This is a genomic window from Streptomyces sp. LBL (genome assembly GCF_029893585.1).
In the GTDB taxonomy this organism is placed as follows: Bacteria; Actinomycetota; Actinomycetes; order Streptomycetales; family Streptomycetaceae; genus Streptomyces.
The window spans coordinates 228968-286469 of sequence record NZ_JARXYX010000008.1 but is presented as its reverse complement, the minus strand read 5'-3'; the positions used below and the strand labels follow the sequence as shown (position 1 = coordinate 286469).

At 70.6% G+C, this 57502-nt stretch carries 53 protein-coding genes and 3 pseudogenes (2 of these 56 cut by a window edge); 33 read left to right on the top strand and 23 right to left on the bottom strand.

What is annotated here, in order from left to right; all coding sequences use genetic code 11:
* The 3 genes from M2271_RS12740 to M2271_RS12730 form a co-directional block, all read left to right on the top strand.
* Positions 1-1061, top strand: partial view of an AMP-binding protein gene (locus tag M2271_RS12740; protein WP_280887259.1) — the 3' portion only. 610 nt of this gene lie to the left of the window's left edge; the window shows 1061 of its 1671 coding nt (coding positions 611-1671); its start codon lies off the left edge, out of view; its stop codon occupies positions 1059-1061.
* 314 nt (positions 1062-1375) lie between these two features.
* Complete coding sequence (locus M2271_RS12735) at positions 1376-1657, top strand: thiamine-binding protein (RefSeq protein WP_280887258.1); 282 nt, start codon at positions 1376-1378, stop codon at positions 1655-1657.
* Positions 1654-2067 carry a helix-turn-helix domain-containing protein gene (locus M2271_RS12730; RefSeq protein WP_280887257.1) on the top strand — a complete coding sequence of 138 codons (414 nt, stop codon included), beginning with the start codon at positions 1654-1656 and terminating at the stop codon, positions 2065-2067. Before M2271_RS12735 ends, M2271_RS12730 begins: the two co-directional genes overlap by 4 nt.
* Here the strand turns inward: M2271_RS12730 and M2271_RS42510 are convergent.
* From M2271_RS42510 to M2271_RS12710, 5 genes and pseudogenes are all read right to left on the bottom strand, one after another.
* Positions 2000-2437, bottom strand: a pseudogene (locus M2271_RS42510) (aminotransferase class I/II-fold pyridoxal phosphate-dependent enzyme); the annotation flags it as partial. The gene M2271_RS12730 and the pseudogene M2271_RS42510 sit on opposite strands and share 68 nt — an antisense overlap.
* Positions 2438-2470: 33 nt before the next feature.
* Positions 2471-3961 (bottom strand): carboxylesterase family protein, encoded by a 1491-nt coding sequence (locus tag M2271_RS12725; protein ID WP_280887256.1) that lies wholly within the window; start codon positions 3959-3961, stop codon positions 2471-2473.
* 158 nt (positions 3962-4119) lie between these two features.
* Positions 4120-5019 carry an MBL fold metallo-hydrolase gene (locus M2271_RS12720; protein ID WP_280887255.1) on the bottom strand — a complete coding sequence of 300 codons (900 nt, stop codon included), beginning with the start codon at positions 5017-5019 and terminating at the stop codon, positions 4120-4122.
* Between the two features lie 38 nt (positions 5020-5057).
* On the bottom strand, positions 5058-6029 hold the full coding sequence (locus M2271_RS12715; RefSeq protein ID WP_280887254.1) for a hypothetical protein: 972 nt from the start codon (positions 6027-6029) through the stop codon (positions 5058-5060).
* Positions 6030-6263: 234 nt separating this feature from the next.
* Positions 6264-7160 (bottom strand): helix-turn-helix transcriptional regulator, encoded by an 897-nt coding sequence (locus tag M2271_RS12710; RefSeq protein ID WP_280887253.1) that lies wholly within the window; start codon positions 7158-7160, stop codon positions 6264-6266.
* Between the two features lie 131 nt (positions 7161-7291).
* Between M2271_RS12710 and M2271_RS12705 the strand changes: the two genes are divergently transcribed.
* The 7 genes and pseudogenes from M2271_RS12705 to M2271_RS12675 form a co-directional block, all read left to right on the top strand.
* Entirely contained in the window at positions 7292-7804 is a 513-nt protein-coding gene (locus M2271_RS12705) for an SRPBCC family protein (RefSeq protein ID WP_280887252.1), read from the top strand.
* A complete protein-coding gene (locus M2271_RS12700) occupies positions 7777-8295 on the top strand; it encodes a hypothetical protein (RefSeq protein ID WP_280887251.1) in 519 nt (172 codons plus the stop codon). Before M2271_RS12705 ends, M2271_RS12700 begins: the two co-directional genes overlap by 28 nt.
* A gap of 143 nt (positions 8296-8438) precedes the next feature.
* Entirely contained in the window at positions 8439-8951 is a 513-nt protein-coding gene (gene uraD / locus M2271_RS12695) for a 2-oxo-4-hydroxy-4-carboxy-5-ureidoimidazoline decarboxylase (RefSeq protein ID WP_280887250.1), read from the top strand.
* Positions 8952-8953: 2 nt separating this feature from the next.
* Positions 8954-9427, top strand: a complete 474-nt coding sequence (locus M2271_RS12690; protein WP_280887249.1) for a hydroxyisourate hydrolase — start codon at positions 8954-8956, stop codon at positions 9425-9427.
* A 6-nt stretch (positions 9428-9433) separates the two neighbouring features.
* Complete coding sequence (gene pucL, locus M2271_RS12685) at positions 9434-10339, top strand: factor-independent urate hydroxylase (RefSeq protein WP_280887248.1); 906 nt, start codon at positions 9434-9436, stop codon at positions 10337-10339.
* Between the two features lie 66 nt (positions 10340-10405).
* Positions 10406-11779: an 8-oxoguanine deaminase gene (locus M2271_RS12680; protein WP_280887247.1), complete on the top strand. Its 1374-nt coding sequence runs from the start codon at positions 10406-10408 to the stop codon at positions 11777-11779.
* A 45-nt stretch (positions 11780-11824) separates the two neighbouring features.
* Positions 11825-12022: pseudogene (locus tag M2271_RS12675) on the top strand (winged helix-turn-helix transcriptional regulator); the annotation flags it as partial.
* Between the two features lie 169 nt (positions 12023-12191).
* Here the strand turns inward: M2271_RS12675 and M2271_RS12670 are convergent.
* The 4 genes from M2271_RS12670 to M2271_RS12655 form a co-directional block, all read right to left on the bottom strand.
* Entirely contained in the window at positions 12192-12614 is a 423-nt protein-coding gene (locus tag M2271_RS12670) for an acyl-CoA thioesterase (RefSeq protein WP_280887246.1), read from the bottom strand.
* 52 nt (positions 12615-12666) lie between these two features.
* Entirely contained in the window at positions 12667-13311 is a 645-nt protein-coding gene (locus M2271_RS12665) for a hypothetical protein (RefSeq protein WP_280887245.1), read from the bottom strand.
* A gap of 128 nt (positions 13312-13439) precedes the next feature.
* Complete coding sequence (locus M2271_RS12660) at positions 13440-14039, bottom strand: histidine phosphatase family protein (protein WP_280887244.1); 600 nt, start codon at positions 14037-14039, stop codon at positions 13440-13442.
* A 20-nt stretch (positions 14040-14059) separates the two neighbouring features.
* A complete protein-coding gene (locus M2271_RS12655) occupies positions 14060-15268 on the bottom strand; it encodes a pyridoxal phosphate-dependent aminotransferase (protein ID WP_280887243.1) in 1209 nt (402 codons plus the stop codon).
* Positions 15269-15354: 86 nt separating this feature from the next.
* Between M2271_RS12655 and M2271_RS12650 the strand changes: the two genes are divergently transcribed.
* Positions 15355-15981 (top strand): helix-turn-helix domain-containing protein, encoded by a 627-nt coding sequence (locus tag M2271_RS12650; RefSeq protein WP_280887242.1) that lies wholly within the window; start codon positions 15355-15357, stop codon positions 15979-15981.
* 12 nt (positions 15982-15993) lie between these two features.
* Here the strand turns inward: M2271_RS12650 and M2271_RS12645 are convergent.
* Positions 15994-16176: pseudogene (locus M2271_RS12645) on the bottom strand (LLM class flavin-dependent oxidoreductase); the annotation flags it as partial.
* 32 nt (positions 16177-16208) lie between these two features.
* Between M2271_RS12645 and M2271_RS12640 the strand changes: the two are divergent.
* Complete coding sequence (locus M2271_RS12640; RefSeq protein ID WP_280887241.1) at positions 16209-16445, top strand: hypothetical protein; 237 nt, start codon at positions 16209-16211, stop codon at positions 16443-16445.
* An 88-nt stretch (positions 16446-16533) separates the two neighbouring features.
* On the top strand, positions 16534-17142 hold the full coding sequence (locus M2271_RS12635; RefSeq protein ID WP_280887240.1) for a TetR/AcrR family transcriptional regulator: 609 nt from the start codon (positions 16534-16536) through the stop codon (positions 17140-17142).
* 100 nt (positions 17143-17242) lie between these two features.
* Here M2271_RS12635 and M2271_RS12630 read toward each other — a convergent pair whose 3' ends face one another.
* The 3 genes from M2271_RS12630 to M2271_RS12620 are packed head-to-tail and all read right to left on the bottom strand — an operon-like array spanning position 17243 to position 20907.
* Complete coding sequence (locus M2271_RS12630) at positions 17243-18046, bottom strand: hypothetical protein (protein WP_280887239.1); 804 nt, start codon at positions 18044-18046, stop codon at positions 17243-17245.
* Positions 18046-19320, bottom strand: coding sequence for a VWA domain-containing protein (locus M2271_RS12625; RefSeq protein ID WP_280887238.1), 1275 nt, complete (start codon positions 19318-19320; stop codon positions 18046-18048). The genes M2271_RS12630 and M2271_RS12625 overlap by 1 nt, the downstream gene beginning before the upstream one ends.
* 45 nt (positions 19321-19365) lie before the next feature.
* Positions 19366-20907, bottom strand: coding sequence for an IucA/IucC family siderophore biosynthesis protein (locus M2271_RS12620; RefSeq protein ID WP_280887237.1), 1542 nt, complete (start codon positions 20905-20907; stop codon positions 19366-19368).
* A 105-nt stretch (positions 20908-21012) separates the two neighbouring features.
* Between M2271_RS12620 and M2271_RS12615 the strand changes: the two genes are divergently transcribed.
* On the top strand, positions 21013-22551 hold the full coding sequence (locus tag M2271_RS12615; RefSeq protein ID WP_280887236.1) for an IucA/IucC family protein: 1539 nt from the start codon (positions 21013-21015) through the stop codon (positions 22549-22551).
* 134 nt (positions 22552-22685) lie between these two features.
* Here the strand turns inward: M2271_RS12615 and M2271_RS12610 are convergent, their stop codons facing one another.
* On the bottom strand, positions 22686-25463 hold the full coding sequence (locus M2271_RS12610; RefSeq protein WP_280887235.1) for an AAA family ATPase: 2778 nt from the start codon (positions 25461-25463) through the stop codon (positions 22686-22688).
* 233 nt (positions 25464-25696) lie between these two features.
* Between M2271_RS12610 and M2271_RS12605 the strand changes: the two genes are divergently transcribed.
* The 10 genes from M2271_RS12605 (at position 25697) to M2271_RS12560 (ending at position 39103) form a co-directional block, all read left to right on the top strand.
* Positions 25697-28687, top strand: coding sequence for a LuxR C-terminal-related transcriptional regulator (locus M2271_RS12605; RefSeq protein WP_280887234.1), 2991 nt, complete (start codon positions 25697-25699; stop codon positions 28685-28687).
* A gap of 108 nt (positions 28688-28795) precedes the next feature.
* Complete coding sequence (locus M2271_RS12600; RefSeq protein WP_280887233.1) at positions 28796-29785, top strand: polyprenyl synthetase family protein; 990 nt, start codon at positions 28796-28798, stop codon at positions 29783-29785.
* A 27-nt stretch (positions 29786-29812) separates the two neighbouring features.
* On the top strand, positions 29813-31897 hold the full coding sequence (locus M2271_RS12595) for a tryptophan 2,3-dioxygenase family protein (RefSeq protein ID WP_280887232.1): 2085 nt from the start codon (positions 29813-29815) through the stop codon (positions 31895-31897).
* 127 nt (positions 31898-32024) lie between these two features.
* The gene (locus M2271_RS12590) at positions 32025-33050 is read left to right on the top strand and encodes a polyprenyl synthetase family protein (RefSeq protein ID WP_280887231.1); all 1026 of its coding nucleotides are present in this window, start codon (positions 32025-32027) and stop codon (positions 33048-33050) included.
* 299 nt (positions 33051-33349) lie between these two features.
* The gene (locus tag M2271_RS12585; RefSeq protein ID WP_280887230.1) at positions 33350-34519 is read left to right on the top strand and encodes a cytochrome P450; all 1170 of its coding nucleotides are present in this window, start codon (positions 33350-33352) and stop codon (positions 34517-34519) included.
* A complete protein-coding gene (locus M2271_RS12580; protein ID WP_348539164.1) occupies positions 34516-34785 on the top strand; it encodes a ferredoxin in 270 nt (89 codons plus the stop codon). Before M2271_RS12585 ends, M2271_RS12580 begins: the two co-directional genes overlap by 4 nt.
* 58 nt (positions 34786-34843) lie before the next feature.
* A complete protein-coding gene (locus M2271_RS12575; RefSeq protein WP_280887229.1) occupies positions 34844-36634 on the top strand; it encodes an FAD-dependent monooxygenase in 1791 nt (596 codons plus the stop codon).
* Positions 36635-36636: 2 nt separating this feature from the next.
* On the top strand, positions 36637-37026 hold the full coding sequence (locus tag M2271_RS12570; RefSeq protein ID WP_280887228.1) for a limonene-1,2-epoxide hydrolase family protein: 390 nt from the start codon (positions 36637-36639) through the stop codon (positions 37024-37026).
* Between the two features lie 2 nt (positions 37027-37028).
* The gene (locus M2271_RS12565) at positions 37029-38222 is read left to right on the top strand and encodes a hypothetical protein (protein WP_280887227.1); all 1194 of its coding nucleotides are present in this window, start codon (positions 37029-37031) and stop codon (positions 38220-38222) included.
* Between the two features lie 74 nt (positions 38223-38296).
* Positions 38297-39103 (top strand): hypothetical protein, encoded by an 807-nt coding sequence (locus M2271_RS12560; protein ID WP_280887226.1) that lies wholly within the window; start codon positions 38297-38299, stop codon positions 39101-39103.
* On the opposite strand, the gene M2271_RS12555 is transcribed toward M2271_RS12560, so the two are convergent.
* From M2271_RS12555 to ispH, 4 genes are all read right to left on the bottom strand, one after another.
* A complete protein-coding gene (locus M2271_RS12555; RefSeq protein ID WP_280887225.1) occupies positions 39083-39790 on the bottom strand; it encodes a response regulator transcription factor in 708 nt (235 codons plus the stop codon). The two genes, M2271_RS12560 and M2271_RS12555, sit on opposite strands and share 21 nt — an antisense overlap.
* Before the next feature lie 380 nt (positions 39791-40170).
* Positions 40171-41322, bottom strand: a complete 1152-nt coding sequence (gene ispG / locus M2271_RS12550) for a flavodoxin-dependent (E)-4-hydroxy-3-methylbut-2-enyl-diphosphate synthase (RefSeq protein WP_280887224.1) — start codon at positions 41320-41322, stop codon at positions 40171-40173.
* A complete protein-coding gene (locus M2271_RS12545; RefSeq protein ID WP_280887223.1) occupies positions 41319-43133 on the bottom strand; it encodes a 1-deoxy-D-xylulose-5-phosphate synthase in 1815 nt (604 codons plus the stop codon). Before M2271_RS12545 ends, ispG begins: the two co-directional genes overlap by 4 nt.
* Positions 43134-43145: 12 nt before the next feature.
* Positions 43146-44147, bottom strand: a complete 1002-nt coding sequence (gene ispH, locus M2271_RS12540) for a 4-hydroxy-3-methylbut-2-enyl diphosphate reductase (protein ID WP_280887222.1) — start codon at positions 44145-44147, stop codon at positions 43146-43148.
* Positions 44148-44494: 347 nt separating this feature from the next.
* Between ispH and M2271_RS12535 the strand changes: the two genes are divergently transcribed.
* The gene (locus M2271_RS12535; RefSeq protein ID WP_280887221.1) at positions 44495-45262 is read left to right on the top strand and encodes a helix-turn-helix domain-containing protein; all 768 of its coding nucleotides are present in this window, start codon (positions 44495-44497) and stop codon (positions 45260-45262) included.
* Between the two features lie 235 nt (positions 45263-45497).
* On the opposite strand, the gene M2271_RS12530 is transcribed toward M2271_RS12535, so the two are convergent.
* Both M2271_RS12530 and M2271_RS12525 read right to left on the bottom strand, forming a co-directional pair.
* Entirely contained in the window at positions 45498-46187 is a 690-nt protein-coding gene (locus M2271_RS12530; protein WP_280887220.1) for a hypothetical protein, read from the bottom strand.
* A gap of 131 nt (positions 46188-46318) precedes the next feature.
* Positions 46319-46609: a hypothetical protein gene (locus M2271_RS12525; protein ID WP_280887219.1), complete on the bottom strand. Its 291-nt coding sequence runs from the start codon at positions 46607-46609 to the stop codon at positions 46319-46321.
* A 348-nt stretch (positions 46610-46957) separates the two neighbouring features.
* Between M2271_RS12525 and M2271_RS12520 the strand changes: the two genes are divergently transcribed.
* From M2271_RS12520 to M2271_RS12505, 4 genes are all read left to right on the top strand, one after another.
* Positions 46958-48163, top strand: a complete 1206-nt coding sequence (locus tag M2271_RS12520; protein ID WP_280887218.1) for a glycosyltransferase — start codon at positions 46958-46960, stop codon at positions 48161-48163.
* 170 nt (positions 48164-48333) lie between these two features.
* Positions 48334-48726 (top strand): signal peptidase I, encoded by a 393-nt coding sequence (locus M2271_RS12515; RefSeq protein WP_280887217.1) that lies wholly within the window; start codon positions 48334-48336, stop codon positions 48724-48726.
* A gap of 194 nt (positions 48727-48920) precedes the next feature.
* A complete protein-coding gene (locus M2271_RS12510; protein WP_280887216.1) occupies positions 48921-49835 on the top strand; it encodes a HipA family kinase in 915 nt (304 codons plus the stop codon).
* Complete coding sequence (locus M2271_RS12505; RefSeq protein WP_280887215.1) at positions 49832-50146, top strand: Rdx family protein; 315 nt, start codon at positions 49832-49834, stop codon at positions 50144-50146. Before M2271_RS12510 ends, M2271_RS12505 begins: the two co-directional genes overlap by 4 nt.
* A gap of 77 nt (positions 50147-50223) precedes the next feature.
* On the opposite strand, the gene aceB is transcribed toward M2271_RS12505, so the two are convergent.
* Together aceB and M2271_RS12495 are read right to left on the bottom strand one after the other, a co-directional pair.
* Positions 50224-51858 carry a malate synthase A gene (aceB, locus tag M2271_RS12500; protein ID WP_280887214.1) on the bottom strand — a complete coding sequence of 545 codons (1635 nt, stop codon included), beginning with the start codon at positions 51856-51858 and terminating at the stop codon, positions 50224-50226.
* A gap of 254 nt (positions 51859-52112) precedes the next feature.
* The gene (locus M2271_RS12495) at positions 52113-52712 is read right to left on the bottom strand and encodes a nucleotidyltransferase family protein (protein WP_280887213.1); all 600 of its coding nucleotides are present in this window, start codon (positions 52710-52712) and stop codon (positions 52113-52115) included.
* A 190-nt stretch (positions 52713-52902) separates the two neighbouring features.
* Between M2271_RS12495 and M2271_RS12490 the strand changes: the two genes are divergently transcribed.
* On the top strand, positions 52903-53223 hold the full coding sequence (locus M2271_RS12490; RefSeq protein WP_280887212.1) for a DUF5955 family protein: 321 nt from the start codon (positions 52903-52905) through the stop codon (positions 53221-53223).
* A 98-nt stretch (positions 53224-53321) separates the two neighbouring features.
* On the opposite strand, the gene M2271_RS12485 is transcribed toward M2271_RS12490, so the two are convergent.
* A complete protein-coding gene (locus M2271_RS12485; RefSeq protein ID WP_280887211.1) occupies positions 53322-54116 on the bottom strand; it encodes an IclR family transcriptional regulator in 795 nt (264 codons plus the stop codon).
* A 292-nt stretch (positions 54117-54408) separates the two neighbouring features.
* Between M2271_RS12485 and allB the strand changes: the two genes are divergently transcribed.
* The 3 genes from allB to M2271_RS12470 form a co-directional block, all read left to right on the top strand.
* Positions 54409-55746 (top strand): allantoinase AllB, encoded by a 1338-nt coding sequence (gene allB, locus M2271_RS12480; RefSeq protein WP_280887210.1) that lies wholly within the window; start codon positions 54409-54411, stop codon positions 55744-55746.
* 59 nt (positions 55747-55805) lie between these two features.
* Entirely contained in the window at positions 55806-56957 is a 1152-nt protein-coding gene (gene alc / locus M2271_RS12475; RefSeq protein WP_280887209.1) for an allantoicase, read from the top strand.
* A 211-nt stretch (positions 56958-57168) separates the two neighbouring features.
* Positions 57169-57502, top strand: partial view of a dihydrofolate reductase family protein gene (locus M2271_RS12470; RefSeq protein WP_280887208.1) — the 5' portion only. Its footprint extends 275 nt past the window's final position; only the first 334 of its 609 coding nucleotides appear in the window; the start codon lies at positions 57169-57171; its stop codon lies off the right edge, out of view.

Genomic DNA, 57502 nt, shown 5'->3' with positions numbered 1-57502 from the left:
GTACGACGGCCCGCCCCAAGCTCGTCGAGCACACCCATGCCTCATACCCGATCGGGCACCTGGCGACCATGTACTGGATCGGCCTCCAGCCCGGCGACGTACACCTGAACATCTCCTCGCCGGGCTGGGCCAAGCATGCCTGGTCCAACCTGTTCGCGCCGTGGAACGCGGAGGCGACCGTCTTCCTGCACAACTACACCCGCTTCGACCCGGCCCGGCTGATGGCGGAGATGGACCGCGCGGGCGTGACCACGTTCTGCGCCCCGCCGACCGTGTGGCGGATGCTCATCCAGGCCGACCTGACCCAGCTGCGCACCCCGCCGCGCGAGGCCGTCGCGGCCGGCGAGCCACTGAACCCCGAGGTCATCGAGCAGGTCCGCCGCGGCTGGGGCGTCACGATCCGGGACGGCTTCGGACAGACGGAGACGGCGGTTCAGGTCTCCAACAGCCCCGGCCAGCCTCTGAAGACGGGCTCGATGGGACGGCCGAGTCCCGGCTACCGGGTGGAGCTCCTCGACCCGGTGTCGGGCGCGCCCGGCGCGGCGGAGGGCGAGATCTCCCTCGACCTGTCGACGAAACCGGTCGGCCTGATGACCGCCTACCACGGCGACGCCGACCGTACGGCGGAGGCGATGGCCGGCGGCTTCTACCGGACCGGGGACATCGGTTCCCGGGACGCCGACGGCTACATCACCTATGTCGGCCGGGCCGACGACGTCTTCAAGGCGTCCGACTACAAGATCAGCCCCTTCGAGCTGGAGAGCGCGCTGCTGGAGCACGAGGCGGTGGCGGAGGCGGCCGTCGTGCCCGCGCCGGACGAGCTGAGGCTCGCCGTCCCGAAGGCCTACGTGGTGCTGGCGGAGGGCTGGGAGCCCGGCCCCGATACCGCGAAGGCGCTGTTCGAGCACTCCCGCGACGTCCTCGCGCCCTACCAGCGCATCCGCCGCCTGGAGTTCGCGCCCCTGCCCAAGACCGTCTCCGGCAAGATCCGCCGCATCGAGCTGCGCGAGGCCACAGCCGCCGGCTCGGACGCCGAGTACCGCGAGGAGGACTTCCGGTAACCGAGCCGTCGTACACCGTGGACACAGCGGGAGGGCTCCGTCATGGCCGTCAGCCACAGACACACCACGTCCCGCACTCCACGTCCCGCACGGAGGCGGGCCGCACGCGCAACGTGTAGGGCGGAGAGATGCCCTGGTCGGTTAGGGTCGGCTCGTGGCGGACGAAGCGGCTCCGTCCCGGTGAAAGTGATCGGGCTGGGGCGCATCGCGGGCCGTGCAGCAGTCGGCTGATGCGTACCCGTTGTGCCCTGATATGCCCTCACGGTGGGCGATCTGGGTAAGAATGCAGGTCAGAGGCGTTTTGTGGGGGCACCATGCGATTGAGAGTGGAGTTCACGACCGAGCCCTTCGACCTCGACGAGGCACCCGCGCACGCGCTGGTGGCCCGCGAGGTCATCGAGGCGGCCGACCTGGACGCGGTGGACGTCGGCCCGTTCGGCAATACGGTGGAAGGCGGTGCCGACGCCGTACTCGCCGTGGTGGACGACCTGCTGCGCCGGACCCTCACGTCCGGCGCCACCCGGATCTCCCTCCAGCTCAATGTGATCGGCGAGGGTGCGGCCGGACAGAGCACGACCGGGGAGGGCGGGAAGTGACCGGCACCGGGGACGAGCCCTTCATCACGGCCGTGAAGCCGCTGATCGACGCGATGGGCGGCGAGATGCTCCCGCCGGACGAGGCCGGCCCCGACGATGTCGTGCTCTCCTGGGAGGGGACGGAGGCGGTCGCCGTACGGCTGCCGCAGCTCGCAGACTCCCTTGATCACATCCTGGCCGCCATGGAGCGCAAGAAGGGCAAACCCCTGGCGGACCTGGACCGCAAAGCCAAGCAGGAGGTCGTACGGATGCTGGAGGCGCGCGGCGCCTTCTCCGTGCGGCACGGCGTGGAGACCGTGGCGAGCGCGCTCGGCGTGAGCCGCTTCACTGTCTACAACTATCTCAACTACGCCAATGAGCAGCGCGCGAAGGCGCGTGCGGGCGACGAGCAGTCGCGGCAGGACGGCTGACGCTTCGCAGCCCGGCTGACGGCCAGGTCACTGGGCGTTTCCGCAGCTGAGCCGTGCTGCGATGCTGGTCCGAGCGTCCGGGACGGATCAAAGACGCGCGAAGCGCGGCGAACGAACCGCTGCGGTGCGACGCGCCGAACTCGCCGCCCGGCCGCACGGTCACCCCGTATGTCGTGCGCAGTGCCGACACGACCTCGACCGACGGCAGATCGACGTCGTACCGCGGGAACTGGTAGAACGCGCCTTCGGGGTAACTCGGCGTGAGGCCCGGGACCTCGGCGAGTTCCGTCAGCATGATCTCGCGGCGCGTCTCGTACTCCGCTCGCATCCTCGCGATGTCGGGGCCGCAGCTCCGCACCGCGACGAGCGCGGCGTCCTGGAGGAACGTGTTGTGTACGGCAGGTCAGTTCCAGGCCTGGCGTTCCTGGTCACGGGGGTCGTCGACCTGGGTCCACTGTGCGTCGATGTGCATCGTGGCCCGGCGCTCGCTGTCGTACGGGTCCCAGCCGGGGTTACCGGTCCTTGCGAACCGGACCCACGTCTCGTGCACTCGGGCGGCGAGATCCGCGGGGGGCTTGTCGGGGCCGAGCAGGCCGTTGGGTCCGTGCAACTGGGGGAGATGCGTGACGTCGAAGACGAAGGGGAGCTCCATCGCGTGGGTGGCGCCGAGTTCTCCGTTCAGGGCATGGGAGCGCCACGCGAACTCGTAGCCGAAGGTCTCGGACTGGGGGTGGGCGGCATGGGCACCGGCCAGTGCCCAACTGCCCGCGCCGAACGCGGCGTCGCCCATGATGGCGGACCGCAGCTCACCGAAGGACGCCTTGGGGCGTGCCTTCCGGTACGTCTCGACGAGCCGTGCCGGATTCGGGTGCGAGCGGGCCGCTGCCGCGTCGACGTCGGCCGCGGTCGAGGTGGCGTAGTTGCCCACGGGGGCCAGATAGAGGTTGGCCTCCTCGGTGTTGATCCCGATGAGCAGGTCGACGTCGGCGCTGAGGCCGGTGGAGACGGCTTCGGCGGGCTGCGTGTCGAGGACCAGGCTGAAGGGGCTGAGTCCGATCAGCGGGTCGCTGTGCGTCTCGGTCCGCAGGTCGATGCCCGCGACCCGGTTGGCGACCTCGACCAGGCGCTCGTCGGAGACGTCCGTGAAGGCGTCGACATGGGGATCGACGCCCAGCGCCTCCGCCGCGGCCTTGGTGACGCGGGCGGCCTGCTCTGTCGTGAACGCCCCCCGGCCGCTGCCGCTTTGGACGATCGCCCGGCGGAAGAGGCCCGCGGCCTCGGGGGTGGCGAGCACGCCGCCGACGATGGTTGCCCCGGCGGACTGGCCGAAGAGCGTGACGTTGCGCGGGTCACCGCCGAAGGCGGCGATGTTCTCCCGCACCCAGCGCAGCGCGGCGACGACGTCGAGGAGGCCGCGGTTGGCGGGCGCTCCAGGGATGTCGAGGAATCCCGCGATGCCGAGCCGGTAGTTCAGGGTGACGAGGATGACGCCGTCGCGGGCGAAGCCGGAGCCGTCGTACAGCGCGGACCGCGTCGATCCGGCGACGAATCCGCCGCCGTGGACGAACACCATGACGGGCAGAGCGCTGTCCACGGCGGCGGGCGTCCAGACATTGACGGTGAGGTACTCCTCCCCCTGGCTCCAACCGGGGCCGAAGTAGGGGGACATGTCCACGGTGCCGAGCTTGCGCTCGGACTGCGGCGCGTTGGGTCCCGGCACGGTGGCGTCCCGCACGCCGTCCCAGGACTCATGCGGCTGCGGCGACGCAAACCGGCCGGCGCCGCGGGGCGGGGCGGCGTAGGGGATGTTCAGGAAGGTGGTGGTGTCGTCCTGTCGTAGGCCGCGGACCCCTCCTTGCGCGGTGGTCACAACGGGGTCGGGGTGGTGGTTCACAGTGGTGCCTTTCTGCGGGTCTCAGCCCTGATCGGTGTACGGGGCGAAGGGGACCCAGCCCTTGATCGACATCTCGTTGTCTTTGTCTACGGTTGTGTCGTCGACGGCACATGGCCCGGGGCTTGGCCCCGGGGCCATGGTTGTGGACCGACCAGATGTCAGAGTCGGTCGAGCGAGGCCCACCGCTTGATGCCGAACGAGCCGCCGCTGCGTTCCACTTCCAGCGCGCCGTGTCCCGCGAAGTGGGCAGGCAGGACAAGCGCGTTGGCGTCGGCGGCCCAGCCGAGGATCTCGTGCCGGGTCTTGCGGGAGGCCTGTGCGTCCTCGCAGAAGCAGCTGTTGTGGTCCGGCTGCATGACCTGGAAGGGGGAGTGCATCAGATCGCCGGCGAAGACCGCGCGTTCGGAGCCGGAGTCCAGCATCAGGACGCTCGATCCCGGTGTATGGCCGGGTGCAGACTGTAGACGGAGGTTGGCGTCGATCTGGTGGCTCGACTCCCAGACCTGGACCTGACCGGCGGCGTGTACGGGCGCGACGCTGTCCTCGAAGACGTTCTCGTTGACTCCGCCGGCGATCTTGGGGTTGTTGGCCGGGTTCCAGAACTCGAAGTCGGCCTTGGGCATCAGGTACGTGGCGTTGCGGAAGGTCGGAACCCAGGACTGGCCCTCCAGGTGGGTGTTCCATCCCACGTGGTCGACGTGCAGGTGGGTGTTGACCACGATGTCGACGTCGTCGGGGTGCACGCCGGCCCGCTGGAGGTTGCCGAGGAAGTCCAGCTCCAGGTGGTCCCAGGCCGGTGTGTGGGGGCGTTCCTTGTGATTGCCGATCCCGGTGTCTATCAGGACGGTCTTGCCCTCGCTGCGCAGCACCCACGTCTGCACGGCCACCTCACAGATACCGGTCTCGTCGCTGAGGAAGTCCGGGACGAGCGCGGACCGGTGTGCGTCCCAGTGCTGCTTCGGCGAGCCGGGGAAGAACGTCTCCGGGTCCATGCCGACCGGTCCGTGCATCTCCTCGACCCGGGTCACGTCGACGTCGCCGAGAGTAATGTCACTCACGATGTGTGCTCCTTTATTCGTATCGTCCGGGCTGGTTCCTACCGGTCGCCGTGCAGGCGTGCGCGCAGCAGATTGGGGTCAGTGGCCGTGGTGTAGGCGGCGCTGAGCACGTACACGTCATTGCCGCGCAGGGCGATGGAGGTGGGGTTCTGAAGTCCGTTTTTGGCATCCAGAACGGTGGTGCTGGTGCCGTCGGACCGGACGCGCACGACCGTATTGGGGGCGTTCAGTGCGGCGAGGACGTCGTCGCCGCGGCCGGTGAACGCGAAATCGTCGATCCCGGCCAGGCCTGATGCCTTGACCTGCGGGGTTCCCGCACGGTTTCCGGAGCGGATCGGAATGCGCAGCAGGGTGCCCCGGTCGAGGTTGGTCACCCACAGCGCGCCGTCGTGCACTTTCGCGCCGTTGGCTCCCAGGAAGCCGGTCGAGGCGAGCTCGGGGGCGGTGGACCAGGCGGTGGGTGTTCCGCCGCCGATGGGGACGGTCCACACGGTGCCGAGCGCCGAGTCGGTGACGTAGAGCTGCTGGCTGTGCTCATCCAGTGCCAGCCCGTTGGGCAGGCCGTTGGCGGGCAGCGCGGCGATGCGCTCCGGGTCCTGCCCGGGGCGTATCCGCCACAGCCCCGTCAGGTCGGCCGTGCCGGTCGCGTAGAGCATGTACACGGTGCCGTCCGAGGTATGGACGATGCCGGTGGTCAGAGGGAAGCCGAGGACCGGTGTGTTTACTCCGCCGTCGGCGGGTGCGGGCAGCGTCGCCAGGATGCGCGTCGCGCCGCCAGGGCTGACCTGAGCCACCTGGCGGCCGGCGGCGAAGGTGACGTCTGCCGTGCCGTCGGGCAGCAGGGTGACGTTCTCCGGCAGCTGGCCCGCGGACAGGTCGAAGTGGGCGGCGACCCGCACATCTGTCAGTGGCCCTGTGGCGGCCAGCGCGTTGGCGGGCGTAGCCGCCGTAAGGGCGGCCGCGGCCACCGATACGGCCGACATGGCGATCTTGATACTTCGCTTGGACATGGTTCCTTCACTGTTTTCGGGCATGCGGTAGCCGCGGTGCGGCGGCGTGGTCGAGGGGGGCCGCCTCGGGGGAGGCCGGAGGTCGCGATCTGCCGGAGGTCGCGATCGTGCTGCCGACCGGCGGGCGTGGGAGTGTCCGGCGACAGGGGCAGTCCGGTGGCGGGGCGCGGCGGCCGCTAGTGCCGCGGCACTAGGCATGCCGCGGGCGCCCTCGGGCGACGGAGGGGCGCAGGATCAGGTGCGGGTTTCGGCGCCGTGGCGCGGCCGGGTCGCCTCCTGCGATGCGGTGGCGTGGGCGAGCAGGTTCAGGGCTGTCGCGGAGGGGGAGCCGGGGTCGGCTATGGCCACCACCAGGGCCGGGCCGTTCCCTTGCGGGCTCTGCAGCGTCTGCTGGGTGACAGTCAGGGTCCCGACCAGCGGGTGGCGCATCTCATAGTCGGCGGCATCGCAGGCCACGATCCGGTGATCGGCCCACATCGTGGCGAACTCCGGACTGCCCATGGTCAGCTCGCCGATCAGTCCGGCCAGCAGTGGATCATCGGGGTATCGGCCGGCCGTCAGACGCAGGTTGCCCACCACGGCCCGGGCCTTCGCGGGCCAGTCTGTGTACAGGTCACGGGTGTGTGCGTCGAGGAACACCAGCCTGGCCATGTTCGGCCGTCGGCCCGGTTCGTCGGGGCTGCCCAGATCGAGATGGCCGGCGAACAGCCCGTGACCTTGACGGTTCCAGGCCAGGACGTCGCTGCGGCGGCCCATGACGATGGCGGGTGTGCCCTCGATGGCTGCCAGCAAAGCGCTGGTTGCTCGGGGTATGCGTTCGGCACGCGGCCGGCCCGCGGGCCGGCCGCGTCTCGGTGCATTGGCCAGGGCGTGCAGATGGGCACGCTCGGAGTCATCCAGTCGCAGGGCGTTCGCGATGGCGTCGAGCACCTCGCGCGAGGCGTTGTGTGACTGGCCCTGCTCCAGGCGGGTGTAGTAGGGCGCGCTGATGCCCGCGAGCATCGCGAGCTCCTCCCGGCGCAGCCCCGGTACCCGGCGCCGCTCGCCGTAGGTCTGCAGCCCGACGTCTTCGGGCCGCAGCTGGCCGCGGCGTGCCTGAAGGAAGTCGGCGAGGTGCCCGTGGTTATTCATGTATCCGAGTGTGCGTCCCGCCGACGATTCGTGCCTGACCCCGCTGGGGTAGTGATCCGCAGGGTCTGGCTCTCCTCAGCCCCGGTCTCCAGGATGGGCCGCATTCCTCTTCATCGCCTCCGGGAGAATTCATGGGCATCACCACCCTCGACCCGCAGCATCCGCTTGCCGGGCTCGACCTCACTCCCTTCGCCTTCACCCGGCGGTGCTGGGCCGACGCAACGCCGGACTCTGTCTACCGCCTCATCAGCGACGTATCACTGATCGAGAGGTGGAGCCCGAGCGCCAGCGAGGTGAGCTACGCGCCGGGCGACGGTCCCTGGGTCGGCGCCCGGTTCAGCGGCCTCAACCGCCGGGACCAGCGCGAATGGGTCACCCACTCCGAGGTGGTGCAGGCCGATCCAGGCCTCGCCTTCGCCTTCGTCGTCGGCGGAGCCGATCACGGCATCGTGCGCTGGAGCTGGCACTTCCGCGAGCAGGGCACCGGCAGCATCGTCGAGCAGTCCTGGCAACTGCTGCGCACCGATCCGGTCCTGGGCGCCACACGCGAGGACGTCATCGCGCTGCGCGACCACATGGCCGACAGCGCGGAGGCCACGCTGCTCGCCCTGGCGGAATGGATCGTCGCCGACCGTACCCGCTGATCCCCTCGGGTCGGTCTCCGGCACCCCCTCTCCAGGTCGGCGACATCCGGCTCGAACTCTTCACGGGCCTGCTCACGAGCGTCTACGACCCCCAGGGCATGGGCTCCGTGTTTCTTCGTCCTGGCCGTCGCCGCCCAGCCCGAGCGGGCAGGGCGGGTGGCACTCGTAGGACGGCTCCAGCTCCGTTAACGGCACCCCTGGACCTGCCGGTCGGACGGCACTCGCACGAGCTCAAAAAGCTCGCCCCGATCGAGGCGGCGCGCGGTTCGTTCGAGTCCGCGGCCACCGCGATCGAGCGCGCCACCGGCACACACATGGGCAAGCGGCAGGTCGAGCAGCTGGTGCAGCGCGCCGCGGCGGACGTCGACGTCAGGCTCCGCACGGTGATCAGCAACGGCGACTTCGAGGAGTACTGGAAGTATCACGCGCAGCGCGAGCACCTGCGGGTTCACGCCATCCGCTACCGCGACAGCCTCGCACTCGCGGCGTGATCACCGTCCCTCAAACAGAGCCGCACCCTTCTCGGATTCCGTTACCCAGAGTTTTCAACAAACTGTTGACGCTTCTTTCCGGAGGGCGTTAGCTAGCGGCAGCCCGTACAGTACGAAGGCCGTTCGCGGCCACGGAGGCTCCCGTGACGTCGACGTCCATGACCCCGGGCCTGGCCCGGTTCAACGCCCTGGAGGAGCACGCGGCCTTCGCCGTACTCCAGGAGGCATGCGCCTCCACGACCTGGGTGCGGCGGCTGCTCGCCGCCCGCCCCTGCACCACCGAGGACGAGCTCTACGCCGCGAGTGACGCGGCGACGGCCGATCTCACCGCCGAGGACCTCGCACAGGCCATGGCCGGGCATCCCCCGATCGGCCGCCCCAAGCCCGGCGACCCGACCTCGGCGCGCGAACAGGGCGGCATGACCGGCGCCTCCGAGAAGCTCCAGGCGGAGATCCTGTACATGAACCTCGTCTACCAGGACAGGTTCGGCCACGTCTTCCTGATCTGCGCCACCGGTCTGACCGGCGAGCAGATGTGCGACGCGGTCAGGAAGCGGATCGGGAACTCGCCGGAGCAGGAGCGGGAGATCGTCCGCACCGAGCTGGGCAAGATCAACCGTATTCGCCTGGCCCGACTCGTCGAAGAGGACGCCTGAGAATGCCCACCAGCACGAGCACGAGCACGAGCACCAGCACCAGCACCACCGCCTCCGTGTCCACGCACATCCTGGACACCTCGGTCGGCCGTCCCGCCGCGGGAGTCGCCGTTCAGCTCTCAGCCCGCAGCGGCCGGGAAGCGGACTGGCAGGCGCTCGGCGGCTCCGTGACCGACGCGGACGGCCGGTGCAAGGACCTGCCGACGCTGCTGGAGGGGACGACCCATGTACGGCTCGACTTCGCGGTCGAGGCGTATTTCGAGCGTTCCGGGCGTTCCGGGAGTGCCGGGAGTCCGGGGAGTTCCGATATTTCCGAGAAGAAGCAAGCCGATGCGCAGCAGGACGTCCCCGCGAATCGGGACAGCGGCACGTTCTTTCCGGAGGTGGCGATCACCTTCGCCGTCAAGCCCGGCGAGCACTACCACGTACCGCTGCTGCTCAACCCGTTCGGCTACTCCGTATACCGAGGGAGCTAGCTAGAGATGCCCACGATCCTGGGACAGAACCAGTACGGCAAGGCCGAGAACCGAGTCGTCAAGATCACGCGGGACGGCGCCACCCACCACATCAAGGACCTGAACGTGTCCGTGTCGCTGAGCGGCGACATGGACGAGGTTCACCACTCCGGCTCCAACGCCAACGTACTGCCGACCGACACCACCAAGAACACGGTGTACGCGTTCGCCAAGGAGTACGGCATCGAGTCCGCCGAGCAGTTCGGCATCCACCTCGCCCGCCACTTCGTGACGAGTCAGGAGCCGATCCACCGGGCCCGTATCCGTGTCGAGGAGTACGCCTGGGAACGGATCGAGCACTCGGGGAAGGGTGCGCACTCCTTCGTCCGCAAGGGCCAGGAGACCCGGCTGACCCAGATAACGTACGACGGCTCGTCCTGGGAAGTCGTTTCCGGGCTCAAGGATCTCGTCGTGATGAACTCGACGGACTCGGAGTTCTGGGGCTACCTCAAGGACGGGTACACGACGCTGAAGGAGGCCCACGACCGGATCCTGGCCACCGAGGTCTCCGGCCGCTGGCGGTTCGGCTGGAGTGACGACGGGCAGCCGATGCCGGACTGGGAGGAGTCCTACACGCAGACGAAGCGGCACCTGCTCCAGGCGTTCGCCGAGACGTACTCGCTCTCGCTGCAGCAGACGCTGTACTCGATGGGCGCCCGCATCATCGACAACCGGAGCGAGATGGACGAGGTCCGCTTCTCGCTGCCGAACAAGCACCACTTCCTTGTCGACCTCGAACCGTTCGACCTGACGAACGACACCGCCGACGGAGCGGTGTACTTCGCCGCCGACCGTCCCTACGGCCTGATCGAGGCCACCGTCCTCCGGGACGGCCAGGAGGCGCGGATACCGATGGACCTCACCAACCTCTGAGGCGGACGCGGACGCGGACACCGGAAAGTGATGCGGAAAGTGATACCGGAAAATAGGGGACGAACGATGGCAGAGCGCATCGTCATCGAGAACTGCTCGATCGCGACCGTTGACGCCGACGACACCGAGTACGCCTCCGGACACGTCGTCATCGCCGGCCACCGCATCGAGGCGGTCGGTGCGGGCAGGGCCCCCGAGGGCCTGGAGAACGTCATACGCCGTATCGACGCCACCGGACACCTCGTGACCCCCGGCCTGGTCAACACCCACCACCACTACTACCAGTGGATCACCCGGGGCCTGGCCACCGACCACAACCTCTTCAACTGGCTGGTCGCGCTGTACCCGACCTGGGCGCGCATCGACGAGCCGATGGTCCGCGCGGCCGCGCAGGGCTCGCTGGCGATGATGGCCCGCGGCGGCGTCACCACCGCCATGGACCACCACTACGTCTACCCGAAGGGCTCCGGCGACCTGTCCGGCGCGATCGTTGGCGTCGCCCGCGAGATGGGCGTCCGCTTCACCCTCGCCCGCGGCTCCATGGACCGCAGTGAGAAGGACGGGGGGCTGCCGCCGGACTTCGCCGTGGAGACCCTGGAGGGGGCCCTCGCCGCCACCGAGGAGACCGTCCAGCAGCACCACGACGCCTCCTTCGACGCGATGACCCAGGTCGCCGTAGCTCCCTGCTCGCCCTTCTCCGTCTCCACCGAACTCCTCAAGCAGGGCGCCGAGTTGGCCCGCCGTCTCGGCGTACGGCTGCACACGCACGGCTCGGAGACCGTCGAGGAGGAGCAGTTCTGCAAGGAACTGTTCGGCATGGGCCCGACCGACTACTTCGAGTCCGCCGGCTGGCTCGGCGAGGACGTGTGGATGGCGCACTGCGTCCACATGAACGACTCCGACATCGACGCCTTCGCCCGGACGAAGACGGGTGTGGCCCACTGCCCGTCGTCCAACGCCCGCCTCGCCGCAGGTGCAGCCCGCGTCCCGGACATGCTCGCGGCCGGCGTCCCGGTCGGCCTCGGCGTCGACGGCACCGCCTCCAACGAGTCCGGCGAACTCCACACCGAACTGCGCAACGCGCTCCTCATCAACCGCCTCGGCGCCCACCGCGAGGCCGCCCTGAACGCCCGTCAGGCGCTGCGTCTCGGCACCTACGGCGGCGCCCAGGTCCTGGGCCGCAGCGCGGAGATCGGCTCCCTGGAGCCCGGCAAGCTCGCCGACCTGGTGCTCTGGAATCTGGACACCCTCGCCCACGCCTCCATCGCCGACCCGGTGGCCGCGTTGGTCCTCGGCGCGGCCGCCCCGGTCACCGCCTCCTTCGTCAACGGCCGTCAGATCGTCGAGCACAACCGGCTGCTGACCGCCGACGAGGACGCGATCGCCCGCTCCACGCGGCAGGAAGCCCAGCGGCTGGCGCGGATCGCCGGGCAGAGCTGACCGGTTGACGACCTCCGGTCGGGAGTGACGGATCCCGACGGGTCGGAGCGCGACGGCCTCGTCACGCGGACGGTCCATCCGATGGTGCCACCCAAGGTGGAGTACGAACTCACGCCAGTGGCCCTGGAGTTGCACGAAACCCTGCAACTCCTGACCGACTGGGCCGAGCGGAACAGGGTGTACATCGCCGAGTCCCGCGCGGCGTACGACACCTGGCGCGGACCGGAGCCGGCCGACGCGTAGGCCGCCGCGCGCCGGGGAGTCGCGGGCGCTGCCCTGGGGGACGGACCCGTGGCCCGGAGGTCACGCTGCCGTGAGCCGTGAGCCGTGAGCCGTGAGCCGTGAGCCGTGAGCCGTGAGCCGTGAGCCGTGAGCCGTGAGCCGCACAGCCCGGCAGCGGGAAGCCGGCCGCTCAGAGCCCGAACAGGCTCGGATCGGAGGCCAGCTCCTTGAAGCGCTTCCGTGGATCCGCCACCAGCCTCCGCTCCTTGAGGTTCATGAGGCCGCCGACGGCGGTGATCTCGGCCGCCACCGTGCCGTCGGCCTTGCGGATCGTCTGTTCGATGCGGAACGTCTTGCCCTCACCCCAGGCGAACTCGCACGTCACCTCGACCTCGTCGCCCGCCAGCAGCTCCCGCCGGTAGCGGATGGTGGTCTCCACGGCCACCGGGCCCACACCCCGGTCGATGAGGCCGGCCTGGGTGATGCCGGCCGCCCGGAGCAGGGACCAGCGGGCGTGTTCCGCGTAGTTGAGGTACACGCTCTGGTTGAGATGGCCCTGCACGTCCGTCTCGTACCCACGGACGGTCACCGGGACGGAAAACGGTTCGGTCACGGCTTCCCTTTCTCGTCGTGGACGTTCTGATCGACCGAGCTTGGCATGGTCCTCACGCCCGGCGCGGGGACGCCAGCAGATAGCGGGACCTCGTTCGCGGCTCCGTGTGCTCGCCGGCCTGCCAGCCCGCCTGTTCCAGCGTGGCCGCGCAGGCACGCAGCAGCTCCGGCTCCGGCGTGTGCACGGCGACGGCCTCCGGCTGCGGGGTCGCGCGCACCCGATAGCCCCCTGCGCCGTCCCGCCCCGCCGGTGGGTGGCCGGCGGCCTCCAGGGCGAGGGCGGCGGCCTGGACGAGATGCGTGCGCTCCCAGGCGCAGGGCCGCTCCGTCGCGCCGTGCGGATCGGTCATCCGGCGCAGCTCCAGCAGCCCCTGCCAGGCACTGTGCACCTCACGTGTCCGGGACGGACCGGCCACCTGGGCGCCCTCGGGAGGGTCCTCCTCGCCGCCGATGCGGGCGGTGAAGACGCCGGGTGCCGGGGGCGGCGCGACAGCGGGGGCGGGGGCTTCCGGGGCCGCCTCGCGTATCCGGTGCCCGGCCGGGGTCAGGAAGTGGTCGTGCGGCGGCCGGGGGTGCCTGAAGGCGAGCCCCTGCTTGACCAGCGCCGCGAGCTGCGCCTCGGTGCCCTTCAGCCGCCCGGTGACGGGATCGGCGGCGTCGATGACACGCCGCTGCGCGGCGGTCGGTGGTCGTGTCACGGCGTGCTCCTTCCCGTCGACAGGCCTGCTCGAAAGGGTTCGCACCACTGAGATCACTCAGCGATCACCCCGAGGATCACCTCAAGGATCACTTCAGCGATCACTTCAGCGATCACCCCATTCGAAGACTACGACGAGGGGCTGACATTCCACCCGGCGATCACCGGCCGCCCGTGCTCCGTGCCCAGTCGGCACACCGTCCCCGTCGCCAGCTGGAACAGTGCCCCGTGCGACGGCGGCAGCCCCAGGCGCCGGGCCGTGAGGACCCGCAGGAAGTGGCCGTGCGCCACCAGGACCACACACCCCTCGGTGCCGGCGAACGCCGTGTCCACCCTGGCCAGCATCCGGTCGGCCCGCTCCCCGACCTGCTCCGGGGTCTCCCCGGGGCGCTCCGGTGGGCCCGGCGCGACGCCGTCCGTGAACAGGAACCACCCCGGCCGGCTCCGCTGGATCTCGGCGGTCGTGACGCCCTCGTACCCGCCGTAGTCCCACTCGCACAGATCCGCGTCGACGCGTGCGTCCCGCAGCCCGATCAGGTCGGCCGTCTCCCGCGCCCGCCGCAGCGGGCTGACGAACGCGGCCCCGATCCGGTGCGAGCGGATCAGCGGCACCAGCCGGCGGGCCTCGGTGCGGCCGCGATCGGTCAGCGGGACGTCCGTCCGGCCGGTGTGGCGGCCCGACCGCGACCACTCGGTCTCACCGTGCCGGACGAGGAAGAGATCACCCATGCGCCCAGGGTAGGAGGCCGCTACTGCCGGTACCCGCTCAGGAACCGCCCGATCCGCCCGATCGCCGCCTCAAGGTCGTCCGCGTGGGGGAGGGTGAGGATGCGGAAGTGATCGGGGGTCGGCCAGTTGAAACCCGTGCCCTGGACAACCTGGATCTTCTCCCGCAGCAGCAGGTCCAGGACGAACTTCTCGTCGTCGTGGATCTTGTGGACCTTGGGGTCGAGGCGCGGGAAGGCGTACAGCGCGCCCTTCGGCTTCACGCACGACACCCCCGGGATCTCGTTGAGCTTCTCCCAGGCCACCGTGCGCTGGTCGTGCAGGCGCCCGCCGGGCGCGGTCAGCTCGCGGATGGACTGGCGGCCGCCGAGGGCGGCCTGGATGGCGTACTGCGCGGGCGCGTTGGGGCACAGCCGCATGGAGGCCAGCATGGTCAGGCCCTCCAGGTAGTTCTTCGCGTGCTGCTTCGGGCCGGTGATCACCAGCCAGCCCGAGCGGAAGCCGGCCACCCGGTAGGTCTTCGACAGGCCGCAGAAGGTCAGGACCACCAGGTCGGGGGCGAGCGCGGCGGCCGAGTGGTGCACGGCGTCGTCGTACAGGATCTGGTCGTAGATCTCGTCGGCGAAGACCATCAGTCCGTGCCGGCGGGCCAGGTCGAGGATGCCCTCGATGATCTCCTTCGGGTAGACCGCCCCGGTGGGGTTGTTGGGGTTGATGATGACCAGGGCCTTGGTGCGGTCGGTGATCTTCGACGCCATGTCGTCCAGGTCCGGGTACCAGTCGGCCTGTTCGTCGCAGAGGTAGTGGACCGCCTTGCCGCCCGCGAGGGTCGTGACCGCGGTCCAGAGGGGGAAGTCCGGGGCGGGGATGAGGATTTCGTTGCCGTCCTCGATGAGCGCCTGTACGGCCATCGAGACCAGCTCGGAGACACCGTTGCCGAGGAAGACGTCGTCGACGTCCACCGCCAGGCCCAGTGTCTGGTAGCGCTGGGCGACGGCCCGACGGGCGGAGAGGACGCCGCGCGAGTCGGTGTAGCCGTGTGCCTGCGGCAGCATCCGGATCATGTCCTGGAGGATCTCCTCCGGCGCCTCGAAGCCGAAGAGCGCGGGGTTGCCGGTGTTCAGCCGCAGCACGCTGTGGCCCGCCTCCTCCAGCGCGTTGGCGTGCTCGATCACCGGACCGCGGATCTCGTAGCAGACCTCGCTCAGCTTGTTCGACTGCCGGAACTCCATGCGCTTACGTCCCTCCGGTTGTGATGTTGCTTGGTTTTACCAAGTGTCTGCTTGGAAAGTCCAACAACATGTCTAGACTGCGTCGCATGTCACCTCGACGAAGCTACGACCAGTACTGTTCCGCCGCCCGGGCGCTCGATGTCGTCGGCGACCGCTGGACGCTGCTGATCGTCCGTGAGCTGCTCGCCGGTCCGCGTCGCTACACCGACCTGCACGCCGACCTGCCCGGCGTGAGCACCGACGTCCTCGCCTCCCGGCTGAAGGACATGGAGCGCGACGGGCTCGCGACGCGCCGCAGGCTGCCGCCGCCGGGTGCCGCGTACGTCTACGAACTCACCGGTCGTGGGCGGGAGTTGCTGCCCGTACTCCAGGCCCTGGGGCAGTGGGGGCAGGTCGAGCTGGGCGAGCGGCGGCCCACCGACGCCGTACGCGCGCACTGGTTCGCGCTGCCGCTGCTGCGGTCGCTGGAGGGCGAGGGGCTCGTCGAAGTCCGTCTGGAGGAGGGGGACTTCCATCTGTACGTCGGCGCCGAAGAGGGACCCGTGTACGGCGACGGGCCCGCCCCGGGGGAGCCGGACGCCCGGCTGGTGATGGGCACCGACACGTGCCTGCTGGTCGGACGGGGGGAGCTGAGCGTGCCCGACGCGGTGCGAGCGGGGCGTATCGAGGTGACCGGCGACGGGGCGTTCGCGAAGGCATTGAGGGAAGCGTGAGGCCCTGGGGTCGCCGGAGATGACGTCGACCGTGGCGGCGATCTTGGCCGGCACGGCCCGGGGGCGGAACCTCTTGCTGGTGACCATCACCCCGAGCCGCAACCGCTCGGTCCGGGCTACGAGAGCGGACAGCAGTGTCCGGCCCTCGAAGGTGGACCCTTTCGGGTCGCCGCCGAGGGGCATGAGGTGGTCGAACCGTCAACGAGTTCGTCGAACGCCTGCTGCCCGTGCTCGACCAGCTGCTGAAAGCGTCCGCCGCCGCCGGCTCCACACACGCGGACATCCGCGCCTACGACTTCATGCTCGCCATCGGCAACCTGTGCATCGGAGTCGAAACCTTCCCCGACTACCAGGCTCGCCGCATGATCGACCTGCTGCTCGCCGGCCTGGCACGGACCGCCCCGGCGTCGACGAGATGTGCGCCAGATCCAGGTCGTCCGGATCGATCTCCCGGGCCCACGTAATTGACCTCAGTAAATTTCAGTACTGATCGATGCTGAATGAACTGTGGCATATCTGCACCGCACGGTACGGAAGGGTATGATGGGTGCCATGGAGACGCAGCGGAAAGGGCCGATCGGCCGCCCGAGAGGTTTCGACGCCGACGAGGCCCTCGAACAGGCCATGCGGGTCTTCTGGGAACAGGGCTATGAAGGCGCCAGCCTCACCGACCTGACCCATGCCATGGGCATCACCCGTACCAGCATGTACGCGGCCTTCGGCAACAAGGAGGACCTGTTCGGCAAGGCCCTGGAGCGCTACACCGAGGGCCCCGCTTCATATGGGGCCCGGGCCATGCAGGAGCCGACCGCCCGGCAGGTGGCCGCCGCGTTCCTCGCCGGCTCCGTTCGGGCCACCACCCACCCCGGCTGCCCCGCCGGGTGCCTCGGCGTCCAGGGCTCCCTGGCTGCCGGTGACACGGGACGCCAAGCCCGCGACGCCCTCATCGCCTGGCGCGACGAGCACGCCTCGCTCCTTCGCGACCGGTTCCAGCAAGCCGTCGACGAAGGCGACCTGCCCCGCGACACCGATCCCGGACTGCTCGCCCGCTACCTCATGACCGTCACGAACGGCATCGCCGTCCAAGCCGCCGGCGGCGCCACCCGCGACGACCTCCAGATGGTCGCCGACATGGCCCTGCAAAGCTGGCCATCTGCCTGACGGTCCTGACGGCCCTGACGGCCCAGCGCAAGCAATGTGGGGGAGACCGGCACGGCAATGGCCCGCCGCGCCCAGGCGCGGCGGGCCCCTTGACGTACCGTCAGGCGCTCGGCGGCACCCGTGACGGCCGCCCCGACCCACGGGTCAGCGCGTACCCGCCGACGCCCGCGAGCGCGGCCAGCACCCCGCCGATCGCGGTCCACACCCACCGGTCGGACCACCAGCCGGAGGACCAGCCGTCGTCCGGCTCGATGCTGGACAGCACGGCGGAGTCCGACGAATCGCCCTCCTCCGCCTCGGACTTGACCGCGATGCCCGGAACCAGCGGCTGGGCCAGCGAGCCGTCCACCGCGGCCGAACCGCCGATGTCCTTCGAGTCGACCCGCACCTCCGTGTCGACCGGGAGGCCCAGGTCGCCGGTGGTGAGGTCGACGACCGTGAGCCGGACGTAGTACGTCCCGGGCAGCGGGTCGTTGGCCCACTGCTCCGACCAGGCGCGGACCGTGCGCAGGACGCAGGCCAGCTCCACGGAGGGGGTGCCGGCCGCGGCGGTGCGGGTCTGCGTGCCGTACTGGCAGGACTGGCGGCGGCGCAGACCGTCGTACACGTCGATCTGCCAGGTCTCGGCGGCGTGCGTCGCGGGCAGCTTCACCGTCGCCTTCACGGTGGGGCGCTGGCCGGCGTCCGCCGGGAACGACCAGTACAGGTAGTCGCCCGCGGAGCCGTTCGCCGTCGCTGTCTGCCCCTGCTCGATCTCGGTCGCCGTTCGGAACGACGTGCCCGCCGTGGCGGGCGCCGAGCTGTCGCCGGACGCGCTCGGCGACGGCGAGGAGTCGGCGACCGCCGGGGACACGGCCAGCCCGAGCATCAGCAGAGAAGCGCTCAACACGCGTGTGATCCGCATCAGTTGGTCCTCCAGACCGCGAGCCGCCAGCGCGACAGCCAGCCCCAGACGAGACCGGCGAGGAAGCCGGTGAGGATGAGCGTGCCCAGCAGCCACCAGCCGCGTCCGAGGCCGAAGGAGGCCACGTCACTCGCGGCCGACGGGCCGTCGACCACGTCCACGGTCAGCTCCAGCGGCAGACCCGGCGTGGTCTTCACGCCGGAGGTCGGCGAGAAGGAGTGGGTGACCTGGAGACAGACGGTCTCGGCGGCCGGCTTGTCACTGTCGTCGTCGTCCCGTTCGGGCTTCGGGTAGCGCAGCCCGGTGGAGATGATGTCCGTACGTCCGGTGCCCGCGGCCTCCCCGCGCACGATCTCACGGCCGTGCCCGGTGACGGCCCGCAGCAGTGCCCCGTACGAGGGGCCGACGGCCCGGTCGGCCGCCACGCTCACCGAGGCGCGCAGTTCCTGGCCCGCCGGCACCTCCACCCGGTACCAGCGCTCCTGCCCGAACTCCTCGCGGTCCGTGTACAGCCCGGACTTCAGTGCGGGTGCCTTCGCGCACGCCGAAGCGCCCTGAGTGGCCACCGGCGTCACCACCGGATCGGCCGCCCGATCCACCAACTGGTTGACACGGTTGGTGAGTTCGTCGGCGTGCTCCACCGAGGTGTACGTCCCGCCGGTCGCCTCCGCGATACAGCTGAGCTGCTGCCGCATCTTGGCGTTGGGGACCAGGCCGAGGGTGTCGATGGTCAGTCCGATGCCCTTGGCGGCGATCTCGCGGGCCACCTCGCAGGGGTCGAGCGGGGCGCAGGTGTCCTCGCCGTCGCTGATCAGCACGATCCGCTTGGAGCCGGCGCCGGCGTCGAGGTCGTCGGCCGCCTTCAGCAGCGCCGGGCCGATCGGGGTCCAGCCGGTGGGGGAGAGGGTCGCCACCGCCGTCTTGGCCTCCGTGCGGTCCAGCGGGCCGACCGGGTAGAGCTGCGCGGTGTCCTTGCAGCCCGTCTTCCGGTCGTCGCCGGGGTAGTCGGCGCCGAGGGTGCGGATGCCGAGTTCGACCTCCTCGGGTGTCGCGTCCAGCACCTCGTTGAAGGCCTGCTTCGCGGCCGCCATCCGGGTGCCGCCGTCGATGTCCCGGGTCCGCATGGAACCGCTCACGTCGAGGACGAGGTCGACCTTGGGCGTGGTCTCGCCCGTGGGTTCACCGGCGACCGCCGCGACCGGGAAGGCGATCCCGGCCGTCAGGGCGGCGAGCAGGGCGCAGACGCCCGCCGCCAGCCGTTTACTTGTGATCATCGGCGGATCTTATTGATCGGCGGTGCCGGTCTCCAAAACGGCCGCTCAGCGCAGGGGGTTGGGCAGCTCGGTCCACTGGTCCCCGGGTGTCCCCGGCGACAGCCGCATCAGCGTCAGCGCCTTTGTGGGCAGCGGCTGTTCGAGGAGTGCGACGAGGTCGGGCGTGCGCGGCAGATCCCGTACGGCGCTCTGCAGCGCCCCTCGCAGCGCCGTCGCCGAACCCGCCGTACCGGCCAGTGCCCCGGCCACCAGCGAGCCGAACACCTTGCGCCGCAGGGTCGTCACGTCGTCCGTGACGATCCGGCCGGTCAGCTCCGGCACCGGAACGCCGTGCCGGGCCAGCCGGGCCGGGCTCACCCTGATGTCGGCGAGGTCCCGGTAGACGAGCCGCAGCGGGGCGCCCGACGCGGACAGGACGACGAGCAGGTTCTGCCCGTGCGCCTCCAGCGCCACGCCCATGTCCAGCAGCCGCAGGCCCACGGTGAGGGCGAGGCGGGCGAAGTCGGCCGGCCAGCCGGGGGAGTGGGGCAACCCGGTCGTGCCGAGCGCGGCCACCGGCACCACGCGCTCGCCGCTGCCCGGGGTCACGTAGGTCTGCGGGGATTCCCGCAACACGGCCGCCAGGTCCGGAGAGTTGGCGGTGGCCGCGCCGAGGGTGCGGGTCACGTGCAGCAGTCCGTCCAGGCGGGCGGCCAGCGACTCCGCGAACGCCGACAGGGTCGCGGACGACGCGATCGAGTACCCGGAGATGTCCCGCACCGACGACGTCAGCCGGGCGCTGAGCGCGGTCTTGATGTGAAGCCCGTCCGGCCGGGCGAGCGTGCGCAGCGACATCAACGGGTGTGCGTCGAACCCCGCCTCGATCAACGGGTGTGCGTCGAACCCCGCCTCGCCGGTCCGCTTCAGCACATGCTCCGCCTGCCACGGATGCACCGGCACCAACAGCCGCCCCCCGTCCCGCAGTTCGTCCGGCCACTCACCCGTCACCAGACACTCGCCCGCCGGAACCGGCAGCAGCCCCAGCCGTACCACCGGCCCGTGCTCGGGCCCGTACGCGAGCTGCTCGGCCACCGAGAAACCGGGCCGGGAACGGCAGCCGGGGTGGTACGGATGCCCGTCGACCACCCGCTGCTCCCACTCCCAGTCATGCACCGGCCACTGGAGCGTGTGGGGCGGCGCCCCGGCCCGCGACAGCGCCAGCGAGGCGACGCTGTGGCCGAGTTCCGCGGCGAAGTCCGTACCGTGCGGTACGCCGAGGTCGGTCGTCAGCTGAGCGGGATCGTCGTACGCCATCTCGTCGAGCCGTACCTCCGTGACGTACGCGGAAGTGGCGTACGGGTCCGGACGCGGGCCGTGCAGTCGGCGGCCGTCCGCCAGGCGCAGGGTGAGCCCGTCCGGGCCGGCGGTTCGCTGCGTGAGCCAGGGGAGCGGCTCATGGGCGAGCGCGCGCCACAGCCGGGTCAGGACGGCCGCGCGGGCGCCGGGCAGCTCGGCCGCGTACCGCGGCACGAGGCCGGGGCGTACGGCGGCCAGCTCGTCGGCGACCTCGACCTCGACCTCGGTCTCGGCGGTGGAGGGACGGTGCACGGTCGGGCTCCTCGGGTACGGATCGGATGTCACGACAGGTGGGGACGACAGGTGGGGACGACAGACATACTGATCGTCTCCGCCCGAACGAACCGCAGAGAACAAATGGAACACCTGGATCCCTTCCCCTCGCCCGCCGCCGCTGCCCAGCCCGCCGCTGCCCAGCGCGACGGCATCGCGGCCCGCGCCGACGCCTACGCGGCGGCGCCCCTGCTCAACTGCCTGCTGAGGGAGGTGGCCGAGCCCGTCTCGCCGTACCCCGTCGACGCCGGCGGCCACCGGGTGTACCGGCTGCCCGGGGGCAGGCTGCTGCGGGTGCGCGGGCAGCGGCGGCCGGCCGAACCCGAGGTGTACACCCGAGGCGACTGGCGGCCCGTCCGGCACCCCGAGCTGATCAAGCTCGTCGCCGAGGAACTGGTCCGGCACACCGGGCTGTCCAACCCCGACCTGCCCGCGGAGATGATCGACAGCCGGGACGCGGTCGCCGCGCTGCTCACCGCCCGCGCCCGGGCCACGCCGCCCGAGGACCCGTATCTGCGCTCCGAGCAGTCCCTCCTCACCGGCCACCCCCACCACCCCGCGCCCAAGGCCCGGGGCGGCGGCCCCGTCGCCGGCTGGCTGCCCTATGCACCCGAGGCGCACGCCCGCTTCCCGCTGGTCCTGCTCGGGCTGCGGGAGGACACGGTCGTCGAGGAGGGCGACACCTCGGCCCTCGACACGCTGGGCGAGGCCCCGCCCGGCTACCGGCTGCTCCCCGCCCACCCCTGGCAGCTCGACCTGCTCGACCTCGGGCCGGCCTACGCCGACGGCCGCCTGATCACACTGGGTACGACCGGCTTCGAGGCCTGGCCGACGGCCGCGATCCGCACGCTGTACGCGCCCGACCGCGACCTCTTCCTGAAATTCAGCCTCGATGTGCGCATCACCAACGACATCCGCCGGCTCTGGCGCCACGACCTGCTGAAACTCCGCCGCACGGACACGGCGGCCCGCAACGCCTTCGCCGCGGTCGACGGTCCGGCGGCCTGGCTGAGCGACACCGGCTACCGCACCGCGGACTTCGCCTTCGAGGAACTCGCCGTCCTGGTCCGCGACGGACTGCGCGGCCATCTCCGGCCCGGCGCGACCCCGCTGCTCGCCGCCGGTCTGGTCGAGGGCTTCGACGGCAGCCCGCTCGACGGGGCGAAGGACCCGGCGGCCTGGTGGGAGGCCTACCTGGCCCAGGTGGTGCCGCCCGCCCTGGCGGTCTTCGCCGACCACGGTGTCGTACTCGAGGCGCACCTGCAGAACACGCTGGTCGCCGTCGACGCCGACGGGACACCCGTGCAGGCGCTGTTCCGGGACGCCGAGGGCCTCAAGGTGGTGCCGGAGGTGTCCCGGGCGGCCGGCTGGGAGCGGCTGGTGTACTGCCTGGTCGTCAACCACCTCGCCGAGGTCGCCGCGGCCCTGGCCGAACGCCACCCCGGGTTCGCCCCCTGGCCCGCCGTCCGCCGCGAGCTGGCCCGGCACGACCTCCCCGAGATCGCCGCCCTGCTCACCTCGCCCACCCTGCCCGGCAAGACGAACCTGCTGTTGCGCTGGACCGGCGCGGACGGCGCCGACGCGCGCTACCTCCCCCTCCCGAACCCCCTGGCCGGTACCTGACCCGAAGGACGCCCGCGGTGTGCCGCGCGAGGTGAGTGCTGTTCGATACGTGACCCAGCCGCGGGCCGACAGTTCCTCATCCGGAGTCGCAGAGGGCGCCCTCACTGCCGTAGGAGCTGGTAGCGGGGGGAGTGTCAGGCAGGGTACTCGCCGGTCAGTATCGCGGAGGCGAGTTCGACCCGGGAACGGTATCGGGTGCGTTTGAACAGTCTGCCCAGCCGGCTCTCCACGCTCTTCTCGCTGCCGCCGAGCACGACCGCCAGTTCGCGGTTGGTCAGCCCTTCGGTGACCAGGGTGGCGAGCAGTCGCTCGTTCTCCGCGATGGTGAGGCTCTGGCGCGGCATGGTGACCTTGTGCTCGCGCATGAGGTTCCGCAGCTGTGCCCTGGGCAGGAGCGCGTCGAGATCGCCGTACAGCGCGTACGCCTCGTGCAGCAGCGACGGGTCGGCCAGCCCGTGGCGGACCACCGTGCCGATGGTGTTGGCCTGCTCCATCGGCTGTGCGCGCCGCCGGGCGAGCCGTACCGCCTCCGCCGCGGCCGCGCGGTCCTGGTGCACCACGGCGGTGGCGAGCAGCCGGCACACCCGGGCCCGGCCGGTACCGAGCAGCTCGGCGACCCTGTGCACCTCGTCCACGCACCGCTGTGCCGCGACCGGATCGCCTGCGGCCAGTTCCGACACGGCCCTCATCAGCCACAGTTCGTCCGTGCCGATGACCAGGCCGCGCTCGACCGCCAGGGCGAGCCCGTCCGCGATGACCCGGCCGGCACGCTCGGTCGCGCCCAGGGCGTGGTCCAGGTACGCCTCCGGCACGGCCAGCAGGTGCAGCATCACGGGCTGCACGGTCCGCGCCCTCTCGATCACCTCCCGGGCTCGGGCCAGCCGGCCGCGCGCACCGAGGATGACGCTCGTCTCCCGGCACATCAGGGTGTGGACGGGCAGGTCGCCGACCGAGAGGCCGGTGGCCAGGCCCACCCGTGCCAGGTTGAGTGCCGGGTCCCAGCGCCCGCCCTGGCCGTCCGCCACCACCCGGTCGGGAACGGGCCGGTATCCGGAGGGCAGCTCGTGTGCCGCCAGCAGCCGCTCCGCCCGGTCCAGGTCGCCGAAGGCCATCAGTACCCGGGCCAGCTGCGACAACCGTTCGAAGCGATGCCGCGCCCCCAACGTCCACAGGGGCCCGCTGAGCGGAGCGGCGACGGCCTCGTCGAACGGCGCGGTTCTGCCGAGGTACGCCCCGATGCACTCGCTGAGGAGCAGGCCCAACGCGGCGACGACATCGTTGTCCTGACTCCAGAGGTCCTGGTGGGCCGTCAGATGCTCGTCCGCCTCCAGCCAGCGGTCCAGGTGACACAGAGCGACGCACCGGGTGAGGACCCGATGCCCTTCCGCGCCCGGCAGCGAGCGCCAGCCGCCGTTGCAGATCTCGGTGAGCGCTGCCGTGTCGAAGGTCGCGCCGAGCGAGACGACGTAGATCATCTCCATTTCGAGCAGCGCCTCCGGGGTGACCAGGTCGGCATGGCCGGACAGCACCTTCCACGCGCTGGCCATGGCGTCGGCGTACCACAGATGGATGCAACAGGTGGCGGCGTGCGCTTGCAGCGCCTGGGCGCGCAGGTCCGGCTCGGTGATCAGGTCGATGGCGGCGCGCAGCCAGCGTTCCGCGAAGTACCCGTCGTCCAGCATGGCGGCGGTGCCCATGGCGAGCAGTTCGCCGGATGCCCGCCGGGAGTCCACGAACCGGCCCGCGGTGACCAGTTGCTCGGCGAGGTACCGGTCGTCCGCTCCGGCATCACCCGCCCAGATCGCGGTGACCGCCAACTGGGCGAGCCTGCGCTGCTCGTACGGCCCGAGGCAGGTGGTCAGCGCGGACGCGAGCAGCGGCAGTCGGAACCTCCAGTGGCCCGGCCCGGGCCCGGGCCGCAGTATCCCCTCGGCGCACAGCTCGGCCAGTGCCTCGCGGACCTTGTCCTCATCGGTGCCCACCGCCTCGGCGATCAACCCGGTCGCCGCGCAACCCAGTGGATGCAGCACGGACATCGCCTTGGCCACCGGCCAGACCAGTCCGCCCAGTTGCTGCAGATACTCGACCGGCGGTAAGCCTGCGGGCAGTAAGGGCGGCCGTTCGGGCGACGTGAGGTAGGCGTGTCCGTCGAAGACGCCCAGCGAACCGCTCCGCCGGTGCCCCGCCACGGCAGTGAGCACGGCGGCGGGCCTGCCCCGGCATTCCCCTCGCAGGTAGGTGAGCAGCGAGGCCGACGGCTTGGCCTGTAACTGCTGGGTGACCAGTGCACGGACCTCCGACTCGCGCAGCGGACGCAGCGACACCACCTCGGCGAGACCGGCGGCGCGCAGTTGGTCCAGCGCGGCCCGGTCGCCCGCCGGGTCGGCCGGTGAGGGGCGGAGCGCACCCACGAACGTGACCGGGCCTCTCGCCAGCGTGCGAACCATCGGCAGCAGCACGGCACGGGAACCCGGGTCGATCCATTGCGCGTCGTCGATGAGGACGGTGAGCTTGTCGCACGAGGCGATGGCCGATCGCAGCTCGGTGGCGGCCTGACGGCCGGCGTCCGGCCGCGGTGCCGGCGTGGCGGCCTTCGCCGTGCGCCTGGCGTCGCCGCCCCGGTTCAGGGCTACGATCTCGGCGGACAGCCGGGAAGCGAAGGAGTAGGGGCGGTCACGCTCGTTGCGCGCGACCCGCAGCATCAGGGTGGTGATGCCCCGCGTGGTGAGCTCGTCCCGGACGGCGGCGAGCACTGCGCTACGCCCGATGCCGACCGGGCCTGTGACCAGGATCAGTGAGGCGTTCTCCGGTGAGGTGGCGGTGTCGACGACGTACGCGACGGAGGCGGCACGACCGAACAGCGTCTGCACCGGTCGGTCAGGACCGGCCGCACTGTGCCAGTGGTTGATCACCTCACCAGTATGCCCAGCACACCGACCAAGTAGAACATTTGAACGTTATAATAGCTTTTCTGAATGGGGAGTTGACTCCGAGAGGAGCCGACCCCGGACGCACGACGAACGCACACGAACGAACGAGGAACGCACCACGAACGCACGACGAACGCACCCCGGACGCCGACACGGGGAAGGGCGACAGCCCTGCGGGTCCTCGCCGCACCAGGCGCAACGAGAGGAGATCGGCAGTGGCTCGAGCACGCGCCGTAGTCCGGGGCAGGGACCAGGAACTGGCGGTGCTGCGCGAGGCGGCGGCCGCCGACGGTGGACGCTTGATCGTCCTCAAAGGGCCGGCCGGCATCGGCAGAACCGCGCTGCTGGACGTGGCGGAGCGGATCCTGCGCGCGGCCGGGATGCCCGTCCTGCCGGTGCGCCTGGGCGCCGGTCCGGACAGCCTCGGCGACGACGCGTTCGGCCTCGCACCGCTGGTGCGCGCCGTGCGCGACCAGTTCGAGCAGTTCCAGGAGACCGGGCTGGCCGACTCGCTCGGCGTGGTGGCCCGGCTGAGTGACGCGGCAGGACAGAACACCGGCGGGTGGGCGCCGTCCATGGTCACCGCGCTGGGCAACCTGTTCGACGGGATCGGTCGTCAGGGACGCACCGCGATTCTGACCGACGATGTACACGCGGTCGCCGAGCCCGCCCCCACGCTCACCGCGGCACGCCGGTCCGGGTGCCTGGTGCTGGCCACCTGCGAGGAGAGCGCGGAGCATGCCCCGGGGCTCGCCGAACTGCTGGCCGCCGCCGATCAGGTGGTGACTCTCGGGCCGCTGGCCGACGACATCGCGGAGTCCCTGGCGCGCCGCGCGCAGGGTGCGCGACTCGACGAGGGGGTGCCGGACATCCTGCGCACGGCTCTGGGACCGTTGTTCGGCAACCCCGGTACGGTGCTGGGCACCCTCGCCGATCTGCGGAGACGTGGCCGCCTGACCGTCTTCCGCGGCCGACTGTGCCTGCGCTCACCGTCGGAGGCGATCGAACTGGCCGCCGACCATCACCTCCTGCGCAGGGTCGCTTCTTTTGGCGACCTGGCGGCGGAACTGCTGTCCTCGATCGCCGTGTGGGACGGCTTCAGCGTCGCCGATCTGCCGCTGCTCGCCGAGGCGATCGGCGCCGATCTCACCGACTGCGGCCGATTACTCGACCAGTTGATCGACGCGGAGGTGCTGGTCGCCGACCCGGCGGGCCGGGTGAGCTGCCGGTGCCCCGCCTTGGCGGCCGCCGTCGCCGGCCCGTCGGGCACCCACCGGGCTGACGCGCTGCACACGTCGATCGCCGAGCGGCTGCTGGCCCGGCACCGGCGACGCGACGGATTCGACCCCGTGATGCTCGCCGACCACATCGCGCGCGGCGGGACGGCCGTCGTACTCGAAGCGCCCATGGTCACCCGGCTGCTCGACCTGGCCGTGGACGCCGAGGCGGACCAACCGGACCGCGCGTCCCTGTGGTACGTGGCCGCGCTGCGCCGCCTGCCCCCGGGCGAACCGGAACACGCCCGTACGCTGACCCGGCTGCTGAATCTGGTCGTCCGAACGGGCCGGTACGAGTTGCTGCGCGACGTGCTCACCCAGTACGCGGAACAGGGCTGCGCTCCAAGCTCCCTGGCGGAGATCCGCCTCGCCGCAGTCCTGTTCGCCCTGCACTCCGGCGAGCCGCCCGCCGAGGAGGCCGTGCGGTCGCTGCTGGACGAGGGCATCACGGGCCGCGAGACGATCGGCTTCGCGCTGTGGTGGTTCGGCCGTCCGTCGGCGCCCGGCAAGGTGCCTGGGGCATGCGGGCCGATGCCTGGGGCACGCGGGCCGGTCGATGCGGTTGGGGCTCGGGAGGTGGTGCGGGTCGACTCGGTTGAGGCCCAGGGGTTGACCCCGATCGCTCCGGTGGGGATTCAGGGGTTGGTGCCATTCGCTCCGGTGGGGATTCAGGGGTTGGTGCCATTCGCTCCGGTGGGGATTCAGGGGTTGGTGCCGATCGCTCCGGTGGGGATTCAGGGGTTGGTGCCGATCGCTCCGGTGGGGATTCAGAGGTTGGCCCCGGCCGACCCGGTGGGGATCCAGGAGTTGGCCCCGGCCGACCGGATGGAGCTGCTGAGTACCGCGCTGTCCGGTGACCCCGGCGCCTACGAGCGGGCCTGGCGCCGCTCGGGCCGGGCGGCGCCCTCCCGAAGGCCGGACGGGCAGCACCGCGCGGCCTCGATGGTCAACATGGCCACCATGACCCAGCTCGTGCTCGGTGTCCGGTACCGGGCCCCCGCGACCGGTGTGCTCGGCGTGTACCGCCGGGTGGTGCGGGGCTATGTCGGTGCCGACTGGTCGCAGGCCATGTCCGCGGTGCGGGAGCTGGAACTGTCGGACTCCGAGGACACGTTGGTGCACCACGCGGCTCGTCTCTTCGCCGCCGACATGTGTGCCGCCCGCGGCGAGTCCCCGCAGGCGGCCCAGTGGCTGGCCGACGTGGAGCCGGTCCCCTGGCTCGCCGTGATGCGCGCCTGGGTGAGGATCGGCCTGTTCAGGGGCACGGGCGAGGGCAGGCGGGCGGCGCCGCTGGCTCTGCGGGTCAGCCGACAGCTGCGCCGGGCCGGGCTGTATGAGGGCCTGCCCTTCCTCCTGAAGCGGGCGGTGCGGATGGCTGTGTTCGTCGACGACCAGGACGGCGCGGCGGGCCTGCTGGAGGAGATCGAGCTTCTGCACCGCGAGGCCGGGACGGACCTGAGGGAGAGCCTCTTCCTGGCGCGCGGCCTGGTGCACCGCGATGTCCGACAGGCCCGGCTGGCCGTCCATCTGACCAGGGCCCGGGGAGACCTGCCGGCGCTGCTGGACTCGTGCCTCGTCATCGCGCGGTTCGCCGAGAACCCGCGTCCCTGGCTGCGCGAGGCCCACGGCCTGGCCACCCAGTGCGGTGCGTCGTTACTGCTGGAACGCGTCCGCGAGGTGACCCGCGAACGCGGGGTTCCCGCACCACGGGCTCGCGGCCAGCGGGAGGCACTGGCCGTCACCGAGCGACGTATCATCGAGCTGATCGGCGAGGGCCTGACCAACCGGCAGATCGCGTTGCGCCTCCAGATCAGCGAGAAGACGGTGGAGAACTATCTGACCCGCTTGTTCGCCCGTACCGGCTGTCGTTCCCGCGTCGAGCTGGCCGCGGCCAGCCTGGGAGGCCGGCTGACGCAGGCGTTGACCTGACCAAGCACTACTGCCTCCGGGCCAAAGATGCCATCCCTCGGTCCCACTCGGGCCGAGGCCGGCCAGCGGTGACGACAGCCCCGGTACCGCGTCCCTAACGTCGTGTGCATGACCGACATCGATGTTCCTCAGGTCGCTGATCCCGAAGTGGCAGCAATCGTGCGGGCGGAGGTCGAGAACCGGTGGCCGCACGACGTTTCGGGCCTTGATGAGTTGGTGCGGTACGGCCTGATGCCCTTCGGGAAGATGATGGGTCCCTGGCTGGTGATCCGGTCCAGTCTCGTGGTGGGAGGTGACATAGCGACCGTCCTTCCTGCGGCGGTGGGTCTGGAATGTGTACAGGTCGGCGCGATGATGCACGACGACATCATCGACAGCGACGCGGAGCGGCGCAGCAAGCCGGCCGCGCACACGGTGTTCGGGGAGTCGGCGGCGATCGTCGGCGGCGACGGACTGTTCTTCCACGGCTTCGCCGCCCTGGCCGAATGCCAGGAAGCCGGGGCCCCGGCGGCGCGGGTCGCACGGGCGCTCGGGGTCCTCTCCAAGGCCGGAGTGCGCATCGGGGACGCGGCCCTCCGGGAGATCCGGATGAGCCGCGGCATCTGCTCCGTCGACGAGTACCTCAGCATGATCGCGGACAAGAGCGGCGCCCTGCTGTGGATGGCCTGCGGCGTCGGCGCCACCCTGGGCGGTGCGGACGACACGTCTCTGAAGGCGCTCAGCGAGTACAGCGACCAGCTGGGTATTGCGTACCAGATCCGCGACGACCTGATGGCCTACGACGGAACACGGGCGGGCAAGCCGAACGTCTCCGACGTCCGCAACGGCCGGCCCACCCTGCCGGTGCTGCTCGCCCACGAACGCGCCTCCGAACAGGAGCAGCGGCGGATCGAGCGCCTGCTCGCCGACACCTCCGTACCGACCGAGGCGCGCTACGAGGCCATGGCGGAGCTGGTCCACACATACGACGGGACAGCGGCGGCGCGCGAGGTGTCGCACCGTCACGTGCGGATGGCCGCGACGGCGCTGGAGGTCCTGCCGCCCGGCATCCACCGGGACGCGCTGATGGACCTCACCGTGCCCGGTCGCCTGGTGTAGTGCGGACTCACCCGAGGAGTTGGCCTGATGACCCCACCGACCTATGCGACGTACCTGCGTCTCGACGAACTGCTCTCGTTGCAGCAGCCGCTGACGCCGGCGGAGCAGCGGGACCTGAGTGACAGCGAGCGGCTCTTCATCGTCGTGCACCAGGCGGCGGAGACCCTGCTCAGCCAGGTCCTCGTCGACCTGAGACACATCGACGCCGGCCCGTGCGGGCAGCAGTGCTTCTGCCACCGGCTGGAACGGGCGGCGGCGCTGGTGGACGCCCTGACAGGGCAGTTGACGCTGCTGCGCCGCATGCTGCGCCCGGAGGACTTCCTGCGGTTCCGGGACCGGTTCGGCACGGCGAGCGGGCTGGACTCGGTGCAGTTCAAGGAGCTGTTCTCACGGGTCAGACGTCTGACGAAGCACGATGGCGGCGAGTACTCGCCGGAGGAGGCCCGGCGGCTCGGCGAGCTGAACGACGCTGTACGGCGGTGGCGGAGCACGCACCTGGAACTGGTCGGTCACATGCTCGGTGACCTGCCGGGCACGGGCCAGACCTCCGGTGCCGACTTCCTGGCCGCCAGGGTCGACGAGGTGCCGGCTGGTGAGCAGCGGGCTGTACCGCCGTCGCCGACGGAACACCCCGCCGTACCGCCGTCGCGGCCGGACCACGAGGACGCCCTCGCCGGCCGGCCGCTGCCCTCGTCGTCCGCCCGGCCCTCGTCGTCCGCCCGGCCCGCGTCATCCGCGCTGCCCTCGTCGTCCGCGCGGCCCTCGCTGGGACACGTGGTCGTCGTGGGCGGCAGTGTGGCGGGGCTGCTCACCGCGCACGTCCTCGTGGACCACGCGGAACGGGTGACGTTGCTCGAACGCGACCAGTACGAGGGCAGCCCCGGACCCCGTGCCGGTGTGCCGCAGTCACGTCACACCCACGTTTTGCTGGCCAGCGGGATGAACGCCTTGGACGAGCTGCTGCCGGGGCTGCTGCCCGAGCTGACGGAGGCGGGCGCGCCCTGTCTGGCGGTGCCGGGGGACCTCGGGGTGTGGCAGGCGGGACAGTGGATATCCCGCCGTAATCCGTCCGCGCCGATCATGACCCCGACCCGCCCGCTCCTGGAGCACCACATCCGCCGACTGGTCCTGGCCGGCTCCCGCATCGAGGTCCGGCCGGGAGTCGAGGCGACGGGCCTGCTCGGCCGACCCGGCCACATCACCGGCGTCGTGGTGCGGGACCGCGGCGACGATCACCACGCCAGGCACGAACTCACGGCCGACCTCGTGGTGGACGCCACCGGGCGGGCCAGCCGTACGCCCCAGTGGCTGACCGAGCTGGGCGGCCGGCCCCCCGCCGAAGAGGTGGTGGAGACCGGGCGGGCCTATGCCACCTGCGCCTTCCACGCCGACGCCCCGACCGAGGACCTCAGAGGTTTCTACATCGTGCCCGATGCGGAGCAGCCGTTCGGCGCGATCGTCCTGCCCGCCGAGGGCGACCGCTGGTTGGTCACCCTGTCCGGGCCACGGGGCCAGGCACCGCCCACCGACCCGGAGGGGTTCGTCGACTTCGCCGACCGGCTGCCGCACCCCGCTCCCCACAAATGGCTCAGCACGGCCCGTCCGATCGCCCGGCCTGTGGGGTACCGGCACACCGCCAACCGGCGCCGCCGCTACGACCGCCTGGGACGCGGCGGCACCGGACTGCTCGTCGTCGGGGACGCGCTGTGCGCGCTCAACCCCGTCTACGGGCAGGGCCTGTCCGCAGCAGCCCTGAACGCGGTCGCCCTCAAGAAGGAACTGGCCGGCGGACGCACCCCCGCGGTGTACGCCCTGCAGCGGGCGTTGCTGCGGTCCTCCCGCTCGGCATGGGAGGTGGCGACCGGCGCGGACAGCCCCGTGCCGGGGGTCACCGGCAACGCGGTACGGAGCGGCCCTGTCGCCCGGCTGCTGAACCGGTACGTCGGCCGCGTGCGTGATCACGTACCGAGCGATCCGGTCGTGTGCACGGCCAACCGTGACGTCCTCTTCCTGTTGACGCCGCCCCACACTCTGCTCACCTCTCCCCGAGTCCTGCGGCGGGTCCTGCAGAGCACTCCCGCGCCGACCCCCCGTGACCTGCCCGCACCGTGACCATCACGAGCCGACAGCGAAGGTGCACCATGCGACACGCCAGTGTGTTCCCGGATCGTCCGTGCGCGGACCGGTCCCGGACGTCTTCCCGTTTCCCGGTCCGTTGCGCGGCCGGCCGGTGGCACTCATGACGACGACACCGACCCGAGCCCTTTCCCCGGTACTCGACACCGGCCGCACGATGGTCGGACCCGCCCTGCGCGACGCCGTTGGCTCCCACCTGGCGCCGGAGTTGGGCCGGATCGCCCAGTACCACTTCGGGTGGGCGGACGCCGAGGGACGGCCGACCGGCTCCTGGGGCGGGAAGATGGTCCGGCCCGCCTTGGCGCTGTTGTCGGCGCGGGCAGCGGGCGGAGCGGCCGCGGACGGCCTTCCCGCCGCGGTGGCCATGGAGCTGGTGCACAACTTCTCGCTGCTGCACGACGACATCATGGACGGTGACGAGACCAGGCGGGGCCGGGCGACCGCATGGACGGTCTTCGGCGTGCCGAACGCCATCCTGGCCGGCGACGCGATGGTCACCGCGGCCACCTCCATACTGCTGGCCGCGCCGGGTGCGGGGGCCCGCTCCGCCACCACGTCGCTGATGACCGCCACCCAGCGGATGATCGACGGCCAGACGTCCGACGTCGAGTTCGAACGACGCGACGACGTGACCCTGACCGAGTGTGTGCGCATGGCCGGCAACAAGACGGGCGCGCTGCTCGGATGTGCCTGCTCGCTGGGCGCCGACCTGGTGGGTGCCCAGCGGGCTCTGATCGAGCGGCTCGACGCCTTCGGCGAACACATCGGGCTCGCCTTCCAGCTCGTCGACGACCTGCTGGGCATCTGGGGCGATCCGGAGAGAACCGGAAAACAGGTGGGAGCGGATCTGCGGGTCCGTAAGAAGTCCCTGCCCGTGGTGGCGGCGCTGAACGCGCCCGGGACGGACGAGCTCCGCGCCCTGTACCTGAGCCCGGAGCCCCTGGCCGAGCGCGACGTCCAGCGCGTCACCGACCTCGTGGAACGTGCGGGAGGACGGGACTGGGCACAGGACGAGGCGGCCCGTCAGATCGCCGCGGCGGAGGAATGCCTCGTCGCCGCCGGGATCCCGGACGACGTACACGGCGAGTTCCGGGAGGTCGCCGGGTTCATCGTGGGTCGGCAGCTTTGACGCCGCGCGTCACCCGGCAGGGTGCGGTGCCGCTCGACGACGGCCGGGACACCGCGGGCCGGCGGCGGCCGGACACGTCGGCGCGGACGGCCTCCGGTCGCCCAGGCCGCGGCGCACTGTTCGCCCCGGCAGTCGGTGCCGCGATCCCGGCCGGCCGTGTCGACCCGTGTCGCCACGCTCCGCTGCTCCCCGGACTTCACCGCCGACGACCCTTTTCCCCCTCCGACTGATCCCCCACGACGTCCCGCGGCCACGCGGATGTCCGCGTCCTGCTTACCGATGAACAGAAAGGCCATCTCATGACCGAGTCCACCTCGATCCCCATCGGGGGACGAGCCGCCGGTTGCCCGTTCGCTCCCGTCGCGGAACTGTACGACGCGCAGAAGGACGAGGAGCTGCACCGGGTCACGGTGCCCAGCCCGATGCTGGGCGCCTTCGACGCGGTGGTCGTCACCCGGTACGAGGACGTCAAGAGCGTCCTCGCGGACGACCAGCTGCGCATGGGCGGGTCCATGCCGTACCAGGCGGGCAACCTGCTGAGTTACGACGGCCCCGAGCACACCCGCCTGCGGCGCATGCTGACCGGGTCGTTCACGGCCAAGCGGGCGCGGGAGCTCCGGCCTCAGATCGAGGGCGCCGTCGCGTCCGCGCTGGACGCGTTGACGGAGGCCGGTCCGGGAGCGGACCTGGTGCAGGTCTTCTGCACCCCCATTCCGACGCTGGTCATCTGCGAACTGCTGGGTGTGCCCTACGGCGACCGCGAGGACTTCCAGCGCCGCACCGCGGTCGCGCTGGACTTCAACACCAGTCGCGAAGTGCAGATGCAGAAGGCGGCCGAGATGGAGGCCTACATGGCGGGGCTCGTGGCCCGCCACCGGGAGGACCCGGGCGAGAACGTACTGGGCCGTGTGGTGCGCGACTTCGGCGACCAGTTGACCGACAGCGAACTGGCGGGCATCGGCAACATGCTGCTCATCGCCGGGCACGAGACGATCGCCAGCACCCTCTCGGCCAGCATCGCCCTGCTGCTCCAGCATCCCGATCAGCTCGCGGTGGTACGCGACGATCCCTCGGTGACCGAAGGGGCCGTCGAGGAACTGCTGCGGTACTGCGCGCCGGCCGCCATCCTGCCGCGTCAGGCGTCCGGGAACATCTGCGTGCGCGACCAGGAGATCAAGGAGGGCGAACGGGTCATGGCGTCCGTACTGGCCGCCAACCGGGACCCTGGGACCAGCGACCAGGGGCTGGACCGCCTGGACGTGCGCCGTCCTGCGCAGCGCCACCTCACCTTCGGTTTCGGCCCGCACCAGTGCCTCGGCCAGCAACTGGCGCGTATGGAGCTGCGGGTCGCGCTTCCGGCACTGTTCACCAAGTTCCCCACCCTGCGGTCGGCCGTCCCGGACGACGAGCTCGACTACCGGACCAACGCCCTGGTCTTCGGCGTGAACAGCCTGCCGGTCACCTGGTGACCCGTCAGAACATGGAGACGACCATGAAGGTCGAGGTCGACGAGAGCCGGTGCATCGCGGTCGGGAACTGTGCCTCGATCGCGCCGGCGGTCTTCGACCAGCGCGACGAGGACGGCACGGTGGTACTGCTCGACGCCACTCCGCCGGAGCACGAACACGAGCTGGTCCGCGCAGCGGTCCTGCGGTGCCCGGCTTCGGCCCTCACCCTGCACGAGGCCACGCCTGCTCACGATCTGCACGAGACCATGCCTGCTCACGATGAATGACCCGCTCGGATGAATGACCCGCTCGGCCAGAAGTTCGCCCGACCCCCAGGGGAAAACAATGCTTGACACAGAGGTGCCCGTTCTCATCGTCGGTGGTGGCGGTTGTGGACTCGCCGCGTCGGTCTTCCTGTCCGACGCGGGCGTGCGCCACCTGCTGGTCGAGCGTCGCGAGTCGACGTCGGTTCTCCCTCGGGCGCACTACCTGAACCAACGCACCATGGAGATCTTCCGGCAGTACGGAATCGCGGACGACGTCTACCGGATCAGTTGCCCGCCGGCCCACATGAGTGAGGTCGTCTGGCGTACCTCGCTGGCCGGCGACGGCCCCCTGGACGCCCGGGACCTGCACCGGATGGAATCCTTCGGCGGCGGCAGCACCACCGGGCCCTACGCGGCTGACAGCACCGGCCCCTCGACCAACCTTCCGCAGCACCGGCTTGAGCCGTTGCTGCGCCGGCACGCGGAGGAACGGGCGCCGTCCAGCCTGCACTTCCACCACGAGATGACGGGGTTCACCCAGGACGAGGACGGCGTGACCGCGCGGATAACCGACCGGTCCACCGGCGAGGTGAGCACCGTCCGTGCCCGCTACCTGCTGGGTGCCGACGGCGGCAGGACCGTCGGCAGTTCGCTCGACGTGCCGATGGACGGTGCCGGTGGCGGCTTCACCATCATCTCGGTCCATTTCAGCGCGGACCTGAGGCGCTGGTGGAGCGGTGACTTGGTGCTGATGACCCACATCATCAGCCCCGACGGTGAGGTGTCCGTGGTCGTCGCGACCGGGCCCAGCTGGGGCCTGGGCTCCGAGGAATGGGCACTGCACTTCCGGGTGCCGCCCGGTGCCGCGGTCGACCTCGGCGCGGCAGCGATCGCCACGAGGGTACGGGAACTGCTGAAGCTGCCTGAGGACCTGGACGTGCAGGTCCGCCATGTCAGCGAGTACCGGCCGGAGGGGGTCGTGGCCCGGTCTTTCCGGGCCGGCCGGGTTTTCCTCGCCGGAGATGCCGCGCACCGGCAGCCGCCCGCCGCCGGAGGCGGCCTGAACACGGCGATCCAGGACGCGCACAACATCGCGTGGAAGTTCGGGGCCGTGTTCGGCGGCCAGGCCGGCGACGCGCTGCTGGACTCGTACGAGGCGGAACGGCTGCCCGTCGCCACCCGCAACGTGAGCTGGGCGATGACCAGCCTGCTCAACTACGGCGTCCTGTTCACGAGTCTCGGGATGGTCCACGGGCAACCGGAGGCCACCCGGGCCAACTTCCGCGAACTTCTCTCCGACACACCGATGGGGGAGACCCGGCGGACCGTGGTGCGCGAGGTGTTCGGCACCCAGCGGATGGAATACCAGGCGCACGACATCGAACTCGGCCACTACTACACGGCCGGTGCGGTGCTCCCGGACGGCACCCCGCCGCCGCCCCGGGACCCGATGGGGGCGACCTACCATCCGGTCACCAGGCCGGGGCACCGGCTGCCGCACGCGTGGTTGCTGCACGGCGACACCCGGGTGTCGACGCACGACCTCGTCGGCAGCCAGGCCGGCTTCGTACTGATCACCGGTCCGCTGAGCGAGGGCTGGGCGGTCGCGGCCAAGAAGGCCGCGGACGCCCACGGGGTGGCCCTCACCGTGGTGCCCATCGGGACCAAGACCGACGCGGCGGACTACCAGGACGCCGAGGGCACCTGGGCCGCCGTGCGGGGGATCGACGACGACGGCGCCCTTCTGGTCCGGCCGGATCAGCACGTCGCCTGGCGCAGCGTCCAGGCGGGCCCGCACATCGACCGGGAACTCGGCGCGGCGTTCCGACGGATCCTCGGCCACTCCGACGTGACGACCACCGGGAGCTGAGCATGACCTCCACCGACGCCGAGCGTGTCGTCCGCGACTTCCTGACGGGGATGGGGCCGACCCCGGCCGACGTCAGGAAGACCGTGGACAGCTTCCTGACCGACGACTGCGTGTGGGAGAACCCCGGATCCCCGGTGTGCCGGGGCAAGCAGGAGATCTTCGCACTGCTGCCGGCCGACTTCGCGCGACTGGAGGTCAGGTTCCGGCATATGGCCACGGCCGCGGACACCGTCCTGGTCGAGCGGGTCGAGAACATGTTCCGTGTCGACGGCACCCCGATCGCGCTGAACCTGAAGGTGATGGCGGCGTTCGAGCTGCGGGCGGGACGGATCAGCGCCTGGCGGGACTACTTCGACCACACCCACCTCATTTCCGAGCGCCCGGACTGGTGACCATGACGAACAAGCGAACGGATCTTCTGCACCTTCGAGCCGAACTGGTGGGCAGAGTCCACAAGTTCGGGCCGATCTTCGCGGAGGGCGCCGCCGAGGGGGAGCGCGAACGGAGGCTGCCCGACGACACCGTGCGGGCGATCGACGATTCGCAGGTGAGCAGGCTCTGGACCGCGAGTGCCTACGGCGGACTGGAGACCGACGTCCGCACCCTGAGCGAGGTCGCCAAGGCCCTGTCCCACTACTGCCCGTCCACCTCGTGGGTGGTCAACAACATCAACGGGTCGAACCTGCTGGCCGCGAAGTTCTCGCAGACCGCCAGGGACGAGGTGTTCGGGGACAACCCCGGCGTCAAGCTGGCTTCGGTCTTCGCGGCCACCGGCACCGCGGTGCGTACCGAGGGCGGTTATCTGCTCACCGGGACCTGGCCGTACGCCACCGGAATCCTGCACGACGACTGGACGATCCTGGTCGCGAGAGAAGTCACCCTGGAAGGGGAGGTCGTAGGAGGGCTCTCCGTGCTGGTGCCCGCCGCGGACCTGACGATCGAGGACACCTGGCACACCGTCGGCATGCGCGCCACCGGCAGCCACACCGTCGTGCTCCGGGAGGCGTTCGTGCCGGAACACCGGGTGATCGCGGCCGAGGTGCAGCGGGGGCGGGAGAACACCACCGACGTCACGCTGCCGCCGCTGTTCCGGACCGCCGCGATAGCGGCCATGGCCGTCGTCTGCGCCTCCGTGGTGATCGGCATCGGCCAGGCCGCGCTCGCCTTCGTCGTCGACAAGGCACCGGGCAGGGGCATCGCGCCCAGCGGCTACAAGAGCCAGCCCGACTCACAGACCTTCGTGTCCGCACTGGGGAAGACGGCCCTGACGATCGACGCGGCCGAGCTGCACGTGAACCGGGCCGCCGATGCCATCGACGAAGCCGCCTACGAGGCCACCGGGCTTCCGGAGAGCGAACTCCGCCGTATCCGTGGTGACGCCGGCCAGGCGGTCAACCTGGTCACCGTCGCACTCGACGAGCTGATGTGGGCCCACGGGGCGGCCGCCTTCGCCGAGTCGAACCCGTTGCAGCAGTACTGGCGGGACGCCAACACGGCCGCTCGCCACGCCATGCTCAACCCCCGCATCGGTCAGGAACTGTACGGCGGTTCGTTCTTCGGTCTGGACCTCGTCGTGCCCAGTCTCTGACCCACCCACCCACCCACCCACCCGCTCGTCGGTCCCTCGGTCCTCTCCTGCCTCGCCCACGAAGGATTCCCCACATGTGGCTGCCCCCCTTCCTCATCCCGATGTCGCAGGTCGCACCGGTCTCGGTGGGGGCGGCCGACGTATCGGACGGACTCTTCGCGGCGGTCGCCGGGCCGACCGTGATCGGCTGGGTCGTGACCTACGTGCTGGCCATCCGGCAGGCCACCGTGGACCGGCGGGTGGGGATCCCCGCCTACCTGGTGGCGGTGGACTTCGCGTGGGAGTTCAGCCTGACCTTCGTGCTGGAGCAGACGCCGACGCAGCGGCAGATCAACTTCCTCTGGTTCCTGTTCGACGCCGTCCTGCTGTATCAGGCGCTGCGGCTCGGGCCGCGTGACTACCCCGGTCTGTCGCCGCGGGTCTTCCGGTGGACGTTCGTCGGCGTGCTGGTCTGGGCGTCGCTGCTTGTCGTCGTGGGTGCGAACGAGTTCCACGACCGCGACGGGATGTACACCGGGATGATCATCCAGGTGCCGCTGAGCGCCGCGTTCCTGCTGATGCTCAAGCGGCGCGGGTCCAGTGCGGGACAGTCCATGCACATCGCCGTCGCCAAGCTCGTGGGATCCCTCTTCGCCGGTGCGACCGCTGTCGTCGTCTACCCGTCCCACCACCTGCTCCAGGTGCTGGTGCCGACCTACGTCGCCCTGGACATCACCTATGCGGTGATGCTGCGCAGGGCGATGCGCCGGGAGGGACGACCGCTGTGGACCTTGCGTGCGTCGGCGGCCGTCCCCGGGACGTTGACGGGATCGGGTGTGGCGGGGGCCGGTACCGGGCCGGCGCTGGGCGTCGGCGCCCGGTCAGATGACGCCGCTGCGTAACGCGTACGCCACCGCGTGGGGCCGGTTACGCAGGTTCAGACGCTGGGTGACCCCGAAAATGACGCGTTTGACCGCCCGTTCCGACAGGCACATCTGGTCGGCGATCTCGGCGGTGTCCAGGCCTTCCGACATCAGCCGCAGGACATCGATCTCCCGGGGGGTCAGCCCGGACATGTGCAGGCCGTGCGGCGACAGCACCTCGCGCTGCATCCGCTCGATCTGACGAAGCAGCTCGCCGAGCAGGTTGGCGGGGAGTACGCCACCGCCGGCCGCGGCCGTCTGCACCGCCTCCTCGATGCGGTGACTGGTGGCGGCGACCCGCGGCAGCACCGCGACCACATTGCATTCCACCGCGATGAACAGGTCGGACCGGTCGATCTCGGACGGGATCAGCACCACCGGCACGCGAAGGTTGTTCTTGATCTTGCGTAATAACGAGGTCACTTCCACGGTCATCCGGTCCGCGACGACCACGGCGACGTCAACCGGGCCCGGGCGTTGCTCCGAGACGACCTCGATGTGGGCCGTGGAACCGAGGTGACCGCTGATAGCCGATTGCGTCAGCGGATCCGGAGCACGCACCAGGGCCTTTATCGTACGTATCTCAGTGTTGACGGTCATAGCGAAACCTCCAGAAACTGGGCAGCCTGTTCGCCGAGGCATTTCGTCGAAATGCCAGGCGTCCATCGTGGTAATTCCTGAGCCGGGTCGCGGTTTTGCGCGGTATCGTCCGCTCAGCGCGTCCGGAGGTGGGGACGCGACCGAACAGGCCGGTCGCAGGGCGGGCCCGGGCAGGTGATCGTGCTGCGCATCCCTGGGCGATGGGCGAGATCCTGGCGTTGAATCGCGGTTACTTGTTGTTCAGCCGGTATTTTGTGGATGTCCGACGTTGGGCCGCATTGTGCCAACACGTCAAAGCTCCCCGAGAGTGGCCTGATATGGTCCGTGACAGTCGGAAAACCGATGTAAGAACCATACTGTGGCCGACTTTCGGGGAGCCGGGTGAGCGGGACGTTCTTGTTCCCCCAGGGGGAATCCCTCATTCACCCCCAGGGGGAATCCCTCATTCAGCCGGCGACGACCGTGACGGCGCCTGACTCGACCGGATCCATCCCCTCGGCGAGGATCAGGGCCTCCTCGATGAGGGTCTCCACGATCCGGTGCTCGGGAACGGTCTTGACGACCTCCCCCTTGACGAAGATCTGCCCCTTGCCGTTGCCGGACGCCACACCGAGGTCGGCCTCGCGTGCTTCCCCGGGGCCGTTGACCACACACCCCATCACGGCGACCCGCAACGGCACCTCCATGCCCTCCAGTCCCGCGGTGACCTCGTCGGCGAGCTTGTAGACATCCACCTGGGCCCGACCGCAGGAGGGGCAGGAAACGATCTCCAGCTTGCGGGGGCGCAGGTTCAGCGACTGCAGGATCTGCGTGCCGACCTTGGCCTCCTCCACCGGCGGGGCCGAGAGGGACACCCGGATGGTGTCGCCGATGCCCTGGCGCAGCAGCGCTCCGAACGCGACGGCGGACTTGATGGTGCCCTGGAACGCCGGCCCCGCCTCGGTGACGCCCAGGTGCAACGGGTAGTCGCAGCGCTCGGCGAGGATCTCGTAGGCACGGATCATGATCACGGGATCGTTGTGCTTGACCGAGATCTTCAGGTCATGGAAGTCGTGCTCGGCGAAGAGCGAAGCCTCCCACAGCGCCGACTCGGCCAGCGCCTCCGGCGTGGCCTTGCCGTACTTCCGCATCAGGCGCTGGTCCAGCGACCCCGCGTTCACCCCGATCCGGATCGGGGTGCCGTGATCCTTGGCCGCACGGGCGATCTCGCCCACCTTGTCGTCGAACTTCTTGATGTTGCCCGGATTGACGCGCACCGCGGCGCACCCGGCCTCGATGGCCGCGAACACGTACTTCGGCTGGAAGTGGATGTCGGCGATGACCGGGATCTTGGACTTCGCGGCGATCGCCGACAGCGCCTCGGCGTCATCGGCGCTCGGGCAGGCGACGCGGACGATGTCACAGCCGGCGGCGGTGAGTTCGGCGATCTGCTGCAAGGTGGCGTCGATGTCGGCCGTGACGGTCGTGGTCATCGACTGCACCGAGACCGGATGGTCACTGCCCACCCCGACCGATCCCACCTGCAACTGACGGGTGCGCCGGCGTTCGGCGAGCGTTGCAGGGGGCAGAGCGGGCATACCGAGTGCGACCTGGGTCACCGCGGTGTCCTTTCCCAAACGGATGCGGGTGTGTGTGCTGTCGCCTCGGCGCCGCGCAGGGCGAGTACGGACTCGGCGATGGACTGCGCGGTGAGACCGTGGTCGGCGAGGACGGCCGAACGTTCACCGTGGTTCAGGAACTCCCGGGGCAGTCCCAGAGCGTGCACCGGGGTGCGGACCCGGGCCTCGGAGCAGGCCTGTGCCAGCGCCATGCCCACGCCCCCGGTACGCAGCCCGTCCTCGACGGAGACCGCGAGCTGGTGGCGGGACGCCAGGTGGACCAGGGCGGGATTGACCGGCAGCACCCAGCGCGGGTCGACGACGGTCACCCCGATGCCCTCCTCGGCCAACAGCTCCGCCGCGCGCAGGGCGGGGGCCGCGAGGACCCCGGCGGAGACCAGCAGGACGTCGAGCGGCCCGTACCTGGTGCGGTGGAGGATGTCCATGCCCTCCATGCGCGTGAGGGTGGGGATCTCCGGACCGGTGCCGCCCTTCGGGAACCGCAGCGCGGTGGGGCCGTCGTGGGTGGACAACGCCTCGCCCAGCAGTTCGGCGAGCCGGACGGTGTCGCGCGGCGACGCGACACGCATTCCCGGCACCGTGCCCAGCAGGGCGAGATCCCACATGCCGTGGTGGCTGGGCCCGTCGGGACCGGTGACTCCCGCACGGTCCAGGACGAACGTCACCGGCAGACCGTGCAGGGCCACGTCCATCATGATCTGGTCGACGGCGCGGTTGAGGAAGGTGGCGTAGAGACAGACCACCGGGTGCAGGCCGCCCGTGGCCAGCCCCGCGGCACTGGTGACCGCGTGCTGCTCGGCGATGCCCACGTCGAAGACCCGGTCCGGGAACCGCTGGGAGAACCCGTGCAGGCCGACGGGTTGCAGCATCGCGGCGGTCAGCGCGACGACATCGGGCCGCTCGGCGGCGATCCGCTCCAGCGCCTCACCGAACACACCGGTCCAGCTGGGCTTGGAGCCGCCCCGCGACCGGCCCGTTCCGGGGTCGATGACCCCGATACCGTGCATGCGGTCGGCCTCGTCGTTCTCGGCCAGGGCGTAACCGCGGCCCTTCTCGGTGACGCAGTGGATGACGACCGGCTGGTCCAGCCGCGTCGCGAGGCGGCAGGCCAACTCGACGGCGGCGATGTCGTGCCCGTCCACCGGACCGAGATAGGCGAAGCCGATGGTCTCGAACAGATTCGGGCCCCGGGATTTGCCGGCGCGCAGTGCGGCCAGATGCTCGGCCAGCCCGCCGACCGTGGGGTCGTAGGAGCGGCCGTTGTCGTTGAGGACCACCACCACCGGCTGCTCGCCGCCGCCGAGGTTGTTCATGGCCTCCCAGGCCATGCCGCCGGTCAGGGCGCCGTCTCCGATGACCGCGACCACGCGGCGGTGGTCCTCGCCGAGCAGTCGCTGTGCCTTGGCCAGGCCGTCCGCGTAGGACAGTGCCGTGGAGGCGTGCGAGTTCTCCACGAGGTCGTGCGGGGACTCCGCACGCTGCGGGTAGCCGGCCAGCCCGCCCGCCGCGCGGAGCGTGTCGAAGGCGGATTGCCGGCCGGTGAGGATCTTGTGGACGTAGGTCTGGTGTCCGGTGTCGAACACGATGCGGTCCGTCGGCGAGTCGAAGACGCGGTGCAGCGCGATGGTCAGTTCGACCACGCCGAGGTTCGGGCCGAGATGCCCGCCGGTGGCGCAGACCTTGTCGACCAGGAACTCCCTGATCTCGCGCGCCAGCGTGGGCAACTCGTCCGGACGCAGTTTCTTGAGCTCCTGGGGACCGGTGACCCGGCCGAGCACAGTCGGTGACACGTTTCTCCTCGCTCAGCTGGAACGGCCGTCCGCCGTCCGTCGCGTATCACCGCGTACGGGCGAGGGAAGGTCGAAACGCACGGTCTCGCGGGCGATCTCGCGTTCCTCGACGCGGACCGGACCGAATGCGCCCAACCTGGTCACGACCTCCGTGACCAGGGCGGGCGGTGCGGAAGCGCCGGCCGTGAGCCCGACGGTGCGCACTCCCGCCAGCCACTCCGGCCGGATGTCGCCGGCCCGGTCGATCAACTCGGCGCGGGTGCCCTCGCGGTGCGCGAGCTCCACCAGACGGACCGAGTTGGATGAGTTCTCCGAGCCGATGACCAGGACGAGATCGGACTCCGCGACGATCGCCTTGAGTGCGGCCTGCCGGTTGGTGGTGGCGTAGCAGATGTCGTCGGACGGTGGCTCCTGCAGCAGCGGGAACTTCTCCTTCAGCGCTCCGACGACCTCCGCGGTCTCGTCGACGGCGAGAGTGGTCTGGGTGAGGTAGGAGACCTGTCCCCCGACGGCGGTTGACAGCTCGCGGGCCTCGTCGGGCGTCGAGACCAGCACCATCGACTCCGGTGCCTCCCCGAGGGTGCCCTCGACCTCCTCGTGCCCGGCGTGGCCGACGAGCACGACGGTGTCGCCGCGGGCCGCGAAGCGGCGTGCCTCGGCATGGACCTTGGCAACCAGCGGGCAGGTTCCGTCGATGACGTCGAGGCCGCGACGGTCCGCCTCCTGCCGCACGGCGGGGGAGACCCCGTGCGCGGAGAAGACCACCGTCGCACGGTCGGGCACCTCGTCCAACTCCTCGACGAAGACCGCGCCTCGCCCCGCGAGATCGTCGACGACGGTGACGTTGTGCACGATTTGCTTCCGGACATAGACCGGGGCGCCCCGTTGTTCCAGAGCCCGCTCCACGATCTCGATGGCTCTCTCGACACCTGCGCAGAAGGAACGAGGCCCAGCCAGCAGGACACGGCGTTCGACGCCGTCCCCCGTATGCTCGTACGAGCTCACATCAGCCATGGTCAGGACAGTACGGAGGGCAAGGTCGTCCGCTCTACGGCCGTTTCCACTTTCCGGAACGGTCGTTGCTCCGACGCCGGCACCGTGCCTGTCGACGCCGGCACCGTGCCCGCGCCAAAGTCGGCACCGTGCCTGTCGACCTCGACACCGTGCCCGCCAAAGCAGACACCTCGGCCGCCAAAAGGGCCCAACCGCAAGCACCGTCGGGACAGCAACCTCAGCCGGTGTTGAGTTCACCCTCCGGGCGCAGGTAGGCATGGACCAGTTGGTGTGTGCTCGGCGACGGGAGCATCACGGTGGACGGTGAACGACATCCTCAGGCGCCGCGCCCGGGGGCAACCGCCGGCATGGTGGTGAAGACGGCTGCATCCGGAACCATAGGAGGTCCGTTACGCAAGGCACTCGCCGTACTCGAGGCACTGGCCGAGGCCTCGCGGCCACTGACCTTGTCGGAGCTGTCACGTCTGGTGAACCTGCCCAAATCGACGCTGCACCGTCTGATGCAGGCCCTCACCGACATCGGTCTCGCTGTCCGGAGAGAGTCGAAATCCTACGAACTCGGCACGTATCTGTCCCGGCTGGCGGCCACGAGCGGTCCCGCCGGGGTGCAACGGCTCAGTTACCCGGTCACCCCCTTCCTGCTCGAACTGTTCCAGCTCACCAACAGGATCGTCAGCCTCGGCACGCTGGCGGGGACGAAGGTCCAGCATGTCGGGACCCTCTACGGGCAGGAGCACGTCCGGCTCGCGATGGCGTTGCGGCAGCCGGTCCCGGCGCACCGCTCCGCGGCGGGCAAGCTCCTGCTCGCGATGTCCCAGCGGAACCCGGCGGACTTCTTCGACACGGCGACGTCCGACACGGTCATGACCCGCGCCAGAACGGACGCGATGCGGCGCGAGTTCGAGCGGATCCGGCGGACCGGACTGTCCTACGCCAGAAGTGAGTGCATCCCCGACCTGGTCGAACTGGCCGCCCCGGTCCGGCTCGGGAAGGCCGGCCCGGTCGCCGCGGTCGTGGTGGGCGACACCGTGAACACCAGGGATCTGCGCAGCGTCGCACGTGTCCTCCTCGACACCGTCGACGCCATCGAGCAGCAACTGGTCGACGCCTGCTGACACATCACCCATGAAGCGGGGGAGTCCGTCGTGACGTCGGCACGACGGCCCGGACACTCTCCGTCGGCTGTCACGCTCGGTTACTGTGCTCACGACATACCGGAGGCCGGGAGCAAGTGCCCCTGGGGGGGGCGACTCCACGACGTACGTCCCCGGAGTCGTCGGCCTCGACGACTCCGCGGACGGAGCCGCCCGACCGCAGGGGTGCGATACAGCTCTTCGGCGCCTGGGGGAGTCAGCCTGCGGCGGTGTTGTAGTTGACGATTTCCTCCACCATGAGAGCGACCGCACCGACCAGTGGGCTGTCCGCCCCTTTGCTGACCACGTCAGGTAACCGGTGTGCTTCTTCCTCGGTGACTGCGACCATGCCCCAGAACGCGTTGAAGCCCGAAGGATCCGCCGGCTTGTCGGCGGCCGCCCTGACGGTCACGACGCCGCCCTCCTCGACCAAGGCCAGCGCGCCCATCTGCTGCAGCGTGTCGGGATCCCGCTCTTCGGCGGCCACTACGCTCCAACCCGCCACCCCTGTCTGTCGCAAGGCGGCGAGAAGACTGCCGGCACTGCCCGCGCCGGAGACAACGATGTCGGGCAGGACAAGGGCCACCGCCCCTTGCGTCATCGGCAGGGCAGACCGGATCGCGCCGTCAAGACCCGGTTCAAGCGACTGGTCCTGGTAGACGAAGACCATGTGAAAAATCCCGGCGTAGCGCGCGAGATAACTCACCGTGTCCAGCTTGTGTGTCCCGAATACGACGACCAGGCGCACGTTGAGTCCGCTTTTGGCCAGTTCGACAACGGCTTCCAGGCTGCGGTCCAGCACAGTGACCCCAGGAGCCAGACAGTGCAGCTCCTTCGAGTAGGGCGCCCCGAAGCGCGTTCCGAATCCGGCGCAGGGCAAGACGATCGAGACATCGGGGAAGGGCACGGACGAACTATGCATTGAGTGGCTCTCAGGTTGTGTTGACGATCGGGAACCGTGCGCGCCTCGCCGGGTACGGGCGGCCCCAGGCCGACGCCGCACCGTCGGCCTGGAAGGCTCGCTGGCGCTCACCGTAGTCACTGAGGACGGCTCCAGGCGAGAGGGCGTTGATCGACGAGAACGTCCGAGAGGGGCCCGATGGATGCTCGCCGCTGCCCACGGAGGCGGAGGTCGGCATCTGAATCGCCGAGGTGGGCCATGAGATCGCCGAGGTGGGCCATGAGATCGCCGAGTTGGCCTATGAGATCGCCGAGTCGGCCTATGAGATCGCCGAGGTGGCCCATGAGATCGCCGAGTCGGTCTATGAGATCGCCGAGGTGGCCCATGAGATCGCCGAGTCGGTCTATGAGATCGCCGAGTTGGCCCACGAGAGGGACGAGACCGGGCCGCTGCCCGGTCCGCACCGGCCGCCACCGGACCAGGCAGCGGACCGACCACCTCACGGCGCTCCAGGAGCGGGACCTGTCCGGTGTCGACTGCGTCCAACTCCGGTGCGACGGCGCTCACCTGCGCATCCACCTGGGCGAAGGCAACGGCGTGCGTGGGCCACCGGCACCTTGGTGTTCGGGGACCACCGCCGCGTTCAGGACCACGCGACGTACACTGCTGCCGCGCACCCGCTACGGCCGACGCGTCGCAGTCAACGAGGACCCCTCGAAGTGTGGCCCGGGCAAAGGCCGCAACGTAGAGGAAGACCGAACGAAAGAGGACGCAGAATGCGGGTGCTGTTATCCACATACGGGACACGTGGCGATGTCGAACCACTGGTGGCACTCGCGGTGCGACTACGGGCGCTCGGCGTGGAGGTCCGGATGTGCGCCCCGCCCGACGAGGAGTTCGCGGAGCGGCTGGCAGGTCTCGGGGTGCAACTGGTGCCGGTCGGGCCACCGGTGCGGGAGTTGATGCGCGGGACGACTCTGCCGTCCGCGGCGGACCTGTCCCGATACCGGAACGACTTGGTTGACGCGCAATTCGACATCTTCCCTACAGCGGCCGACGGATGTGACGCGCTGGTGGCGGCCGGCCTGGCGCAGATTGCCGCGCGCTCTGTGGCCGAGGCTGCGGGCATCCACTACGTGTACGCGAGCTACTCGGCGGTCAACCTCCCGTCGCCGCACCATGCGCCGCCACCGCGGCCGGGCTGGCCGGAGCCGGAGGTGAACGACAACCGGACGCTGTGGGAGCTGGACGCCCACCATGTGAACGCGCAATTCGGCGAGTCGCTCAACGGCCACCGGGCATCGATCGGTCTGCCACCCGTGGACAACGTCCGCGACCACGTCTTCACCGACCGGCCGTGGCTGGCGGCGGACCCGGTCCTGGGACCGTGGCGAAAGACCCCGGGCCTCGACGTGACACAGACCGGTGCATGGAGCCTGGCGAACGAACGCCCGCTCCCGGCCGAATTGGTGACGTTCCTGGACGCGGGCGCGCCACCGGTCTACGTGGGCTTCGGCAGCATGCGCCCGTCGCCGGACATCGGCCGCAGAGCCATCGAGGCGATCCGCGCACAGGGCCACCGCGTGCTCGTCTCCCGCGGCTGGGCGGACCTGGAACCGGTCGACGACCGGGACGACTGCTTCGCCATCGGTGAGGTCAACCACCAGCGTCTGTTCGGCAGGGTGGCCGCCGTGGTACACCACGGTGGCGCGGGCACGACCTTGACGGCCGCCCGGGCGGGCGCGCCGCAAGTGGTGGTACCTCTCCAGCTGGCGGACAACCCGTACTGGGCCGGCCGGGTGGCAGACCTGGATATCGGCGCGGCACTCGACAGTCCGACTCCGACCATCGAGTCCCTGAACGTCGCGTTCAAGACGGCCCTGGCACCCGAGACCCGGGCACGGGCAAAGGCTCTGGGCGGCAAGCTCCGCACCGACGGAGCGTCGGTGGCCGCGAACCTGCTTCTCGACGCCCTCCGGTGAGTGAGACCGGCCCGGCCCGCCGGCCGGGCCGGGCCGTCGTGACGCCAACCCGGCATGGCGAGAAGCTCCTTCATCCATGAGGAGGAGGAGTCACTTGCCTGGCGCCCTGTTTTCGGAAGGGCCGATCGTGCTGTGACTGACGTGGTAGCCGACTGCTAGCGTTCGGGCGCATGGAAGACGGCGTGTACGTGGGCAATGCAGGCAAGGACGCGGCACTGGACCGGGGATGGCTGCTCGGGCACTTCAAGGAACGCGGTGGCCCTCGCCACAGCCACGCCGTGGAGGTCAAATGGGGCGTCCACCCACGTGGCGAACAGCGCGCGCAGTGGGTGAAGGGCGAAGTGCGTACAGCTCTCCTGGTCCTCATCACAGGTCGCTTCCGTATGGAGTTTCCCGGTCGTAGCGTGCTACTGGAAGAACAAGGCGACTATGTCGTCTGGGGCCAGGGAGTGGATCACTCCTGGGCCGCGGAGGACGAGTCTGTAGTGCTGACCGTGCGATGGCCTTCTTTGCCTGGATACGATGCGTCACAGGAGGAGAGCGGACGTGATGCGAGTTCGTAGAGCCGAGTGCAGCCCTGCCCGTCAGTGAGCCCTTTCCCCTCTGCCGCCGGGAGCCGGGCAATTGGCGTGGCGGACGAGCGACAGTCGAAACTCCCCGGATTCTCCTCAGGGCCGGCGACGGGCACCTCCCGCGGTTCGATACCTCCGGAGGCGGCCGTGGATTGCAAGGTTGAAGGGGTAGGTGGCTTGAGAAAATGCTGAGAGGGGTCGTCGCAACCCGTTACATCGCACCCCTGCGCTCCGGTGGTTCCGTCCCCGGAATCGTCGAGGCCGACGACCTGGGGACGTACGTCGTGAAGTTCACCGGCTCCGCGCAGGGCAGGAAGGCGCTGGTCGCGGAGGTGATCGTGGGCGAGCTGGCCCGGGCTCTGGGGCTGCGCTTCCCCGAACTGGTCCTGGTGCACTTCGACCCGGTGATCGCCGACAGCGAGCCTCTCCAGGAGGTGCGGGAACTTCACGGCGCGAGCGCGGGCCTCAACCTCGGCATGGACTACCTGCCGGGCGCGAAGGACTTCACCCCGGAGGTCGCCAAGGCGTTCCCGGTCGACCCGCTGGAGGCGGGCCGGATCGTCTGGCTCGACGCCCTGACCGTCAACGTCGACCGTACGGTGCACAGCTCCAACCTCATGGTCTGGCCGACCTTCGGTATCGCGACCCCACGTCTGTGGCTGATCGACCACGGCGCCGCCCTCGTCTTCCATCACCGCTGGGACGCCTCCGACCCGGGGAAGGCGTACGACTTCCGCCACCACGCCCTCGGTCACTACGCGCCCGACGTGCGGGCCGCCGACGCGGAGCTGGCGCCCAAGGTCACGCGGGAGCTGCTGCGGGCGATCACGGCCGAGGTCCCGGACGCGTGGCTGGCCGCCGAGGAGGGCTTCGCGACCCCGGACGACGTCCGCACGGCGTACGTGGACTACCTCCACGCGCGCGCGGGGGCCTCCGCCGCCTGGATCCCCACGAACTTCCCCGCCCGGGAGGAACTCGCCGCCGAGGAGGCCCTGCGCGCGGCGAGGACACAGCAGAGCCGCCCGGACTGGCTCAAGCGGGTCCCCGACCTGCACGGCAGACCGTCGGTGGAACAGGACGGGTCGGTGCACCTGCGATGACAGCTCAGCGGGATGTTCAGCGGGGCGAGCCGGATGTCCAGCGGGTCGAGATCGAGTACTGCACCCGGTGCCGCTGGCTGCCGCGCGCCGCGTGGCTGGCCCAGGAACTGCTGACGACCTTCGAGACGGAGCTCACGGAGCTGTCCCTGAAGCCGGGCACGGGCGGCGTCTTCGTCGTCCGCGTGAACGACGAGGTCGTCTGGGACCGCCGTGAGCAGGGCTTCCCGGAGCCGACGGCCGTGAAGCAGGCGGTACGCGACCGGGTGGCCCCGGGGAAGCCCCTGGGCCACTCGGACACACCCGCGGGGTGAGCGCCGGCTCTTCAGCTGCTTCGGACCCGCCCGTGTGAGTTCAGCCCGTCAACCGCTTCGGATCCGCCCGCCTGAGTTCAGCCCTTGAGCTGCTCGTACGCCGGCAGCGTCAGGAAGTCCGCGTAGTCCTCGTCGAGCGAGACCTCCAGGAGCAGGTCGTGTGCCTGCTGCCAGTGGCCGGCCGCGAAGGCCTCCTCGCCGAGTTCCGCGCGGATGCTCCGGAGCTCCTCGGCGGCGATCCGGCGGGCCAGTTCCGGGGTGGCCCGCACCGTCTTCCCGTCGTGCTCGAACTCGACGCCCGCGTTGATCCACTGCCAGATCTGCGAGCGGGAGATCTCGGCGGTCGCCGCGTCCTCCATCAGGTTGAAGATGGCGACCGCGCCCATGCCCCGCAGCCAGGCCTCGATGTAACGGATGCCCACCTGGACGGCGTTGACCAGGCCGTTGTACGTCGGCTTCGCCTTGAGGGAGTCGACGGCGATGAGGTCGGCCGCCTTGACGTCGACGTCCTCGCGGAGGCGGTCCTTCTGGTTCGGCCGGTCGCCGAGCACCTGGTCGAAGGACTCCATGGCGATCGGGACCAGGTCGGGGTGGGCGACCCAGGAGCCGTCGAAACCGTCGTTCGCCTCGCGGTCCTTGTCGGCGCGCACTTTCTCGAAGGCGACCTTGTTCACCTCGGCGTCCCGGCGTGAGGGGATGAACGCGGCCATACCGCCGATCGCGTGCGCGCCGCGCCGGTGGCAGGTGCGGACGAGGAGTTCGGTGTACGCACGCATGAACGGGGCCGTCATCGTCACCGCGTTGCGGTCCGGCAGCACGAACTTCGGGCCGCCGTCACGGAAGTTCTTGACGATGGAGAACAGGTAGTCCCAGCGGCCGGCGTTCAACCCCGAGGCGTGATCGCGGAGTTCGTAGAGAATCTCCTCCATCTCGTACGCGGCCGTGATCGTCTCGATGAGGACGGTGGCCCGCACGGTGCCCTGCGGAATGCCGACGTAGTCCTGCGCGAAGACGAACACGTCGTTCCAGAGGCGGGCCTCCAGGTGCGACTCCGTCTTGGGCAGGTAGAAGTACGGGCCCTTGCCGAGGTCGAGCAGGCGCTGGGCGTTGTGGAAGAAGTACAGGCCGAAGTCGACGAGGGCGCCCGGGACGGGAGTGCCGCCGGCGTCGACGAGGTGCCGCTCGCCGAGGTGCCAGCCGCGGGGGCGCATGACGACGGTCGCCAGCTCCTCGTTCGGGCGCAGGGCGTACGACTTGCCGCTCCCCGGGTCCGTGAAGTCGATGGCGCGGGTGTAGGCGTCCACGAGGTTGATCTGGCCGAGGACCACGTTCTCCCAGGTCGGGGCGGAGGCGTCCTCGAAGTCGGCGAGCCAGACCCGGGCGCCCGAGTTGAGGGCGTTGACGGCCATCTTGCGGTCGGTGGGGCCGGTGATCTCGACCCGGCGGTCGTTCAGGGCCGCGGGGGAGGGAGCCACCTTCCAGGAGTCGTCCGCGCGGATCGCGGCCGTCTCCGGCAGGAAGTCGAGCCTGGAAGTGCGGGCGATCTCGGCGCGGCGCTCGGCACGGCGGGCGAGGAGCTCGTCACGCCGGGGTGTGAACCGGCGGTGCAGCTCGGCCACGAAGGCGAGGGCCGCCCCGGTGAGGACCTCCTCCTGCCGCGGCAGGGGTTCGGCGTCGACGATGGCCAGCGAGGACGGCGCTGGTGCGGACATGAGCTGTCACTTCCTTCAGCGAGCTTGGCACCGGGTGCCGGTCGGCCCGGGTAGGCGGTCGGCGCCCGCGGCGACGAGGGCGTTCTGGTTAGTGGATACTAGTTTCCTTATGGTGGAAGTTCAATGTTTTGTTGATGTCGGGATTCTCCGAGTCGAGCCACAATGGCGGCGCTCGGTGCCACGGCACTCCTCAAGGTGCCAGTCGCGGGTCCATCACACTCCTCACGGCGCGCCAGGTCGCGGGTCCACCGCACTCACTCAAGGCGCGCCAGGTCCGCCGCCGTGTCGATGTCGTACGGCTGGGCCACGTCCCCGCACTCGACGAGCGTGAGTGCCTCGTCGTGTGCCTTCAGATAGGCGCGTGCCCCCCGATCGCCGGTCGCCGTCGCGGCGATGCCCGCCCAGTGCGCGGCGCCGAGCAGGACGGGATGCCCGCGCACACCGTCGTAGGCGGCCGAGACCAGCGACGTCTCGTCCCGCCCGGCGGCGAGCACCCGGGCCGCCGCCTCCGCCCCGATGCCGGGCTGGTCGACGAGCGAGACCAGCGCGGCCCGCGCCCCCGTCCCGGCGAGCGAGTCGAGCCCGGCCCGCAGCGACGAGCCCATGCCGTCGGCCCAGTCGGGGTTTTCGACGAGCACGCAGTCACCGAGCTCCGCCTGCTCCCGTACGCGGTCGGCGGCGGCCCCGAGGACCACGTGGACGCGGGTGCAGCCGGCCGCGCGCAGCACGTCGGCCGCGTACTCGACGAGGGGTCGCCCCCGGTGCGGCAGGAGCGCCTTGGGGCGTCCGCCGAGCCGCCGTCCGCCGCCCGCCGCGAGAAGCAGCCCGGCCGTGCGCTGTTCGTTCTCCGTCATGCGTCCTGCATACCTGACGCCCGGGTGGGCGCCGGGTTTCGTAGGGCTGAATTTCGGTCAAGGCGGTGGCGCACCCGCTGTCGGGTGGCGTTTACTGACCCGCGTCCGTCAGCGCCGAGCAGCGCCCACGAGGAGCGCTCGGCGGGACGAAGAACGTGCGGGCGTACAACGGCGTGCAAGGGGGATGGCTGTGTTGCGGAGCTTGGGGCAAAGGCCGGTGGCGGGCAGTGACGAGGACCCCAGGGTGGTGGAACTGCGGACCGCGGTGTCCCGGCTGCGCCGCGAACTCGCCGCGCATCCCGCCGAGTTCCCCGACCGCGGGGTCGCGGAGGACGAACTCGCCGCCCTCGCCGCGATGACGGCCGGCGGTGCCCCCGAGGTTCCTCGGCTGCGCAGCTCGCTGCTGGTGATCGCCGCGGCGATCGGATCCGTCAGCGCGCTGTCGCGGGGCCTGGCGAACGTACGCGACGCGGTGGACCTGTTCGGGGAACCGCTGCGCGGGCGCGGCTAGGACAAGGCCAGGACCTCGCTCTGGGGCCCGCCCGAAGAAGGGCTCCAGCGAGTCGCGCCGGTCCCGTCGATTTCCGGCCGGGCCGGCGCGGTGGGCCGTCAGGCCGGGTTCTGGCTCGCCAGCGCCTGGGACAGTTCCACCGCCACCTGCTGGAGCACCGGCACGATCGTCTCCGTGGCCGCCTCCGTGACCCGGCCGGCCGGGCCCGAGATCGAGATGGCCGCCGCGGTGGGGGAGTCGGGGACGGACACGGCGAGACAGCGGACGCCGATCTCCTGCTCGTTGTCGTCGACCGCGTAGCCCTGACGGCGTACGTCCTCCAGCGCCGCGAGGAAACCCTCCGGTGTGGTGATCGTCTTCTCCGTCGCGGCCGGCATCCCGGTGCGGGCCAGCAGCGCGCGCACCTCGCCGTCCGGGGTGTCGGCGAGCAGGACCTTGCCGACGCCGGTGGAGTGCGGCAGCACCCGGCGGCCCACCTCGGTGAACATCCGCATCGAGTGCTTGGACGGCACCTGCGCCACGTAGACGATCTCGTCCCCGTCCAGCAGCGCCATGTTCGCCGTCTCGCCGGTCTCCTCGACCAGGCGGGCGAGGTAGGGCCGGGCCCAGGTGCCGAGCAGGCGGGAGGCGGACTCGCCCAGGCGGATCAGGCGCGGGCCGAGCGCATAGCGGCGGTTGGTCTGCTGGCGGACGTAACCGCAGGCCACGAGGGTGCGCATCAGGCGGTGGATGGTCGGCAGCGGCAGCCCGCTGCTCGCGGACAGCTCGCTCAGTCCCACCACACCGCCCGCGTCCGCCATCCGCTCCAGCAGATCGAAGGCGCGCTCGAGGGACTGGACTCCGCCGCTGGCGGACTTCGCGGAGTCGGTGGTGCTGGCGCTGGACGTCGGCACGGGCGCGTTCCTTTCGGCGCTGGCGGGAAGGGCAGAAGCCTACCCGCCAGTCGGTCGACTCCCTGCTGCTCAGCTACGTTCTGGGTGCCGGAACTCTCATTCCATCTGGTGGAAACGTCCAGAGTGGAGGCGCTGAAAGGCGTGGGGGACGTGTCCTCTTGACGGCGCGAGAACGGGAGTGAAGACTCCTTCAACAGAACGTTGAATTCCGTTACGTGGAAGTAAACGGAAATAAACGGAAGCAGCGGAAGCTGCAGAAGCAGCAGCAAACGGCGGCAGAGAGGGGCCCCAGGTGTCCGACGTGGAACTGGTCCTGCGCTCCACGCGCGTCATCACCCCGGAGGGGATGCGCGGGGCCTCGGTCGCCATCACCGCCGGGACGATCGTGGCCGTCCTTCCGTACGACGCCGGGGTGCCGTCGGGCGCTCGGCTGGAGGACTTCGGCGACGACGTCCTGCTGCCCGGGCTGGTCGACACCCACGTGCACGTCAACGACCCCGGCCGCACCGAGTGGGAGGGCTTCTGGACCGCCACCCGCGCCGCGGCCGCCGGTGGCATCACCACCCTCGTCGACATGCCGCTCAACTCCCTCCCGCCGACGACGACGGTCGAGAACCTCCGTACCAAGAAGAAGGTCGCCGCCGACAAGGCGCACATCGACGTCGGCTTCTGGGGCGGCGCCCTGCCCGACAACCTCAAGGACCTGCGCCCGCTGCACGAGGCCGGCGTCTTCGGCTTCAAGGCGTTCCTGTCGCCCTCCGGCGTGGATGAGTTCCCCCACCTCGACCACGACCGACTCGCCCGGTCCCTCGCGGAGATCGCGTCCTTCGGCGGCCTGCTGATCGTGCACGCCGAGGACCCGCACCACCTGGCGGCCGCCCCGCAGCACGGCGGCCCCAAGTACGCCGACTTCCTGGCCTCCCGCCCGCGCGACGCGGAGGACACGGCGATCGCCCAGCTCATCGCGCAGGCGAAACGCCTCCACGCGCGCGTGCACATCCTCCACCTGTCCTCGTCCGACGCGCTGCCGCTGATCGCCGCCGCCAAGGCAGAGGGCGTCCGCGTCACGGTCGAGACCTGCCCGCACTACCTCACCCTCACCGCCGAGGAAGTCCCCGACGGCGCCAGCGAGTTCAAGTGCTGCCCGCCGATCCGCGAGTCCGCGAACCAGGACCTGCTGTGGCAGGCCCTGGCGGACGGCACGATCGACTGCGTGGTCACCGACCACTCGCCGTCGACCGCGGACCTGAAGACGGACGACTTCGCGACGGCCTGGGGTGGCATCTCAGGCCTGCAGCTGAGCCTGTCCGCGGTGTGGACCGAGGCGCGCAAGCGAGGGCACGGCCTGGAGGACGTGGTCCGCTGGATGTCCGCCCGTACGGCCGCCCTGGTGGGCCTCGCCCGAAAAGGCGCCATCGAGGCGGGCCGCGACGCCGACTTCGCGGTGCTCGCCCCCGACGAGACGTTCACCGTGGACCCGGCGGCCCTCCAGCACCGCAACCGCGTCACGGCGTACGCCGGCAAGACCCTGTACGGCGTGGTGAAGTCCACCTGGCTGCGCGGCGAACGCGTCGTCGCGGACGGCGAGTTCGCCGAACCGAAGGGGCGGCTGCTCGGCCGCGCCCTCTGACTCCGCTCCGGCTCGCTCCGCCCCGCGGCGGCCGAGTCCGAAAGGCAGGCCTGATCCCCGTGACGGCGATGGAGAGTTTCACCGGCGACGCGCATCCCTACGGAGGCGGCGACCCGTACGCGGACTACCGCACCGCCGCCTTCCCCTTCACGCGGTACGTCGACCTCGCCGGCCGGCAGCTCGGCGCCGCAGTCATCGCCGCCAACGACGAGTTCTTCGCCCAGCGTGAGAATCTGCTGCTGCCCGGCCCCGCCGAGTTCGACCCCGAGCACTTCGGGCACAAGGGCAAGATCATGGACGGCTGGGAGACGCGGCGCCGCCGGGGCGCCCGGGCCGACCACCCCTGGCCGACGGCCGAGGACCACGACTGGGCGCTGGTCCGCCTCGGCACGCCGGGCGTGATCCGGGGCATCGTCGTGGACACGGCCCACTTCCGCGGCAACTACCCCCAGGCGGTGTCGGTCGAGGGCACGTCGGTGCCGGGCTCCCCGTCCCCCCAGGAACTGCTGGGGGACGATGTGCAGTGGACGACGCTGGTGCCGCGTACGCCGGTCGGCGGCCACGCGGCGAACGGCTTCGCCGTGTCGGTCGACCAGCGCTTCACCCACCTGCGCGTCAACCAGCACCCCGACGGCGGCATCGCGCGTCTGCGCGTGTACGGCGAGGTCGTACCCGACCCGAGGTGGCTGGAGATCCTCGGCACCTTCGACGTGGTCGCCCTGGAGAACGGCGGCCAGGTCGAGGACGCGTCGAACCTCTTCTACTCCCCGGCCACCAACACCATCCAGCCCGGCCGCTCCCGCACGATGGGCGACGGCTGGGAGACGCGCCGCCGCCGTGACCAGGGCCACGACTGGATCCGCTACCGCCTGGTCGCCCAGTCCCGGATCCGCGCGCTGGAGATCGACACGGCGTACCTCAAGGGCAACAGTGCGGGCTGGGCGTCGGTCTCGGTGAAGGACGGCGGGGGCGGCGAGGGCAGCGGAAGCGGCGAAAGCGGCGAGGACGGCGACTGGACGGAGATCGTCCCCCGCACCGGCCTCCAGCCCGACACCAACCACCGCTTCGTCCTCCCGACCCCGTCCGTCGCCACGCACGCGCGCGTGGACATCTATCCGGACGGCGGCATCTCCCGGCTGCGGTTGTTCGGCTCCCTGACGGAGGCCGGCGGGTCGACCCTGACCGCACGCCATCAGAGGCTGGGCGGCTGACACCGGGCGGGCTTCTCCCCGGAAGAAGGCCCAGGGCGGGTGACGACGTCGTCGGTCACGGGTGACCAGCGGGCCCCGGCCGCCGGACCGTACTCCCCTCACGCCGGCCGAGGTCCGACCGCCGACCGATGAGTTGCGGGTGCCGGTGGGGTCTGCCCTGATGACAACAGACCCCACCGCAGACAGACCCCACCGCAGAGAGAAGGCACCCATGGGCAAGCTCGTCTCCACCATGTTCGTCACCCTCGACGGCGTCTACCAGGCCCCCGGCGGCCCCCAGGAGGACCCCAGTGGCGGCTTCGACCAGGGCGGCTGGAGCGTCCCGTACGGCGACGAGGACTTCGGCAGGTTCGTCACCGAGGTCTTCGACGGCGTCGGCGCCTTCCTCCTCGGCCGTCGTACGTACGACATCTTCGCTTCCTACTGGCCGAAGATGACCGACCCGTCCGACCCCATCGCCACGAAGCTGAACGCCCTGCCGAAGTACGTCGTCTCGGGCACCCTCACCGACCCTTCCTGGTCCGGCACCACCGTGATCGGCGGCG

Excerpts from the sequence above, each read along its gene's own strand:
- M2271_RS12735 (WP_280887258.1), top strand. The coding sequence starts at position 1,376 with ATGCGATTGAGAGTGGAGTTCACGACCGAGCCCTTCGACCTCGACGAG.
- M2271_RS12715 (WP_280887254.1), bottom strand. The coding sequence starts at position 6,029 with ATGTCCAAGCGAAGTATCAAGATCGCCATGTCGGCCGTATCGGTGGCC.
- M2271_RS12710 (WP_280887253.1), bottom strand. The coding sequence starts at position 7,160 with ATGAATAACCACGGGCACCTCGCCGACTTCCTTCAGGCACGCCGCGGC.
- M2271_RS12705 (WP_280887252.1), top strand. The coding sequence starts at position 7,292 with ATGGGCATCACCACCCTCGACCCGCAGCATCCGCTTGCCGGGCTCGAC.
- M2271_RS12700 (WP_280887251.1), top strand. The coding sequence starts at position 7,777 with ATGGATCGTCGCCGACCGTACCCGCTGATCCCCTCGGGTCGGTCTCCG.
- M2271_RS12690 (WP_280887249.1), top strand. The coding sequence starts at position 8,954 with ATGCCCACCAGCACGAGCACGAGCACGAGCACCAGCACCAGCACCACC.
- pucL (WP_280887248.1), top strand. The coding sequence starts at position 9,434 with ATGCCCACGATCCTGGGACAGAACCAGTACGGCAAGGCCGAGAACCGA.
- M2271_RS12680 (WP_280887247.1), top strand. The coding sequence starts at position 10,406 with ATGGCAGAGCGCATCGTCATCGAGAACTGCTCGATCGCGACCGTTGAC.
- M2271_RS12660 (WP_280887244.1), bottom strand. The coding sequence starts at position 14,039 with ATGGGTGATCTCTTCCTCGTCCGGCACGGTGAGACCGAGTGGTCGCGG.
- M2271_RS12655 (WP_280887243.1), bottom strand. The coding sequence starts at position 15,268 with ATGGAGTTCCGGCAGTCGAACAAGCTGAGCGAGGTCTGCTACGAGATC.
- M2271_RS12650 (WP_280887242.1), top strand. The coding sequence starts at position 15,355 with ATGTCACCTCGACGAAGCTACGACCAGTACTGTTCCGCCGCCCGGGCG.
- M2271_RS12635 (WP_280887240.1), top strand. The coding sequence starts at position 16,534 with ATGGAGACGCAGCGGAAAGGGCCGATCGGCCGCCCGAGAGGTTTCGAC.
- M2271_RS12630 (WP_280887239.1), bottom strand. The coding sequence starts at position 18,046 with ATGCGGATCACACGCGTGTTGAGCGCTTCTCTGCTGATGCTCGGGCTG.
- M2271_RS12625 (WP_280887238.1), bottom strand. The coding sequence starts at position 19,320 with ATGATCACAAGTAAACGGCTGGCGGCGGGCGTCTGCGCCCTGCTCGCC.
- M2271_RS12615 (WP_280887236.1), top strand. The coding sequence starts at position 21,013 with ATGGAACACCTGGATCCCTTCCCCTCGCCCGCCGCCGCTGCCCAGCCC.
- M2271_RS12600 (WP_280887233.1), top strand. The coding sequence starts at position 28,796 with ATGACCGACATCGATGTTCCTCAGGTCGCTGATCCCGAAGTGGCAGCA.
- M2271_RS12595 (WP_280887232.1), top strand. The coding sequence starts at position 29,813 with ATGACCCCACCGACCTATGCGACGTACCTGCGTCTCGACGAACTGCTC.
- M2271_RS12590 (WP_280887231.1), top strand. The coding sequence starts at position 32,025 with ATGACGACGACACCGACCCGAGCCCTTTCCCCGGTACTCGACACCGGC.
- M2271_RS12585 (WP_280887230.1), top strand. The coding sequence starts at position 33,350 with ATGACCGAGTCCACCTCGATCCCCATCGGGGGACGAGCCGCCGGTTGC.
- M2271_RS12575 (WP_280887229.1), top strand. The coding sequence starts at position 34,844 with ATGCTTGACACAGAGGTGCCCGTTCTCATCGTCGGTGGTGGCGGTTGT.
- M2271_RS12570 (WP_280887228.1), top strand. The coding sequence starts at position 36,637 with ATGACCTCCACCGACGCCGAGCGTGTCGTCCGCGACTTCCTGACGGGG.
- M2271_RS12565 (WP_280887227.1), top strand. The coding sequence starts at position 37,029 with ATGACGAACAAGCGAACGGATCTTCTGCACCTTCGAGCCGAACTGGTG.
- M2271_RS12560 (WP_280887226.1), top strand. The coding sequence starts at position 38,297 with ATGTGGCTGCCCCCCTTCCTCATCCCGATGTCGCAGGTCGCACCGGTC.
- M2271_RS12555 (WP_280887225.1), bottom strand. The coding sequence starts at position 39,790 with ATGGACGCCTGGCATTTCGACGAAATGCCTCGGCGAACAGGCTGCCCA.
- ispH (WP_280887222.1), bottom strand. The coding sequence starts at position 44,147 with ATGGCTGATGTGAGCTCGTACGAGCATACGGGGGACGGCGTCGAACGC.
- M2271_RS12535 (WP_280887221.1), top strand. The coding sequence starts at position 44,495 with ATGGTGGTGAAGACGGCTGCATCCGGAACCATAGGAGGTCCGTTACGC.
- M2271_RS12520 (WP_280887218.1), top strand. The coding sequence starts at position 46,958 with ATGCGGGTGCTGTTATCCACATACGGGACACGTGGCGATGTCGAACCA.
- M2271_RS12515 (WP_280887217.1), top strand. The coding sequence starts at position 48,334 with ATGGAAGACGGCGTGTACGTGGGCAATGCAGGCAAGGACGCGGCACTG.
- M2271_RS12510 (WP_280887216.1), top strand. The coding sequence starts at position 48,921 with ATGCTGAGAGGGGTCGTCGCAACCCGTTACATCGCACCCCTGCGCTCC.
- M2271_RS12505 (WP_280887215.1), top strand. The coding sequence starts at position 49,832 with ATGACAGCTCAGCGGGATGTTCAGCGGGGCGAGCCGGATGTCCAGCGG.
- aceB (WP_280887214.1), bottom strand. The coding sequence starts at position 51,858 with ATGTCCGCACCAGCGCCGTCCTCGCTGGCCATCGTCGACGCCGAACCC.
- M2271_RS12495 (WP_280887213.1), bottom strand. The coding sequence starts at position 52,712 with ATGACGGAGAACGAACAGCGCACGGCCGGGCTGCTTCTCGCGGCGGGC.